This is a genomic window from Rhizobium sp. TBD182 (assembly GCF_001950375.1).
In the GTDB taxonomy this organism is placed as follows: Bacteria; Pseudomonadota; Alphaproteobacteria; order Rhizobiales; family Rhizobiaceae; genus Agrobacterium; species Agrobacterium tumefaciens.
In genome coordinates, this window is record NZ_BDLN01000010.1 from 1 (window position 1) to 48,044 (window position 48,044).

Consider the following 48,044-nt stretch of genomic DNA (forward strand, 5'->3'; position numbering starts at 1 on the left):
TTCCGTGGAATTGGACGCCGCCGACCGTCAACGCTCAAGCTGCCTGACCTGTGGCCTTCACCGGAGGCTTACCCTTGATCCTGACCTCTCTATGTTTAGGAATGGGAGATGCCACCTCTTCGAACATGAAGTTATCGAGTGATCCCAATTCCGAGGACGCAAAACGGCGCATGCAATCTCTCCGCATGCGTTCAGAAAATTTCTAGCGCCACAGCTGTGGCTTCTCCTCCGCCTATGCAAAGTGAAGCCACGCCTTTCTTGAGGCCCCGTGTATTGAGAGCGGAGAGCAACGTAGCGACAACTCTTGTTCCGGAGCAGCCGAGTGGGTGGCCCAAGGCGCAGGCGCCGCCGTTCACGTTGAGCTTTTCATGGGGGATTCTAAGGTCGCGCATGGTTACCATAGGAACAACCGCAAAGGCCTCGTTGACCTCGAACAGATCGACGTCATCCACGCTCCAGCCAACCCTGTCGAGCAATCCCTTGATTGCGAAGACGGGAGATGTGGTGAAGAGGCCAGGTGCCTGCGCGAAGCTCGCTGTACCACGGATGTAGGCGAGTGGCTGCGAGCCAAGCTTTTCAGCGCCCGACATTGGCGTCATGACTACCGCAGCCGCTCCGTCGGATATCGATGCGGAACTTGCGGCAGTGATGGTTCCGCCTTCCTTGAACGCGGGTCGTAGCTGCGGGATCTTCTCGCGCCTCGCCTTTTCCGGCTGCTCGTCGGCAACAAACTCTCCGACCGCCACGATTTCCTCGCGCAGCGCGCCATTGCTTATGGCTGTCGTTGCCCTGTCGAGACTCTCCATCGCGTACTTGTCCTGTTCGGCGCGCGTGAAATGGTAGGCTTCCGCTGTTTGTTCCGCAAAGGTGCCCATCGAGCGGCCGCGGTCATAGGCATCCTCGAGACCGTCGAGGAACATGTGGTCTGTTACCGTCCCATGCCCCATGCGGGCGCCGCCACGATACTTTTCCAGAAGGTATGGCGCATTCGTCATGCTTTCCATTCCGCCAGCAACAGCAAGCCCGATGGTACCGTTGGCAAGGCCGTCATGTGCCATCATGATCGTCTTCATGCCGGATCCGCACACCTTGTTAACGGTTGAGCAGGGAACAGACCATGGCAGCCCGGCTGAATGGGCGGCCTGCCTTGCGGGAGCCTGACCAAGTCCCGCCGGGAGAACGCAGCCCATCAGCAGCTCGTCGACGTCGTCGGCACTCACCGCTGCCCTTTTGAGGGCCTCGGCAATGGCGATGCCGCCAAGTTGCGGGGCCGGGTAGTTTTTGAGCGCGCCCTGGAACGCTCCGATAGGCGTTCGGACCGCAGAGAGGATCACGATGGGGTCTTCATAAGAACGCATGGCTGGGTCCTGTTCCTGTGACGCGTTTACTTCGTGTTCCGGCGAGAGAGGAATTCACCGACCCCCCGTTGAAACGAATCTGACTGCCAGTGCTTCTCAAGCGTGGCGATTTCCGCCTCAAGGCCTTGAGAAAAATTCAATTCGTCAACCTCCGACAGAAGCACCTTTACCCGTCCCATCGACTCCGTGTCGCCGCGCGTCATAGACAGAACGCGTCTTTCCGCGGCAATGAGAAGATCGGAATCATCAACGACCTCGAGGGCGAGCCCCCATTCGAGCGCGGTCTCGGCATCGATGGCTTCGGCACTCAGGATCATCCACTTTGCGCGGCTCCAGCCGATCGCACGGTGCAGACGCACCGTCGATCCGCCGCCTGGGAGCAAGCCCTTTGAAAGATGCGCATCACCAAACGTGGCGGACTTAGCCGCGATGACGACGTCGCTGGCAAGGGCGATTTCGATTCCGCCAGCGCGGGCGGCACCATGAACCGCGACCGCGACGACGAGGTGTGACCGTTCGATGCGCAGCGTGACTTCACGGAAGAGATTGAGAAGGGTGCGCACTCCCTCTGGACCGTTCCCAAGAAGCTCGTTCAGATCTGCGCCGGCGCAAAAGTGCGCCCCCGAACCATGGAGCACAACTCCCTCGATGCCTGGTGTGGCTTCGGCCTTATCAATCGCGTCAAGCATCAATTCAAGCGTCTCAACGTTCAGCGCATTCGCCCGTTCAGGACGTGACAGCCTGATCCACGCGATCTTTCCTTCGCATTCGCATAGCGAGTTGAGGCGTTCTCGGGAGGAGGACTCAAGTCGAACAGCAACTTCGTTCATTTCGTAACCTTGTTCACGCTGGAAGTCGCGCACCGCCGTCGAGGCGAATGAGCGAGCCGTTAAGGTATGGATTTTCGACGATGTGCCGGACCAGCATCGCGAACTCGGTCGGAAGACCCATCCGGGCCGGATAGAGAAGGGCGCGTTTCAATGCTTCGATGCCCTTCTCCGGGATCTGTTCAAACAGCTCGGTTCCAAAAAGACCTGGCGCGACTGCAACGCAACGTACTCCGTGTTCGGCAAGGTCACGGGCGACAGGGAGAGAGAGCGCGGCTACCCCAGCCTTGCTGGCAGCATATGCCGCCTGGCCTTTCTGTCCGTCTTCGGCGGCGACCGACGCCGTGTTGACGATAACGCCCCGCTCGCTGGCCTCTCCCAACGGATCATTCGTGACCATCCTCGCGGACGCCAGCCTCATGACGTTGAACGTTCCAGTGAGATTGATGTCGATCACCTTGCGCCACAGGTCAAAATCGTGGGCTTCCCCGCGGGAGACGATTTTTGCCGAGGACGCTATTCCTGCGCAGTTCACTACGGCGCGCAATGCGCCGAACCGTGCGATACCCTCATCAAGCGCCTTTTCGATCTGCTCATGGCTTCTGATGTCGACGGCCGCAGCCAACGAGGTCTCGGGAGCAAGCTCCGCCTGAAAAACGTTCAGCCTGTCCTGGTTGAGGTCGAGCAGCAGGAGGTTCGCTCCCGCTTCGTGCAGGGCTTTCGCTGTCGCACGGCCGAGACCGGACGCGGCCCCCGTGACGGCGCAGAGCACGCCTTCAATGCGCATTGACGGTTTCCTTCATATTGAGCGTTTCAAGTGTTCCTTCCCGCACCTGCTGCCTCACCACGAACCGCTGGATTTTCCCCGACGGTGTCTTGGGCAGACTGGGCACAAAATGGATCCGGCGCGGGTAGGCATGAGCTGCGAAGTTCTGCTTGACGTGGACCTGCAACGCCTTCTCGAGTGCTTCCGATGGCTGCGATCCCGAGCGGAGGACCACCGCCGCCTCGAGTACTTCGCCTCGGACGGTGTCAGGGATGGCGATGACGGCGGATTCGGCGACGTCTGGATGCGTGGCAAGAACAGATTCCACCTCGAAAGGGCCAATGCGGTATCCGGCCATGATGATGATGTCGTCATCACGGGAGCTGAAATAGACGTAGCCCTCATCGTCGATGCGGGCGAGATCCCCCGTCAGATACCAGCGGCCCTCTGCGGCGAACTTCTCCTGCGACTTGATCGGCTCTTCAACGTATCCAGAGAACCATGCGAACGGGCTGTCGCTTAGCGCGAAAGCAAGACGGCCGACTTCGCCGGGAGACGCGATTTCATCCGCATCGAGACTCAGGATGACGGCGCGCCAGCCAGGCATGGGCAGGCCCATCGATCCTTCTTTGATGGGGCGCTTGAGATCGGGGTGGTGGTGGTTGTTCACCAGCATGCCAGCCTCGGTCTGCCCGAAATGGTCATGCACCAGAACGCCAAGCGCGTCCTTGCTCCACGCGTTGACCTCAGGGGTGAGGGGCTCCCCTGCGCTGCTCGCCGCCCGCAGCACGACGGGAGGCGGCGTCATGCCGGATCCGATCAGGGAGCGGTAGACGGTCGGAGCCGCCGTGAAATTGGTGACATGGAAGTCCGACAGGACCCTATAGGTGAGCTCCGGCGAGAAACCGGCGCACAGGAGGATCGAAGGCGTTCCTGTGGTAAGAGTCGCCAGAACGCCGAAATACAGACCATAACCCCAGCCGGGATCGGCCGAATTCCAGAAGATGTCGTCGGGTGTGAGCCCGAGCGCGAATTCCGCATAGGCCTGAAATCCGGCAAGTGCTTTCGCAGGAACGACCACGCCCTTGGGTTTTCCGGTGGTGCCGGATGTGTAGATCTGGATGAACGCACCATCGCCGCCGACTGCAACACTTGGCATTCCGGTCGTGCCGGCTGACAGAAGCGCATCGAACGAGAGTTCGTCGTCAACTGCCTGCCCCGTGGTCATGACCCGCCATGTCTTGGTCTCCCCGTCCACAGCGATCGAGGCCAGTTTCGAGCGTTGGGAGGCGTCACAGGCCACCAGCGCGGCTGCGCAGGAAGTGAGGCGGAACTCGATCGCTGGAGGAGCGAAGGCAGTAAAGAGAGGAACGTGAACTGCCCCGATCCGCCAGATCGCCAGGATCGTCACGAGGTATTCGCGTCCCTTGCTCATCAAAGTTGCAACACGGTCGCCGCGCTTGATACCCTGGGCAACGAAGGAGGCTGCAAGCTTCTCGGAGTCACGGCGAAGGTCACTGTAGGTGAGCACCGTGTAAGTGAGATCCTCGCGGACAATGGTATGCGCGACAGCGTCTTCAGGATGGCGGTCGCAGAGATGCCAGGCGACATTGAAGTTCCTGTCGGAATAGGTTTCTGCGAGTTGCAGGACTTTGTCCTGCACGGAATGGGTTACGCTCATGTTGGTCCTCCCATGTTTCGGCAAGCTCCACCTCGCCGAACCTGACTGAACAAGTGTTCAGGACGTTATGGGCCTGCTGTACACTTGTCAAGCGGGCGGTTTGCTTTCAGAACAGATCGGTCGTCGCAGGTGGCGGGATCCTCGAACGCGAAAGGATGCGATCCATGGGAGCTTCAAATCAGGGCGGCAGGCATGTTCGGGTCGGACAGAAATTCGCACGGTCGTACTATTTCGGCGAGAAGGAGATCAGCGATTTCGCTCGAAACGCTGGCGATACCAATCCTTTGCACCACGACCGGCAAGTCGCCGCGCGCTCGCGGTTCGGTTCGATCATCGCAAGTGGGACCCATTATACCGCACTCATGATGGGGCTCGTGGCGGATCACTTCACGCGGGATGGCGAGGCGGTGGGTCTGGAATTTAGCTTCCAATTCAAGAAGGCGGTTCCAGCTGGTTCGACGATGACGGCACAATGGTCGGTCGTCGATGTTACCTGGAATGAAAAGCTCGGGGGAGATGTTGTGCACCTGGCTGGAACGCTCGCCCAAGCCGAGGTTGTCCATGTCATAGCCAGCGGAAAGGCATTGGTCATGCGGTGAAAATGATCAGGGCCGCTTTGGCGGCCCTGATGAGAGGATGCTGCTATCCCTTCGAGATGTCCGTGCCGCGCGTCTCCCGCGCGAAGATGAGGCTCAGCACCATGCAGGCGGCGGCGATACCGACCGGGTAGTAGAGCCCGGAATAGACGTTTCCGGTTGCGGCGACGATCGCGAATGCCGTCGCTGGCAGGAAGCCCCCAAACCATGCCGCGCTCAGGTGGTACGGAAAGGACATGGCGGTGTACCTGATGCGCGACGGGAACATTTCCAGAAGCGATGTTGTCGTCGGCGCAAAGACCATTGCGCCAAGTGCCAGAAGCACGCAGAGCAGTGCGACGATCGCTGGTTCGTTGATAAACGCAGGATCGGCGTTTCCAAGCGGATAGCCGGCGTCGGTGAGGGCCTGCTTCAGTTCCGCGTCGAGGCGCGTCTTCTGGGCCGCCGCGTCGGCCGCTTCTGCTGGATAGCTTGCAATGGTACGATCGCCAACCCGCACACTTGCGACACTTCCCGCGGCAGCATCTTCGCTGCGGTAATTCAGCCCGAGCCCCGTGACGGCGGCGATGCCGACGTCGCAGGACTTGGTGAATTTCGCAGTGCCGAGCGGATTGAATTGGAAGGAGCAGTCCTCAGGGTCGGCGACGATCGTGATTGGAGCACGATCCTGCGCCGCCTCGAGCGCCGGGTTGGCGTAGTGCGCAAGTCCCTGGAAGGCCGGGATCGTCACGATCGCGGCAATCAGGTAGCCGATTACATAGACCGGTTTGCGTCCCACTTTGTCAGAGACCTTGCCGAAGATGACGTACAACGGCGCGGTGAGAACGGTCGCGGTGATCAGCATCAGGTTGGCGGAGAGGTTCTCCACCTTCAGCACCTTGGTCAAAAAGAACAGGGTATAGAATTGCCCCGTGTACCAGATGACCGCCTGGGCAGGCAGGATGCAAAGAGCCGCGATGATGATGATCCTGACATTGCGCCACGTGCCGAACGTTTCGGCCAGCGGAGACTTCGAGGCCTTGCCTTCGGCCTTCATGCGCTTGAACTCAGGGGATTCGTCGAGCTTGAGACGAATCCAGAGTGAGACCGCAAGGAGAACAATGGAGACCAGGAACGGGATACGCCATCCCCATGACGTGAAGGCGTCCGGACCCATGACAAGACGCAGAGGGATGATGATCGCGACGGCGAGAAGGAAGCCAATGGCGGCGGTCATGATAATCCAGGCAGTGTAGGTCGCGCGCTTGTCGGAAGGGGCGTGCTCCGCCACGTATACCATCGCGCCCCCAAATTCACCGCCAAGGGCCAGCCCCTGAAGCATGCGCATGGTCACGAACAAGATCGGCGCAGCCACTCCAATTGTCGCATAGGTAGGCAACAGACCAATGAGAAAAGTCGATCCCCCCATGAGCACGATCGTCACCAGAAACGTGTACTTTCGACCTACAAGGTCGCCGAGCCTGCCAAAGACGATGGCGCCAAACGGACGAAGCATGAATCCGGCTGCGAAACCGAGGAGAGTAAAGATAAACCCGGCTGTCGGGTTCACGCCAGAGAAAAACGCCTTCGCAATCTCTGTCGCGACCAAGCCGATCAGAAAGAAGTCATAGAATTCGAATACGGTTCCAAGCGAGGCTGCAAGGATGACCTTTCGGTCTCTTGCCGATATTCCCTCAGCTTGAGCCATTGTCTCGGCATGTGCCATTTATTTCCTCCCGGTGAATATACGGATGTCAGTACCGTGATCGTGCCGCGCGTCATCTAAATGCGAGCAGTATCGTTCGCCCCGGGACTGACCAGGTCGCTGCTTTCTGCAAAAATTTAAATGACGTCAGGCTGTGGTTATTTGCGATGCGCCTTCGTGCTTGTGCCGCGGAAGGCTTCCCCTCTTGTTCAAACACCTCCACATGCTGAACAACTGTTCAGTGATAGTAAAAGGCACTGAACAGTTGTCAAGTCGTTTCTTTACGTTGCAGGTGGGGATGCATATTCGCTTGGGATCAGCAAGCGCCGGACGGCAAATCTCGCAAAGCAGCCATCAAGGTGAGCGGTCTCACTGTAGTTTCGTTACGATGAGACAGGCCGGAAGAGCTTGAGAAGCGTGGTCTCGCAGTCCTGACGGAGAGACCCGTAGTTTTGCTCCCAATCCTTGTCCTGAAGCCACTGGATAAAACTGCCTTCGACGACCGCACGTGCGCGTTTGGCCGCAGCCGTCAGGTCGTCCACCTCGAAAATGCCCGCCTGCACTCCTTGATGGATCACGCTGGCATAGGTCCCATCGATGTGCGTGCGCAGAAGGTCCGCCAGCTCCACAAAGGTTGATTCGCGTGTCGAGTATTGAACCAGATCGAGATAGATAAGGTGAAAGTCCCGGCTGGGCTTTGGGCCTAAGAACACGCCGTCCATTAACGCGGAAAAGGCGGAACGTGCGTCCTGAATGCTTGCAACCTTACGCGCGATACGGCGGACGGTCCCGGCAAGCGCCCAACGCATTGTCTCCATAACCAGTGCATCTCGGGACTTGAAATGGTATCCTATGAGAGCCGGACTGACTTCGAGTTCCTTGGCAATCCTTCGCAGGGACAGCTGCTGGGTGCCGATGGAGGCCATGGCCTTGTAGGTTCCGCGAATGATCCGGATCTCGTGCGTCGAATAGGACGGGATATCGATGCGCGGCAGGAGATGCTCGTCGGCCGACGCTGCCTCCGATCCCGCGATGGATGTCTTTTCTACGCTACCTTGCAACTTTTGACCTGCTCCCAACGAAACCTGAGTTCATATGCTCGGTCTCGCCGTAAGGCGTCAAGTGGCGGCGGTGCGTCCGTATCACAAAGGGCTGATCAGATCGCCACTTCCTCAAATTCCGTCGGCACGCCGCAAAAATCGCCGGAATGCGCGAAGACGACAGGATTTCCATGCGCTCCGATCCGGGCTTCGCCAGAGCTAAGCAGTCTGCTCTTGGCAATCCTCGCCGGAGCCATCCTGTCGCTGGCAGGCGCCGCGATGCAGGGACTGTTGCGCAACCCGCTCGTCAGTCCCTATACGCTTGGCCTTTCACCGGCGGCGGCCTTCGGTGCTGCGATTGCCATTCTGGTCGCGCAAAGCAATGGCACTAGTGTCGGCATCACGGTTAGTCTCAGCCCCATCGCCTTTTCGCTGGCCTGCTCGCTGATTGTTCTCGGCCTTGCCACGGTCAAATCGATGAACATCACAGTTCTGATCCTCCATGGCACAGCACTGACAGCAATCTTCAGCGCACTGACGTCAGGTCTGCAATACATCGCCAGTGATGAGACCCTTGCGGCCATCACGCGGTGGACGTTTGGTTCTGTCAATGAAGCGCGCCGTCACAGTCCAAGCTTCGATTGACACGGGGCAGCCGAATGAGGTCAGGCGTTCCATCCGCATTGACGTGCGGGCAGATCAGAGCCGGGAGACGCGGATTATCCGCTTGGCGAAGTAAGTATGCCGCACCGCAAACGGTTTCCGGCCACACACCCGAACTTTCCGCTCACGCACAATTCCCGACAATCTTCTTCATCCGGATTCGTAACTGGCAACATCGAAGCAGGCAAACGGCTCCGGGCTTGGCACCAAGTTCATCGAAACGGCATGGAACTGGACAAGTGGTCACCCTCTCTTCTTCTGATAATCGATGCCGCCCGCAGATGGCTCGACGCGGGTGCCAAGGTATCGACAGGTCAGACCTAGAAACCGCTTGCCTGCTCCCATGGCTGCGGCTTCCCCGGTGATACTTCGCCACGAACTTGCCCATCCAGATAACCGCTGCCTGACAGTAGGTTTCCTCAGTCCTACCAAGGCGACTAGAAGTGCCTGATTGACACTAGGTTTATGATGTATACCTATAATTCCGGTGCTTTGAGGCAACCGGCCGAGACCGTGATGGGCGTTCGTCACTCTCGCCGACGGCTCGCTCTGCCAATAGTTCATCCGACTGGAAACAGGACTTCGCATGAGCGTCGGCTAGCATGAGCGATTGTGAAATAGGTTAAACATCTGAGGATATTATGGAAAGTCTGAAACTTTTAACTCCCCTAGGCAACGAGGCGCTCACCTTCAAAAATCGGGTGTTCATGGCGCCGATGACGAGAGGTCGTTCCAAAGACCATATCGCCAACGAGCTGACCGCGACATATTACGCGCAGCGTGCATCGGCAGGTCTCATTTTCACCGAAGGCACCCAAATCAGCCCTCAGGCGGTCGGATGGACCAACACTCCAGGCATCTACACGCCCGAGCAGATTGCCGGATGGAAGAAGGTGACAAAGGCCGTTCACGAAGCCGGTGGCCTGATTTTCGCGCAGCTCTGGCATACCGGGCGAGCCTCCCATCCTGATTTTCATGGTGGAGAGCTTCCGGTCGCGCCTTCGGCGGTGTCTTTCAACAGCCAGGCGTTCACCCCGGAGGGCGTCAAGCAGTCTGTGACGCCGCGCGAAATGACGATCGAAGAAATCAAGGCGACGATCGCAGACTATGGAAAAGCCGCCCAGGCCGCGAAGGACGCGGGCTTTGACGGTGTCGAGGTACACGGCGCCAATGGTTACTTGCCGGCGCAGTTTCTGGAAGATGGCCCGAACAAAAGAACCGATGAATACGGTGGCACCACAGAAAAGCGCGCGCGGTTCCTGCTTGAAGCGACAGATGCTGCCATGGAGGTCTTCGGACCGGCGCGTGTCTCGGTGAGGCTATCGCCGCGCATCCCCTACAACGACATGGGGGACTCTAATCTCGAGCAGACCTACATGTTCGCCGTCGAAGCGCTGGAGAAGAAAAAGGTCGGCATATTGCATTTCATGGAATCGGCGATTCTGCCCGACGGCGTGAAGCCGTTGGCACCGGGGGCTCGGGAGCGGTTCTCGGGAATATTCGTGTTGAATGTTGGCTACGATCGAGAGTCAGCAGAACATGCCCTGCAAACAGGCGCGGCCGATGCAACTACATTCGGCACGCTGTTTATCAGCAACCCCGACCTACCGGAACGCTTCCGCCAGGATGCACCGCTGGCAGCAGCGGACGCCGCGACCTACTATAGTGGATCTGAGGGTGGTTATACCGACTATCCGCCGCTAGCATAGTTCATCATGGTCGAAGGCGATTGGGTAGGTTATGACCACGTACCTCGTCGCCGTGTTAGGTCAAGCGCCGTGCCCAGCCAGGCACGGCGCCACTACCGACTGGGTTTTCGGCAGGCCTGAGATCGTCGCCGATCCGGGGACTTGAGCACCTTATCCCGATCGAGGCCCTTCGGAATTGCGGCGCAAGGCAAAACCCACTGTCGACATCAGAACGAGGCATACGAAATGAACAGCGTTGCGTTCGATTGCTCCAAGTATATAATGTAGCCTTAGGCCCTCGTGGCGCTTCAAGTCGCCCATGTATAGGTTAGGAAACCAGTATGCTTGAACTGGAACCGCTCTGTTTCTCATCCGAATGCCCCAGCCGGGCTCTGTTCGATCAGATTGCTGATAAATGGTCGATGATGGTTCTGACTGTACTCGACGACGGGCCGCAGCGCTTCAACGCGATCCGTCGCCGCCTGCAAGGCGTGACGCAGAAGGCGCTTACCCAATGCCTACGCCGCCTTGAGCGCAACGGTCTGGTAGCGCGAGAGGTGATTTCGCTTTCACCGGTTGCGGTGCAGTACCAGATCACGCCTTTGGGACGCACCTTGCAGCAGCCGTTCCGAGCGCTGCACGAATGGACGCTTGTGAAATTGCCGGACGTCGTCGCAGCACGCGAAGCCTTTGACGGCTTGGCCGGAGCAGGCACAGGTGCGGACAGGACACTATTGCAATCAGTCGCATGAACTCCGCCCTGAGATGATCGCCACGACAGCGCTCACCGCGATTTTCTTTAGCGTCATTTACCCGCTCCTTCTGACGGTGGTACGGGCGACCCGCAGTATCCTTTGACCTACCAGCGCGACTTAAGGTGCCTAATTGACGCTAGGTCTACAATGTACACCTATGGCTTCGTCACCAATGATGGAGCTTTTCTGATGCGTAATAACCTTCAATTTTATATCGATGGATCTTGGGAAGAACCGTCAAGCGACGCGGTGCTCGAGGTCATCAACCCGGCCGACGAATCCGTCGTCGGTCAGGTCGCCCTTGGCGATGCAGACGACGTGGACAAGGCCGTCTCTGCGGCGCGCAAGGCATTCGCAACCTACTCACAGACGTCGGTCGCGGAACGCATCGCGCTTTTTGATCGCATCATCGCCGCGTATGAAAGGAGAATGGGCGACCTCGCTATCGCAATCAGCGAAGAAATGGGTGCGCCACAGTGGCTGGCCGAACAGCTGCAGGCAACGGTCGGCATCGCCCATTTCCAAATCGCACGGGCTGCCTTGGCAGACTATCGTTTCGATGAACCGCTGGGTGCTACCGTAATCGTGCGCGAGGCGGTCGGTGTCTGCGCGCTGATCACGCCGTGGAACTGGCCGATGATGCTGATCGCCGCGAAAGTTGCCCCGGCTCTCGCCGCGGGATGCACCATGGTGCTCAAGCCGTCCGAAATCGCGCCATTCTCCGCGACCATCTTTGCTGAGATCCTGGACGAGGCCGGTGTCCCCAAGGGGGTGTTCAACCTTATCCATGGGAACGGCCCAGGCGTCGGCAATGCGTTGACGAGCCACCCCGAGGTCGACCTGGTGTCGTTTACTGGTTCGACGGCGGCCGGTGTCCAGGTCGCGCGCAGCGCCGCCGGAACTGTCAAGCGGGTACATCAGGAACTGGGGGGCAAATCGCCAAATGTTATCCTGCCCAGCGCTGATCTGGCATCAGCTGTCGAGGGCGGTGTGGCGCAGATCATGCTGAATTGTGGGCAGTCCTGCAACGCGCCATCGCGCATGCTTGTCCATGTCGATCAGGTCGAAGAAGCGATCGGCTACGCCCGGACGGCCGCCGAGACCTGGTCGGTTGGCCATCCTTCATCCAATGCAAAGATGGGGCCGGTAGCTTCCGAAGCCCAGTGGAACAAGATTCAGAGCCTGATCCAGACTGGCATCGATGAAGGGGCCAGGCTCGTGACCGGCGGGCTCGGTCGCCCGGACGGACTTGAGACCGGCTTCTACGTCAAGCCGACGGTCTTTGCCGATGTGCGCAACGACATGACCATTGCTCGGGAAGAGATTTTCGGCCCGGTCCTGGTCATCATTGCCTATTCCGACGAAGAAGAAGCCGTGCGGATTGCCAATGACACAGTCTATGGGCTTGCGGCCTATGTGCAGGGCGAATGCGGCGCGGCCAACGCGACGGCGCGCCGCCTGCGTGCCGGTCAGGTTCTCTTGAACAATGCCAATCTCGATCTTGCCGCGCCCTTCGGCGGGTACAAGCAGTCCGGCAACGGCCGCGAATGGGGTCCGATGGCGATTGCTGATTTCCTTGAAATCAAAGCCATCGTCGGCCTCAACGAGGCCGCCTGATATCTGGCACAAAGCGTAACGTACTTGCCCCTGGGCCGGTCACGCGGGTTCCGGGGGCAATCTGTCCGACGAATGTCAGCCGCTCGCTGATGGTGTCGCCGCTCTACATGTCGCCGTTTCGAAACAGATCAAAGCAAAGGATGTAATTCCCGTGTCACTCAGCAAGACCGCCGTCGTCTTTGGCGTGGGCCCCGGCATCGGCATAGCTGCCGCCCGTGAGTTCGCAGCACTGGGCTACCGGCTCGCCCTCGTCGCCCGGACCAGCTCGAAGCTTGAGCGGCTTGTCGCGCAGTTCGAGGAAGCCGGGGCGACCGCGAGGGGATTTGTGGCCGATGGCGGAGACGGCGCGTCGATCGACGCCGTCGTACCCGAGATCCGCAAGTGGGCAGAGGGCGACCCGAGTGTCGTGTTGTTCAACGCTTTCACGTCTCAGCCCGCGGGCCCGACACACAAAGTCTCCCCGGCGGGATTCGCGCGAAGCCTGCTGGTGAACGCTGCTGCGGCGCAGCACCTGGCCTATCACTTCGCACCCGCGCTGGTGGCGGCAGGCGAGGGCTCGTTGCTCTTCACTGGGAATTCGATGCCGCTCCATCCGATGGGTAACGGCTTCGGCACGTTAAGCGCCGGCAAGTCTGCGATGCGGTCGGTGGCCCTGACTTTGGCCGAGGACCTTGCCGGGAGTGGCGTGCGGGTCGGCCTCCTCACTGTCGACGGCCCGACGGCCCGGGGCAGCGCCCTTGATCCCGACGTGATCGCGGCCGAGTTCGTGAAGATGCACGAAGGCACCGTCACCGAGACGGAGATCATCCACAGTGGGCCATCCGCTACGGCCTGAAGTTGACCTCGCTCCATGCGCGCAGTCATCGCAAGGGTGCCAATACGATGTTGCCGTGAGCCGCCCAGCGTGGCCGACGCCTCGCAACGGATAGAGTACCACGTTCGGCGGACTAGGCGGACCTTCGATTGTTGTGCGGGTACGCGCTATGATCATGACAATGACAATTTGTTATGGGCTTGCTGCCTATCTGCACATCCTTGCCGGTGAGCGCGCGCAGTCCGACGCGTCAATCCGATTGACTGCACGCTGTAACATCAGAGCTTTTGAAAAGCCGAGATGTTTTCGCTTAGCCATAATGCCACCGAAAAAAGACAATCTACGTTTGACGGAAGAACCGGCAATTCGTCGGGCTTCAGCATTCGACCCGCGGAATTCTCATCGAAGAATGAGTAGGCCGCTTGATCCCCGACAAGTTGGACAAAAGCTATGGTTGTTCGCCTTTCGGAGATGACCACATTCGATGTGTCAACATGCCTTTGTTCCCAGTCGACCGAGCGCGATCGCAGTATTGAACACCGCTCCGCCCGAGTGCGGAACGAAACCCAGCGCTCCGCCTATCGTTGTCGTTGAAATCATGCCGATTAGCGCTTCTCCGCAGCACAGGATTATTTCGAACGCCTTTCAAAGACCTCTGCACAAGCGGTAGAAGATATTTCCAGACGATCCGGCTCGATATGCACGTAGCCTCGACGGGTTCCGCAAACCGCTCCCCCATCCGCGAAAATCTCGACAACGCCTCGGTCGTGAACAAGACGAAGATCATGGCCCTTCCCAAGTCGCGTTACGTATTGAATTGAGCCGTCGTCTTGTGCCAGCCGGATTGAAAGAACGTTGCTCACGACAGACAATTCGAAAGCAAGGTCACCGTTCTTGGTCGCAACGAGTTTACTGCCTTCTAGCGGTCCAGAAAGACGGATATCGACTGGCGCGTCTGGAAGCGAGTAATCTCCTGTTTTTTTCGTGATGAGCGGGATCGCAGCATAGTGCTCGTCAAACTCAAGCGCTGGCAACATGCATACCTTCTTCTTGTCTTCGCTAAGACTTAGAACTCTTGGCAGAGACATTTCTCCGGAATAGGATGAGCCTTCGGGTTTGCGGTATTCCCAGTTGAACAGCCAGGCAAAAGCGATTTGCCGACCATCTGCTTCGAAACTCTGCATCGCGTAATAATCAGTCCCGAAATCCAGCAGTTGTAATTCCGGTGTGTCCGGGATGAAGTGATCGTCGATAAATTCACCGATTAGCGCATAAAGTAGGTTATGACGCCCTGTTGTTGGTTCAATGTGCCCGACAAAACCCATGACAAGCACCCATTTATCCTCCAGCTGGAAGAAATCAGGACACTCTACAGCCCGGGCACCCTCTTCGCGGAAATTGGCAGGGGCGCGGTAGAGAGGTCCCAGATACTGCCATTCCATTCCATCGTCTGATCCATACAATAAAACCGCGGGATCCCTTTCGATTGATGCGCCAAGGGTCATGCGATAGGCGTTTGCAGCCTTATCCCACCAGACTTTCGGATCCCGAAAATCATGCTTCACACCTTCCGGCCGCGTCTCCAGTATGGTCGTGATCCGTTCGGCTTTTACGATATCTCTGCCCGGTTCCGCTATTTTCTGAATTTCGCGATAACCGTTGAATAGGTCGTAGGCGGGCAGGCGCTCCGTATAATAGAACTTCAACGTTCCGTCCCGGTCCTTGAAAGCACATCCGGAGAATGCGCCTCCGGTTGCACCAAGCCTCGCGAGGTTCTGCTCCGGGTGTAGAAAAACCGGCATGTGAAGCCACGTACAAAGATTGCGGCTTGTTGCGTGACCCCAGTGCATAGGTGCCCAGTCTGGGCCACCTGGATGAAATTGATAAAACAGATGCCATGTATCGCCGATCTTGCACAAACCGTTAGGATCGTTCATCCAATTCTTGACTGGAGAAAAATGCAGGCGCGGCCGCTGCGCATCGGACGCGCACCAGGTGTCGATCTCAGTTCCAGTGCGCTCAATCAGTTGTTGGTCGAATTCCAGAATGGTAATGCCAAGCTTCGAAACAGACTTTGGATTATAGGCATAAGCGAAGGTAATTTCGGTAACGCTGTCGTTCCATTCGATGTCCACCTCACTTGTTTCGCGATGGTGGTAGCTGTAAAATTCGGGAAACTCCGAAAATCGTTTGACTGCCCAAAGAGTTTGCCCTGCTTGCATGATCCGGAATGGAAATTCCGTAGCATTTTTGTCAATGGCTCTGGCCCAGAACTCAATGCGAGTTCCTAGCTCAAGGGAAATTGTTTGTTTACGCATCACAGACGCCCTTTGCCTATAAAATCATTGTTTGGACGAGGCCATACAGTTCCATTGGAACCATTATCGCGTTCTCCCAGTCTTCAACTGGCGATCGGCCTGCCGGCGCGTCGCACAGACAAACCAACCGTCACCTGAAAGCAGGTTCTCATCCCTTTTATTTTCTGTTCGGATAGGTCAGGGATTTGGAACGATTGCGTTAGACGTTCCGAGATCTGAGATTTGAGCTATTGAACCGCTGTAGATAACCTTCGTCTGAGTCACGGCAGGACCAAGTCGAACGGCGACGTACTGGAGATCCGGGATGGCTGCGAGAACGAAGCTGTTGTCGCTTATCCAGTTGGAGGTGCCGGCCTCTCCGTTGATGACGATGATTGGACCATCATCTGCGCTGAAACCCTGTGGGTCTACCGGGAAGTGGTTGTTAGAGATTTTATTGTTGTCGCCCTGGACATGGACAATGCCAAATGTTTCCGCCAGTCCATTGGTGTAGATCTGAAATGGTGGGTAGGTTTCGTTCTGTCTGCGGATCAGGTTCGCCGCTACCAACGTCTCATTCGTTCCCACAAGCCTAATCATACCTGGATAGAAGCCGGCAAATCGGTTCGAGGTTACACTGCAACGAGCGCAATTTGTGAGTTCGACCGAACTTCCGCCACGGGGAAACACATTGTTGGCAGCAATGAGAAGGCCATCGGCAGCCGTGGCTGCAATCGATTTTCCATTGTAACCCGCTCCGATCAAATTGTTCGTCACCTTGCATGACTGCGATGCGAGAAGAAGTTCAACGCAACTTCCGCATTCCCCGATGAAGTTTCCGTCTACCGTTGTCGCGTCTGCACCTTCCATGACAACCGCGCGTTCCAGATAAACAAAACCCATGCCTCGGAACACAAATGCGTCGCAGTCGCCTTCGACATAGATGCCCGTTTTGTTGTTGACATAGCTGTTGCCGTCGCCATCAAAATTCAGACCATCCATGCAGAAATCACGAAACACTACACTCGAAAGACGTGGTTCAGCCCCGTTGCGACGCGTAACGATGGCTGGTGCACCAGCGAGTTTGACCTTGACGTGGCTGCCGCCGGCAACTGTTTCTCGCCAGTTGGAGGTATCCGGTGTGTTGTCGCGTATGCTGAGAGATGTGAAGCCGTGACCTTCCCCCCGGATTGTCAGGTAAGATATGTCGATGACGATCTGCGTCAGCAAATCGTAGTCGCCGACCGGGATGAAAATGTCTCCACCCGGCTTTGAAGTCTGGCTGGTCTGATTTGCCTTGATGTCTGCAATTATCTCATTGATTACCAATCCGATGTCCTGTGAGGCAGACACCGAACCATTGAAGGTGGTAACATCGTAAGTCGAGGAATGTGGGCTTGGCATAGGTCGTTGCTCCTTTATCGTACTTGAAATTTCGTGGGGTATTATCTCGATTGGCAGGCACCTGGACTTATGCAGATGCACATAGCGGGTCAGGGACAGAGCCAAAAAGACAGTAAACTGCGGGGTGAGGGGAACTTCAGACAGCGCTAGAAATGTTGCTCGCCCGTTCAGGGGCAGGGGTCGCCCTGAACGCGTTCAGGGTTCGATCCATGAGAACTTGTTTATCAGTCCCTGAATCAAGTACCGTATTCTGCTCCGACTCCTGTTGAACGAGGACCGCAGTTACTTCGAGTGGCTTCAGATCGCTCGTTGAAAGCAGCGCGCCCACCTGGGTCGCAAAGCATGCACTATTTGGGGCATCAGACATTTTCGATGCTTCAGTCGTGGCTACAATGTGATTGCTGGCTATGTAATTTCCTGTGCCGGAAACCACATTGATTATCACTGGCTTTGCGGAGAGAGGCTTGAGATACTTCGTGTCTATCGTTTCCGAGACGTGGTTTGCGATGATCGAGTTGTTGCTTCCTGCGATTTGCAAAAGTCCGAAGAGGTCATCCAGGCCATTATCGAACTTCTGCATGGGTGCCCATGGCTCACGATCCCGCAAAAAATGATTGGAGGAGACCAGGTTCTCGCAGCAGTGGTCGGCAAAAACCAGCATTCCGGGATAAAAGGAGTGGAGCCTGTTTCCCGTAATGGAGGACCGCACCACACCGGAAAAATAGATGCTGCTGGCGCCGCGAGGGAAGACGTTATTTGAGGATACCAGAATGCCGGCATAGTTTTCGGCGTATATTGAATGCCCGTTATATCCGGCGCCGACAAAATTATTCGCTATTCTAGAGGCCTGCCCCATGCCTTTCAGTTCGATGCAGTTGCCGCATTCTGCAATGAAATTGTTATCTACTGCGAGCGCATCTGCATCATGAATAGTAATGCCATGCTCCAGATAGATCAGGCCCATTCCGGTTATCCGAAATGAATCATTGGCACTCTCTACATAAATCCCGGTTTTGCCGTTCTTATAGGAATTTTCTGCATCATTTTGTCCTGAGCCATCGTCAACAAAGTGCAGGCCATCAATGCAGAAATCCGCAAATTCTACCGAGCTTATACGAGGATTTCCGCTGCGTTTAACGTAGAATGCCGCACCGGAAGCGTCACCTCGGGCTGCATCTGGAGAAAGGTCTACACGGACGCGACTTCCGCCGGGCCATACGTCATGCCAATGTGCCAACTCACTTGGCGGTGTGTTGAAGCGGATGCTCGAAGAGATAAAACCATGCCCGGAGCCGACAATTTTCAGATAGCTCACGTCTATGACGACTTGGGTGGAAAGGCGATAATCGCCGGGCGGTATGTAGATAACCGCGCCCGGTTTGCCGCCGTCATTTACATCGGGTAGGGATTGCCTGCTCTTGATATCGGCAATGATGTTATTGATGACCGCGCCGATGTCTTCATAAGGATTTCCCACGGGATGTTTCGTGACGTCGTAACAGTTTTCGCTAATCATGACCGGTAATTCCTTGGGCTTAAGATGTGCGTGCGATGAAGGGGGAGCCATTGTGTCGTTCTCCTGGAAGACCATCACCAGATGCTGGTGCGCGTATCCGGATCAAAGAAGTGCAGTTCCTCGGCATCGATAGCGACGCGTGCAATCTCACCGGCGCGCATCATGCTCTTCGGAGAAAAACGGGCTACTGCGGACCGTTCTTCGCCGATATCAGCGACTGCATCAGGATCACCCGCATCTATCCAGGGGGCATCGATATTCAGGTGCACCATCGATTCAGAACCCAGCGCTTCAACAAGATTAACGGGCGCCGAGATCTCGGCCGAAGAAGGCCGTATCGAAGCGTCGTTCATGTGCTCGGGGCGGATGCCGACTATGACGGGCCGGCCAGACGCGCCGCTGAGGGAGGGGCGGGCTTCGAAGATCTGGTCCGGGATTTCGAAACTGTTGCTGCCCAAGGCCAGCGTTCGTCCAGTCAGAGCGGCCTCGTACAGGTTCATCGAGGGTGACCCAATGAAGGCTCCCACGAAAACATTCTGCGGGCGGGTATAAAGTCCCTGCGGCGTATCGACCTGCTGAAGGAGGCCGCCCTTCATCACGGCAACCCGGTCGCCCATCGTCATCGCCTCGACCTGGTCATGGGTCACATAAATCGTCGTCACATTCAGTTTTCTTTGCAGACTTGCGATCTCGGCGCGCATCTGGACGCGTAGTTTGGCGTCAAGATTGGAAAGTGGTTCATCCATCAGGAATGCAGACGGTTTTCGAACGATCGCCCGTCCCATCGCAACCCGTTGCCGCTGGCCACCGGACAGGAGCGCGGGTTTGCGATCGAGTAATGTTGTCAGTTCCAGAATTCGGGCGGCTTCTGCCACACGGCTTTCAATCTCTGTCTTCGGCAAGCCCGCCATCAGCAACGGAAAGGCAATGTTTTCCCGCACAGTCTTATGCGGGTAGAGCGCATAGGACTGAAAGACCATAGCGATGTCGCGATCCTTTGGGTCGACATCGTTGACGAGTTTGCCACCGATTCTGAGCTCACCGCTCGAAATGCTTTCCAAGCCAGCGATCGTTCTAAGCGCTGTCGATTTTCCACATCCCGATGGACCGACGAAAACCATGAACTCACCGTCCCTGATGTCGAAAGTCAGATCGTGCAGAGCATGAAAGCTGTTTCCGTAGACCTTGTTGATATTGCGCAGCTCTATATCGGCCATGCTTTTTTCTCCCTCATCCTTTTACGGCGCCAAAAGTCAGGCCGCCGACGATCTGTTTTTGCAATGCGAGCGTTACGATGATGACCGGCAACGAGTAGAGTACGGCTGCAGCCGTCATCGCTCCCCACGCAAGACCGTAGACCGAATTGTATTCGGCGATCACAATCGGTGCCGTTTTGGTCGCCTCGGACGTCAACAGCAGCGCGTAGAGAAACTCGTTCCAGCTTGTGATGAAGGTAAAGAGCGCCGTAACCGCGATCGCCCCTGTCATCACGGGAAGGACAATCTTTTGAAAAGCCTGGAATCGTGTGCAGCCATCCATGCGAGCCGCTTCTTCAAGCTCTTTGGGCAGGCCTTCGAAAAAGGCTGACATAAGCAATAATGCCAGTGGTAACGCCGCTGACGTGTGAGCGAGCACCAGCCCAGGAATCGTATCGAGCAGACCAAGGGACTTTAGAAGCTGGAACAGGGGCACGCCCAGTGACACCGACGGCACCATACGCGTGACGAGCGCAAACAGAAGAAATAGCGTTGTAATCCGGCGCCGGTACTGCGTTGCGACATAGGCTGCCGGAATCGCCACAGCCAGAGAGAACAGGGTCGTCAATATCGCCACGATAAGCGAATTGACAAAGGCTCTTGGCAACGTGGATGACTGGAACACTGCCTGAAAATTTTCGAACGATAGAGCGGCAGGGAAGAAACTGGGCGGGATCTGCTGAACATCGGCCGCTGGCTTTAGCGCCGTCATGAGCAGATAGATGTAAGGCAAAGCGTAGGACAGTACGAGTATAAGAGCTGCCGCGTTGATCACGGCTCCGCTGATGTTAAGGCGAGACGTTCTAAGCATGGACCGGCCTCCAGATTTTCCAGTAGGCGACCGCCGCCAGAAGCATCATGACGATGAGAAACAATGTTCCGGACGCAGATGCTTCGCCAAGGTCGCCGTAGCGAACCATTCTCTGATAGATGTTCATGGAGAAAACCTCAGAGGCATGGCTAGGGCCACCCTGAGTCTGTATCCAGATCAGATCGAAAGTCTTGGCCGCATCGACGCCACGTACGATGACGATAACGGCGATCACCGGGCGCATCAGCGGCAAGGTTACATGCCAGAATCGTTTGAGCGCATTCGCTCCGTCAATCCGTGCTGCCTCCAGCAAATCTTTTGGAATATTCGTCAGGCCAGCGTAGGACACAAGTGCGACGAACGAGGTCGTCAGCCAGATGTCGGCGAAGGACACTGAGTAAATGACGATGTCTTCGTTCGAGAGCCAAGCAATCTGGCCAGGATTATCAATGAGCCCAATGGCAGTCAGCCCGTAGTTCAGGATCCCGATGTTTCCGACCAGAAGAAATCGCCAGAGCAGGCCAGCGACAATGGGCGGTACCATCAATGGCAAAGCGAAGATTGTACGCTGCCACCGCGACTCACCTGCCATGGCCGCAAAAAGAAGCGCCGCACCAAAGCCGAACGTAAATTCGAACAACAGTGCGAAGACCGAATATTGCAGGGTACGAAGGGCGCTTTCTGCGATACGCTTCGACGTCATGGCATCGACATAGTTCTGCAGACCGACCCATTCTCGGATATGAGGCGTGATGGTATCGACCTTGAAAAATGAATCGAGTACCAGCAGCGCTACCGGGTAAGCGACCAGCACGCCAAGAATGGCGACCGCGGGCGCAAGCATGCATAGTACAAATCGGTCTTCTCCCGACATGTCCGTCTCCGAAAGCTGATAGCGGGTCAAGTGTCCCGCGATGTTGGGGAATGTACGAGGCTAGTCGAGAATGTCCTCGATTGTTTCCCTCGCTTCCGTAAGCACCTCGCTGATATCTGCCTTGCAGGTGAGTGCCTGCTGGAGCGCGGGAAGCACGGCTTCGTCGACGATTTCCTGATATTTGCTGTTGAGCGGGCGACCTTGCGTGGCGGGAGCGCTCAACGTCTCAAGTAGCGGTGCGAAATGCTCGTAGCCCGGCTTGTCGGCGTAGGAGCGATAGGCAGAATTGGTCGCCGCGAGGCCGAGCGGAGCCTCAATACCCAAGGCATTGTTGGCGATCGCGAAGGCTATGAACTTCTTGGCCGCCTCCTTATGCTGGGAAGTCGACGGCAAAACATTGTACCATGGTCCAGGGATAGCGGCGACGCCCGCATCTCCGGTAAGCATCGGGGCGACACCGACTTTGCCGCTGATCTTGGAGTCGGCAGGCGTCATCTTGTAAGCGTGTCCCCAGAATTTCATCATAGCGGTCTTACCCTGATAGAAGAGGTTCTGAGTCTCGCCCCATCCGACTTCATTGACGTTCTCCGGAACGGAATGATCAATGCAGTGTGGGGCGATGTAGAACTCGAGCGCCTTCCTGTGGGCTTCGTTGTCGATGATGACCTGGCCTTGATTATCGAGAATGACACCCGGGGAGCCTGCCTGGAGAACATGTGCCATCCATTCCTCCGGGAAGGTCCCGATTGTGTCGGTCCCCCAGAAATCGTTCTTTCCGTCACCGTTGGTATCGCGCGTGAAGAATTTCGCGACATCGCGCCATTGTTGCCAGGTTGTAGGTGGCGCGAGAGCGTAACCATACTGCGTTAGAAAGGCTTCCTTCTCTTCGGCCTTTTCAAACAGATCTTTTCGATAGAATACGATCTCGGCATTGGCCCAAGCAGGCATTCCAATCAATTTATCACCAACCTTTGCATCCTCAAGCAGAGCGGGCGGTAAATCCGCTCGAAGCGCCTCGGTAAAGAGTGGTGAGATATCCTCGACATGGCTTGCGAACTTCGCATTCCAAACGACATCAATCGTCACAACATCGAACGAGGAAGAGCCGGAGGCAATTTCGGCAGAAAACTTGTCGAAGACACCCTGATAGGGGACGACGGTGAACTTCACCTCGATACCGGTTTCGGCGGTAAATTTTTCGGCGACGCTCTTCTGAAGCATTTCGCCGCCACCTTCCACCAGGATATTGATGGTTTCGGCATTTGCCGAGGCAGCCGTGAAAACAAGCACGAGTGCGCTTGCGCAAAGCAATCTCTTCATCGTTTCCTCCCTGTCGGCTCGCAGCTGACGCGTAGAGCTCTCCTTTTCATTGCAACCATATTCTTCGTATGACAACGTTGTCAATGGACTATGTCGACGTCGTCATAAAAATATGTCGACGTTGTCATTTGGCTCGTTTACAAGGATTATGTCGAAGGAGATTGATACGCATGGTCAGCATAGTCAGCGTTGCAAAGGCAGCGGGAGTTTCGAACAAGACCGTTTCCCGCGTAATCAACGGTGAACCTTATGTAACTGGGGAAACCAGAGAGAGAGTGGAAAGGGTCATTCGCGAACTTGGGTATGTGCCAAATATGGCTGCGCGCCAGATACGCTCAAGCCGCTCCAACACGTTCGGCATCATCACTGACTATGTGTCCACGACGCCTTACTCGGTTGATATTGTGCGCGGTATTCAGGATTGGGCAAATGCCAACGGGAAAACAATTCTGATGGCAAACACTGGCGGCTCATCCGAAAAGGAGGCCGAAATCTGGAAGATGTTTCAGTCCCATGGGATTGACGGCGTTCTTTATGTGACAATGTATCATCGCATTGTGGACCCAGAAACCGGAGACGTCGGCATCCCCACAGTGATGATCAATTGTAGACCCCAAACATCGAAATTGTATCCCTCAATTGAGCCCGATGACTATCAGGGTGCCGAGGACCTGACCCGCTATCTGCTTGACAGGGGGCATCGTAAAATTGGTTACATCAGGCTCAATCCCATCCTGCTGGGCGCGCAACTGCGCCTCGATGCATTTTGCAAAACTACCCATGACTTTGGTCTGTCGGAAAGTGACCTGAGTATCCGTCTCGGCATGGAAGGACCTGTGGGAGTGGAGAAGAACTATGTTTTTGCGGTTGCGACAGACATATTGCAGCAAAAGGACCGACCGACAGCAATCATGAGCGGCAATGATGAGATGACGATCCAGATTTACATTGCAGCAATGGCATTGGGTCTACGCATTCCAGAGGATGTCAGCATTGTCGGCTTTGACGATTTCCGAACCGTTTCAATGGCGCTGAAGCCGGAGCTGACGACCGCCGCTCTACCATACCACAACCTAGGACTACAGGGAGCGGAAGTGCTGAACAATGTGGTCGCTGGAAACGAAACCGATCCAATTAGTCGCGTTTTGCCATGCAAACTCGTTGAGCGAACTTCAGTGCGGTCCTTGTAGTCCAGACCCAGAATGCAATCATGGGCAATGGATATCAGTATCTCCTAATTTTCTCGCCAACAGACTGAATTCGAGCTTTCCGCCTAGGACCGAAGGGCGTGATAGCGCGTGGGAAAGTTCCATAAGATAGATTATGCGATTATCGTATGTAGCCGCAAAGTTAAAGTGTCCTGTTTCTGCAAAGTTGGAATGTCACACTCCCCGGATCTGAATGATACCGGGGAGATTGCGGATGGGATTGATCACGATGAGCGAGCGCGATTTGCAGCGGATCGAGGTTTTGTCGAAAGTCGTTGATGGCCGCATGACTATCGTCGCAGCGGCGCATGTGCTGGCAATCAGCGCCCGGCATGTTCATAGACTGATTGGTCGTATTGAGGCTACCGGTGCTGCCTCGATCAGACACAAGGCAATTGGTAGCCCGTCGAACAATAAAATCGCCACCGGCGTCCGCGATTACGTTTTGATTCTGGTGCGCGAACGCTACCTTGATTTCGGGCCAACGCTGGCGGCCGAGAAGCTTCAGGAAGAGCATGGCGTCACAGTCTCGCGTGAGACGCTGCGTAAGTGGATGCAGGATGCTGGCATATGGCTTTCGAGAAAACAGCGGCGGGCGTTTCATCAACCGCGGTTGCGGCGCGAGGCTTATGGTGAACTGGTGCAGATCGACGGCTCCGAGCACCGCTGGTTTGAGGACCGTGGCCCTGCGTGCTCTCTGCTGGTCTTCGTCGACGATGCGACCGGAAAGCTGATGCAGCTGCGGTTTGTTCGATCGGAGAGCGCTTTTACCTATTTCGAGGCGCTTTCGCTTTACCTTGAAGAGCATGGCGCACCTATCGCCTTTTACTCCGACAAACATTCCGTTTTTCGTGTCGCCCGGAAAGACGCCAAGGGCGGGCAAGGCATGACGCAGTTTGGTCGCGCGCTATCGGAGCTGCACATCGAGATTCTTTGCGCCAATTCCAGCCAGGCCAAGGGACGCGTCGAGCGTATGAACAGGACATTGCAGGATCGGCTGGTCAAGGAATTGAGGCTTGCCAATATCAGTGACATGGAGACCGGCAATGCGTTTCTGCCAGCCTTCATCGAGCGATACAATGACCGCTTTGCGGTGACCCCTACCCGCCCCGACAACCTCCATCGGCCTGTCAATCTGGCGCCAAGCAGGCTGAATGACGTGCTTTGCAAACGCGAGCAAAGACACGTCGGCGCACAGCTTTCATTCTCCTATGAGCGCAAACGCATCATGCTTGAGGAGAACGACGTCACGCGCGGCCTGGTTGGAAAGTATGTCGAGACATTCGCTTACGTTGATGGTCGACTGGATATTCGATGGAAAGGTCACTCGTTGCCTTACAAGATCTTCGACAAGGACCAGCGCGTGACCCATGCGGCTGTGGTCGAGAACAAGCGTCTCGGCGAAGTACTGGCCTACATCAAAGAGCAGCAAGATCGAGACCACGCACCTGCGCCAAAGACCAACAGTGAGAAGATCGGCTACAAGCCGAGAGGCCGCAAACCCGGTCCGCGCACGGATTTCATGAATGATCCGGACGTCATTGCGAGACGGCAAAAGGCTCTTGCTCAAATGGATGCGGCTGAGTGAAGGCCGCATCCACTTCTGCCGTGTAAACAACTGGCTTTTCAGTAAAAATGGACTTTCGACAGATCGACTTCATATGGATCTGTCCGGATTGGGCTTCCATCTTCCTTGTAAACTTCAAGCTCGGAGATTCTGCCGTTGGTTACGTGCAGCGCCAATCGCACAAGTCTGGCGATGCGAACGATACTTTTCTGGTTTGGAGCTTCATCGTCGTAAAAGCTCTCGATGGGTATATGGTCGTTTGGTCTAGGCGAAGGGGCGTCGTTGTCCTTCACGATCGCCAACGGCCCTTGACTGCGAAGCTTTAGGCTCCCGGTAGGGCTGATGCGCATCACTTCCACGGAGCTCATCTGCTCCAGGATTTCCGCTTTCCCTTGAAAGTCACCTCGCAGCAGATGCATTAGGAGCGCGCGTTCGCGATGGTCGCTCTCTCTCCAGTTCTCAAGCCCATCTATCATGCCCTTCCCTCTCATCTGGCGAAGCCAAGGTGAATCTGATTGTAGCTTATGGCGCTGTCAACGGCTGACCATGACGCGACGAAAAGTGCTTTGGAGTGAGAAAGCTAAAGCCGAAGGGTGTGTTCCATCACCCGCCCCCTCCCTACCCTTGCAACCCGGCCCAGCCGGTCCGGTCGGGGCTGATTGTTTGAGCCAGTGTCGCATTTCTAACTGGCTGGCAGAGCGACAGATGACATTTTAACTTTGCACGATTCGCGACATTTCAACCTTGCCGCCACATCGTATGTAAGGGCTATTTAGTAATGCGACAGTTGGGCCAGTTAGAGATGCGACAGTCTCGCCTCTCGACGCACTGGTCAATGCCAACGCTGGGAGCAAGGATGACGATCTTCAGCCTGGTCGAGACCATGAGCGGTCGGAGTCGTCATGTCCTTTATGATCACCATGTCGCAGAAAGAATTGCATCGCCTCGAACTTATCCAGAAGATCCGTGACGGACGCCTGAGCGTTGTCCAAGCAGCCGAACAGCTCGGCCTTAGTCGAAGTCAGGTTCATCGGCTGCTGCAGGCCTACGACCAGGATGGCACGGCCGGCCTTGTTCCAAGAAACGATCACAGCCGAGCAACCGGCGCCATAGCGAGGAATTTCGCAATGCGGCGCTGGATTTGATCCGCGAACGCTATCTGGATTTCGGCCCGACGCTGGCGCGCGAGAAGCTGATCGAGCTGCACCGGATCTCGGTCGCCAAGGAGACGCTGCGGCAATGGATGACCGAGGCAGGAATCTGGGTCTCGCGCCGGGAACGCAAGAAACGGGTTTTTCAGCCACGCGGCCGACGTGACTGCTTCGGCGAACTGGTGCAGATTGATGGGTCGCATCATTGGTGGTTCGAGAACCGCGGTCCCAAATGCGCGCTCCTCGTCTATATCGATGACGCCACCGGCAAGCTTCTGCATCTTCGCTTTGCCGGATCGGAGAACACATTCGACTATCTGCATGCGACGAAGGCCTATCTGCAACAATGGGGAAAACCGCTGGCATTCTACAGTGATAAACACGGCGTTTTCCGCTCGCTGCATGCGTCAAAGAAGGACCGAACCAGCGGTCTGACGCAGTTTGGTCGGGCCCTTTATGAACTGAACATCGACATCATCTGCGCCAACACCCCGCAAGCTAAGGGCCGTGTCGAACGTGCCAACCAGACATTGCAGGATCGGCTGGTCAAGGAGATGCGGCTTCGCGGCATCGACACGATTGAGGAAGCCAATGCCTATGCGCCTGATTTCATTGCGGATTTCAACGCGCGTTTTGGCAAGCTACCGCGCAACCCGAAGGATATGCACCGGCCACTGGCCGATCATGAGAACCTTGACGGCGCCATGTGCCGGAAGGAAGCCCGCACGCTGTCGCAGTCCCTGACGCTCCGTTACGACAAGGTCTTGTTCATTCTCGATCCGACGGAGCGGGCCAAAGGGCTGGCGGGAAAGAAGGTCGTTGTCTGCGACTACCCGGACGGCCGCCTCGAGATCATGCACGAGAGCTTCACCCTCCCCTACAGAACCTTCGATACATTAAGGTCGGTCCATCGGGCAGAGGTTGTCGAGAACAAGCGTCTCGACGACATGCTTTCCGTCGTCGCTGAGCTGCAGGCTGGGCGGGAACAGCAGCGCAGCAAGAGCGGCCCTCGCCGCACCGGCCAGACGGATCATATGTTCGGTATTCCCGATGGCAGCCAGGGCAATGGTTATCAGAAGCGTGGATGCAAGCCTGGCCGGCGGACGGATTTCATGAATGATCCGAAGGTGATTGCAAAGCGAGAGAAGGCGTTGATGAGGCAGCCAGCGGCAAAATAACGATCTCAATGGACGCCGATGTCGCTCTGCGTATCCGACTCCAGTTGCAGGCACGCTGGCCAAAGTGGCGTCTTGTGGAAGGATCCGTCCTGGAGGAACGTGAGCCCCTCTCGTGCTTCGTAGAGCAGGCCCAGCCAGCACAAGCGTCGAAAGACACCATACTGAAGATCGGATTTCAGTTCCCAGGCTTCCAGGGTCATTTCGGTCTCAGACAGGGGCGCGAAGTCTGGCTTGAGGATCTTCACAACCTGCAATGGCGTGCACCCTTCTCGGGCCTTGATATTGAGAAGATTGAGGAACATGCGCCACCAGCGTAACCGTGCTCGGACCTCCTCTTCCCGTTCGGTGTCGTGGACATAGGAATAGAGATAATCCGTGGCAATCAGATCAAAGAAGGCGTTCGGGTCCAGCAGAAACTCCCGGCCGCGTTTGGTTGGCAGCAGCACATTCTTTTTCCGGCGAAGGAATTTTAGATGACGGGTCATGTCGCGCACGACCCAGAGCGGCGGCATGTCGCTTTCGTTCAGCACTTTGTTCATGCTGTATAGGTCTTCGGCCGTAAACCCTGGCCAGAGGAAGTGCACGGCGGCCCAATGCACGAACTTGCGGTTCATGGCGCCGGTCGCTGTCAATCCTATGCCACTTTCGCCGTCAGCATAGGCGATGGACAAAAGCATGCCGCGAAGAAGTGGTGAAAGCGCGGCCACGTCGACGTTGCCGTGCAATTTGATTTCCGGAAGCATCATGCCGCTTTGATCCCTACCCGCCCGATGCAGGTGCAAAACGATTATCAACTGGCTATGAGATAATTGCTACTGAGGAAGCTAAAGCCGAGGAGGGAGTTCTATCATCCGCCCCCTCCCTACCCTTGCAACCCGGGCCAGCCGGTCCGGTCGGGGGCTGATCCGTATCGCCCGTGTCGCATTTCTAACGGGCCGGCGGCGTCGCATCTCTAATCAGCTTTGACAAAACGTGTAAGGGGGTGGGTTCAGCATGAACTCACAGGGGTATGTCAGTTATAACGGAGGAGAAGGTGACCTCTAGGCTATGGTGAAGCTGGGGTAAGGCGCGTCCCCCAATCTACATCTGGGCGACACGAACGCTTTGCCTACATTAGTGCTCTTCGATACTCCAAATCCAGCGGCCTCGGCGAAGGCTCAAGGGGACCAGCAAGCGGTGAAACGGTTTAACGACAGCAAGAAGAACGTGCCCTAAGGTTGTGTGGCATCTGACCGCGGTCGTAACCGAAACTAGGTCGCGGCCGCAGTCCGATCTCTCGCGCATGATCAAAATTCGGAAACTCATATGTCGATTGTCTTTTCCCAAGATTAACTCGGCGTCATGTTCCAACAGGACAGGAAGAGAGTTGATGTTATCTTGTTCTGGGTCTGCGCCAACCTTTCCGTCCGACTTCCGGTGCCACAATTGGCTTTCAGCCCCGGCCCGGACCGATCGAAGCGCTCGAATAAACCACGGCGCTGGCGAACCGAGGATGGCGCCAGCGATGGCGCGGATGCTCCCGCTAGCGCGCGAGGAATCCACGGCATAGGAATCAAGGAGGTCTGCATCGTCGTACCAGTCGGCGAGGCGGCTGAGCGCGGGGGGCGCCTGCTCGGCCACAATTGCGCAGTGGGTCATATTTTGCCTTTAAACAATAGCGTCTACGTTGGACCAGTTGTATGCCAGCTACCGCTATACTCGGTGGTCAGGCGCCTTCCGATGCAATACGAAAATTCAGGCTTGCGCGGCAACTGGATCATTTTGGAGCTCACTGCGCAGAAACAGTCTCACTTTATACTATTCGGTGGATAACCGTTATCGGTTCCTTAGTTTACCAACGAGATCCTAGAAGGCGCACCGTGCTCTATCGCTCGTCGGCCGGTTTGGATTTCCCACTCAAAAGCTCTGAGGCTGTCTCCAATGCTTCCTGACGAGAGGAGGCAAGCCTCATCGGATAACCCCAAAATTTAGCGAAGATTACTGCAAAGGCCTTTAATCCAATACGCTTCGCAGCATTTGGCTCAATTACGATCATCGCCAAGACCAATTTACGCAGTTCGGCTTTATGCTTTTTCATCCACAGTGTCGTGTATTTCTTTTCCTCCTGGCTATGTTCCTGATCTCCGGCCGCAGCGGAATAGGTCAACAGCACGAAAACTTCGCCGCGTCTCAAGTTCGCTTCGAATTCCTCGAACTCCTGTCTGAAATTGGTTCCAGAGGCGTGCGCGAGTCTCATCCAGACGAGAGGAAAATTCGAGCTGTCCATTGACATTTTCTGTCATCCTTACCGACAAAAAGGATAAAAACATTCTTCAACGTATCTCTCCCGGTGCCCGAGGTCATTGTGAGAGGCTGCCGTTTCATAAAGCAATCTCGCCAAAACCGACGATAAACGAGCATGCCTCGCCCCTTTTTGTTGATATTGGGCATTCATCTTCGAATATAAGAGCAACAAAAATCGCTAGCGGGCAAAAGGCTATACGCGCCGGCGGAGTGCGGATTGCGAACGAGGAGAAACTCACCGTGATGCTGGTTGCGCCTCATACAGTTCAGCAGGCGGAGATGCCGGTGATCGTGGCCCGCACAAACTGGCCGGGAAGAAGCTGCCGGTCCGGATTGGCGACGATGGCGCGTGCCTCCAGAGTCCCTGTTTGCTTGTCGATGGTTGCGGACGTGAAGTCGACGACTCCGTCATGGCCGTAGGTGGAGCTGTCACCAAATGCGATCTTGACGCCGAGCGTCGCGCTTTCGCCTTTCGATGTCTTGGACTGGGTGAGCCGCATAATCTCCCGTCTCGCTGTCAGAGAACGAGAAGTTGATGTAGACGGGGTCCGTCTGCGTAATGCCGGTCAGCAGGCCGGGTATTGCCGCTGGTGCCGATCAAGCTTCCCTCGGAGACATTCTCCTGACTGGTGATGCCATCTACCGGCGCGGTGACGGACGTGTAGTCGAGGTTCAGTTGCGCGGTCTGGACCTGCGCCCGCGTGGCTGCGACCGATGCGGCCGCCAACTCTCGCGCCGAGATGGCGTCGTCCATGCTTTTCTCGCTGCCGACATTCTTCTCATAGAGACTGACGTTGCGCTTTTCCTCGCGCTGGGCCTGGTTGAGCTGGGCTACAGCCTGCTGAAATTGCGCCTTTGCCTGGGCCAGCGCCGCCTCATAAGGCGCCGGGTCGAGCGTGAATAGCACCCGACCAGCCTTTACAGTCGAGCCCTCGACGAAATTGCGCTTGAGCAGGATGCCGCCGACACGCGCGCGGACCTCAACCTCGCGAATGGCCGACACGCGCGCGGCGTATCGATAGGTGAGCGGCACGCTCTGCGGCTTCATACCAGCTACCGTGACGGCGGGCGGTGGCGTGCCGGTAGTTTCTCGCGCAGCCGAGGGAGAACCGATAAGAGTCAGGGCTAATGCGAGAGCGGCGGAACGAAAGAAAATATGCTGCTTTGCCATAATAAAAATAGCCCTGCTGTACGCTTCAAGCCCAGAGGTATTGAAGAGGATTGATTGGCGTCCGGATATCGGGGCCATATCCAGACGCCCATCGCGAAGTCAGGGCGGAGACTTCGGACGATGAAGAACGGATGCCCTGATGGACATTGTTCTCGTTCACCCTAAGGGATCCAAACGCGTCGTCATTGCACAATTTGGACGAATGTTTTCGCGATTCAGCCAATCGCTTTAAAGGACGACCTGATAGTTTATGAAGTTGGGCGAGACTTACTATGATCGTTCAACGGTCATGGAATCGAGAATGTTGAGTTTTTTTGAAGGCACATAATGCGCAACATGAATGTTCCGGGCCATCAACGCTTCAGCAATAAATGAATTGGGAAACATAGCAGCCCGTTTTATGATCTAAAATGGCTGCTTTATGGAGATAAGGAAGATCTGATTTTCTGGCGCGCAAACCATTTGAAGGCGCATATCTTGCTTCACAGGTTCGCACCCAATCAAAATTGCGCCGGCGATTGAAAGACAGGCCCAGAGGTAGGTCCCGAGGTAAACAGCGGGTAAAATAATGCGGGATGCCCGCAGACGCGGCGAGAAGTTTAGTGGAAGCATCGCATCCCCTCCCTATGCCGGAGCTCGCCCGTCAAGAGTTCCAGCGCAAGGCCAACGGCGTCAATCTCGTCCTCCACTATGAGCAGCGGATAGCCCCAGAAGGAAAAAAACAGACGTGCGAAGCCGAACGGGTCCCGTCGTTTTCGGGCATCGGGCTCTATTTGTATCAGAGCCTTAACCTGGCTTTGCAATTGAGGCCGGTGCCTTCGGAGCCATTCAATTTTTCTGCGGGTAAGGTTCGCGTCGGAGCTGTCGCAAGAACAAAATGTGTGATTCGTGATAAATACGAGCGATTGACGGCGATCAAGCAGACGCTCAAATTTTGCGAAATCACTTATCTCATCATCGGGCAAATTATCGACCGCATGAAGCCAGACGATCGGAAACGTGGACGTGTCGAACCTCAAGGCCGCCTCCCGCAGTTTTTACGAGCTATTCTCAATACGCGACCATGCTAGACCAGCGCACGGACCAGGACACGCCGAGCGCCAGCCAAATGCTTTTTCAATGCAGCCAAAGAAGCCGCTCCTGCAGACTGCCGCGTCATAACGGTTTTCCAATATTGCGCTCCAGAAGATATCTCCCCGGTGGCTTGCCAAGGATCTTGCGGAACATGGTTACGAATCCGCTGGAACTTTCATAGCCGAGATCGAATGCGACGTTCTGGACCGTGTCCCCGGAACTAAGCCGCCTCAGGGCAATCAGAATATGAAGCTGCCTCCGCCAGCGACCGAAGCTCATTCCAGTCTCCGCCAGCAGAAACCGGCTGAGAGTTCGTTCGCTCAACCCCACTCGCGACGCCCATTCTCCCAGAGTGGCCTTATCGGATGGAGCGTTTATCATCATCGACGCAAGCGAACGCAGCTTGGGGGAAACCGGCATGGGAAAGAAAAGGCTCCCTCCCGACGCAACTGACAGTTCATCCACCAGAACCTGGACAACCCGGTCCTCCGGGCCGCCCAGTGCGTAGTCTTCAGGGAAGGTCGCCGTCCGCAAGATCAACTCTTTCATCAGCGGCGTCACATGGATCGTCGCACAGGATCGGACCATCGACGGCACCCGCTCCGGTTCTATGAACACCGTATAGCATTCGAGGTCGCCCGCCAGGTGCGGAGAATGCATGACACCGCCCGGAATCCAGACCGCGCTTTGCGGCGGAACCATCCACAGGCCTCCCTCAGCCTCGCAAGTAACCAATCCCTTCATGGTAAAGATCAGCGCGCCTCTTCGGTGGCTGTGCAGTTCCTTACTCCATCCATCAGTGACTGTGACCATGCCAAGTGTCACAAGCGAGCGTCTCAGCATGTCCGGATCCACGTCGTGACTTACGGGAATATCGAAAATGGCCATCTGTTACCCTGAAGCTGCGCGTTGCCATTCCTAAACGAAGAGACGCCATGAACCGATCAAGACCGGCAAAGACGCATTTAAAAGCTCTTGGTCATCCCGATGCCGAGAATTCTCCCGCGCCCGACCCCGACATACCGATCGCCGGGGATAAAGCCCGCAGACGCAAAGGTTTCGTAACGCTCGTCGAAAAGGTTACGGCCGAAACCGTAGATTTCAAAGTCCCCACCGGTATTCTTCCAGCCTAGCCTTGCATTGACGAGGCTATAGGAATTCATGTCAAAAGTGTCGGCGACATCTGCAGCGCGTCTGCCGTTAAATTGGTACTGGAGCGCAGCAGTCACCTCACCGTCTAGGTTGAAGGCGGAAAACATCGTTGAATATTCCAGACCCACAGTTGCGCTCCATTCCGGTATGTTAGGCACTTGGTTGCCTTCCGTGCCGGCATTGGCACCGCTGCTTCCCAGCTTCGAATATGTGTAGCCGAGGCCGCCCGTGACCACCCAGTCGTCGGCAACTTCGGCTCGCGCTTGAAGCTCCAAGCCAGACGTCTCGTAATCCTGATAGGTCGCCGCCAGCGCCATGGCGGCCGTATCCACATAGAAGACGGTACCGTTCTTGATATCGTTGAAGAAGACGCTCCCATCAAGCTGAAGGCGATCATTGAACAAAGAAACCTTGGTCCCGACTTCGTAAGTCCAACCCTTGGCAGCGGGATACGGATCATCGAGGACACCGGTGGTCGGATAGCCGAACAGCGGATAGACAGGCGTCGATTGCCCGCGGGAGATGGAGGCGTAGGTCTGGGCATTCTCATTCCATTTGTAGGCGATCGAGGTGCGGCCGGTTAGGTATGTGTCATCGACTGCCCCCTCGCCGCTCAGGTTCGGATCACCGGAGTTAGTTCCCTTGCGCATCTTTATGTCATCATGGCTCAGACGTCCGCCGACCGACAACTCCCAGGCCTCTCCAAGGGGCACGGAAACATCGCCGAACAGGCCGAGATTTATAGCGCGTAGATCGGCCGTCATCTTGATTGTATTGGAAGGAGCACAGTTCGTAGCGAAGCAATCACGGTGGAGGTCGGAGTAAGCCACACTGGCGCCAACTACCCAGCGAATTGGGTCGCCTTGGAGCGAGTTCAACCGGAATTCCTGGCTGTATATTTTTTCCCGGTCGACGAGGCTCGCTGGATCGCTTGGAAACCACGAAGGGGAAATCAGCGTGTCGGTGTTATCGGAATAGCCGTCAATCTTGTTGTGCTGGATCGACGTCACCGAGGTCAGGTCGAAGGCGTCGAAATTATGGGTGATCGAAACGACGCCGTCGCCGTGGCTAGTGATGTTTTCGGGTTCCGTGAGGGATCCGCTAAGCGGGAAACCGGGGGCATTGCCAAGGATGTAGAACGGCGCGGTGTTCCGGTCACGGAAGTAGCTCCCGCTGACGGTGATGGTGGTATCGTCCAGGCCAGTGAACCGCAGCCCACCCCGCACGGCGCCGATCATGCGCGCGTTGAGATCGTCCGTGTGAAGGCTGTCGATATCGCCATCCATATGCGTGAACCGGACCGCAACACGACCATCCACACTGTCGGGGATGATATTTCCACCGAGGATGAATTCTCCCATGCGGTACCCGTTATCGCCGACTTCGGTTGTGACCTTGATCTCACGCTCTCCATCCGGCTGGTTGGTGACAACATTGATCGCCCCACCTAAAGAGTTAGCGCCCCAGAGAGTTCCCTGCGGACCACGCAGGATCTCCACGTGATCGACGTCAAGCAGTGGGCTGGACGCCGTGATCATACTGTTGGGTACACCATCGACATTGAAGCTGACGGTACCATCCGAATAATTGAGCGGAGCGCCCAGCGAACTCACGCCCCGGATCGAAAAGAACTGCCGACCGACCGTCTGGCTTTGCCATTGCACGTTCGGAGCAGTCGCTATTGCCGTTCCCGGATCGGCTGGGCTTGCTTCAAGCCTCCCGGGTTCGATCACCGATGCACTCAACGGTACATCCTTAAGATTTTCAGTCGTCTTGCGGCCGGTGATCGTGATGGGTTTGAGAAGGGTCGATCCCTCAGAGTCCACGGGAACACTGTCTGCTTCCTGTGCAAGTACACCGCCGATCGACAGCAGCAAGGCGATCCAGCACGTAGACACGAGCAATACCGATTTTGGGAAGGCGCGCTTCTTCGCAACAAGCACGGTTGTAAGGTCGTCATTCAAAGTCTCGATCTGCACGGCATCCCCCTGTTAGATAGACGTGCAGTATTAACCTGACTTTTTTGGTTGAGATTTCGCTATCCGGTCTTTGAGTTTTGCAATTCTGCCAAAATTCAAAGCTAACCCCAGCCGAAGTATCGGTTCGTCTACCAAGATGTCCGAGCGCTTCTGAGCGGTCGCAAACTCATGAACTTCGGATCAGGCGCGCCAATTCATCATATCTAAATTTCTCCCCGTTAAATTTTGATCTGCAAAGCACATGGGGGCGAAAGTGTTCAACGGCGCGAAAAACAAACGAATTGCAGAACTTGAACAGAAGTTAGATGCCGTTCAGGAGCGCTCAAATCTGCTGGATGAGGCTTGCGGCATCGGGTTGTGGGAGGCCGTGTTACACAATGGCGACGCGCTTCACGCACAAAGCCTTTGGATATGGTCGCCTGAGTTCCGCCGTCTGATTGGCTATACCGACGTCCAATCGTTTCCTAACGTCGTTCACTCATGGTCTGATAAACTTCATCCCGATGACGTTGCGCCAACATTCGCGGCTTTCGGCAAGCATCTTGAGGACAAGACAGGTAAGTCCCGGTACAGCGTCAATTACCGGCTGAAAATGTTCGATGGTTCGTACCAGTGGTTCAGGGCCACTGGGGGATGCATGCACCAAGCGGACGGAAATACGATCAGAGCCTGTGGATCTCTTACCAATGTCAATGACGAGATGCTGTTGAAGGAACGGATGGAGCGAGAAGCCGCAAGCGACCAGGTGACGGTCGGTACTTTGGCCGAAGGTCTTTCCCAACTGGCTCAGGGAAACCTTACGCATCGCATTACAACGGAATTCTCTGCAAAGACGTCGGGCCTTCGATCCGATTTCAACGAGACGGCTGCCAAGCTGCAGGAAACCTTGAACGCTGTATCTGTTGCAGCTTTCGGCATTCTTTCCGGATCGCGCGAACTCAGCACCAGTTCTGACGACCTGTCCAGGCGAACTGAACAGCAAGCGGCCTCCCTCGAGGAGACCGCTGCTGCGCTTGACCAAATCACCGTCAATGTCGCTAACTCATCTAAACGCACAGACGAAGCGCGTTCCGTTGCTATTCGGGCCAATGCCAGTGCTGCGCAATCGGAAAAGGTTGTCGCCAAGGCCGTCGATGCAATGCATAAGATCGAGCAGTCTTCGAATGAGATTTCCAATATCATCGGCGTCATCGATGAAATTGCCTTTCAAACCAATCTTCTTGCTCTGAATGCAGGGGTTGAGGCGGCTCGCGCGGGAGAAGCAGGTAAAGGCTTTGCGGTTGTCGCGCAGGAAGTGAGAGAGCTTGCTCAGCGATCCGCCAAGGCAGCGAAAGCGATCAAAGACCTTATCCGGAATTCCTCGGTCGAAGTGCAGAGTGGCGTGACGCTGGTGAGCGAGACTGGAGAGGCGTTGAAAACCATCGAAAGCTACATTGTTACCATCAACCAACATATGGACTCCATCGCCACCTCGGCGCGCGAGCAGTCTGTCGGCCTTGCAGAGGTAAACACGGCCGTCAACCAGATGGATCAGGTGACCCAACAGAATGCAGCAATGGTGGAGGAGAGCAATGCGGCAAGCGCCACGCTCGCCGAGGAGGCAGGGCGTCTCAACCAACTGATTTCGCAGTTTCAGCTTGACGACGCATCGCGTCACGCGTTTTACGTCCCGTCGGTTGACCCGAAGCATCAGTCCGCATCGCCTGCCGGTCGAATGACAGGCCAAAGTGCCAAAGCCTTCTCCGGCAGAGCAGCGTGACATCCTCACGGATTGGTTTCAGGCTCTTTCGGCAGGTGAACAATTGGTTCGACTGGATGCCATGCCGTCGCGCGACGGATGCTCAACCGTCGCGTCTGCCACATAGGTCTCGTGGATAGCCACGACCTGATCACGTCGCCAGCTTATATCGTCATCAAGGCCATTAACGAGTTCAAGGACAAGACCACGCGGCCGAAGGAGGTGTGGCAAAACGACTTCACCTACCTGAAGGTTGGCGGTTGGGGATGGATTTACCTATCGACCATCCTCGACGCTTGCTCCCGCTACATCACCGCCTTAGGCTGCAACAGCGTCAAGGTCGAACATCGCCGCGCCTGCTGCCCGACAACAGCCCGTGTTACGTCGCCTCCGATCTCGGCGAATGGCTGAGAAATACAAGATCGACCGAGTCCAAGGCCCTCCCGGCCGACGTCTATTCGGACGAGGCCAGACCAACCTGCTCGAACGCGAAATGACTAAACGAGGCACCATCGGGCAGTACCGCCTGAACCATAAAGCCAGCAGGCTTAAATCAACCCACAAACCGAGCACGACACTCCACTCTTCGACGTACGGGTATCACCGGACGCCAGTCGCGAAGTCTTAGTGTGACAATTCACTGCGTACTCTATGACGGCAGGCGGCGGCGTCCGCACGAGTGTTTTCGAGATCCAGCAAGAACTGCCGTCGACGTGGCTTCGGTCCGACGCCGTTTGTCCACCGATCCCTGTGCGGGTTCCTTCCACATCCATGCCTAATCAAGCCTAACAGATGATCGTTTCACACTGGCAGGTCCACCGTCGACGCACGCGTGGCTGTTCGAAGAAATCATTTGTCCAGATCAAGCAATGCGAGGAAGCCCACCCTGCGGTATACAGCCGGCGGGCCGGATCGGGGCCAAGGGACCGTGGTGCATGCGTATCGCGTTCTGCGGCAACATAACTAAACCGGCGCATCGTCTCACAAATTGGAGCGCGCAATGCGGCGTCACTACCCGATCCTCCTCAAGGCAGCTCTTGCGTTGACATTAATCGTTCCGGGTCCGCTTCAGGCGCAGGAGATAACGATCAAGCACTCGCAGGGTGAGACGCGTGTCGCCACCAATCCACATACGGTGTTGACCCTCGATATCGCGGCGCTTGATACGCTGGATGCCATCGGTGTCGGCGTCGCAGGCGTGCCAAATACGCCCTTCCCCCCGTACCTGTCGAAATACAAGGACGAGCGCTACAGAAAGATCGGCTCGCTGTTCGAACCGGACTACGAGGCGATCAATGCGCTGAAGCCTGATCTCGTCATCGTCGGCGGCCGCTCGAGTCCCAAATATGCCGAGGTCGCCAAGCTCGCTCCGACCATCGATTTGTCGCCGGACTTCAAGCATCGCGTGGCCGCCGATATTGAACATGCGGAGGCTCTCGGCCGGATTTTCAACAAGGAGAGCGAGGTCGCAGATCGTGTTGGCCACCTCCGGGCGACCATAGACGCGCTTCGGGTGAAAGCGGCGACGGCGGGGACCGGCATGCTCATCATGACGAGCGGCGGCCGGATCGCGGCGATCGGTCCGGGGTCATGGTTTGGCACGCTTTACGACGATTTCGGCGTGCGCCCCGCAGCCACGACGCTGGACTCCGGTCCGCATGGCCAGGTTGTTTCCTCGGAATTCATCCTGATGGCCGATCCCGACTGGTTGTTCGTCATCGATAGGGACGCGGCGATCGGTGAATCCGGTGCAGCCGCAAAGCAGATCCTCGATAATGAGCTGGTTCACCAGACCAAGGCATGGAAATCGGGACACATCGTCTATCTCGATCCCATCGACTGGTACATCGTCGGGGACGGGATCGTTTCGCTACAGGCGATGGCTGATCAGGTTATATCAGCTCTGTCCCGACCGAAGTGAGTAGCGCTGCTATATTCAACGGGTTTCCGGCCGTCTCCAACAGGGTGGCTTTGCTGCTGGCGGTTTGTGGCGTCGGCCTGCTGGCCCTCCTAAGTGTGCTTGCCGGCGCAAACATGCTGTCCCTGGCGGCACTCCTGAGAGGCGATAGCCTGACCTCCAACATTCTTCTGGCGAGCCGCATTCCGCGGACAGCGGCGCTGGTCCTCGCCGGTTCCTCCATGGCCGTCGCAGGCATGATCATGCAGATGCTAGCGCGCAACCGCTTCGTCGAGCCGGGAACCGCGGGAACGATAGAGTCCGCCTCGTTGGGGCTGCTGCTCGTCACCCTGATCGGGCCGGATCTCTCGATCTTCATGAAAATGCTCGCTGCGACCGTCGGCGCGCTCGCCGGAACTGGCCTCTTCCTTGCGATCCTTCGCCGCGCGCCGCAGGGGTCGACCCTTGTCATGCCGCTCGTCGGATTGATGCTCGGGGGCGTGGTCGGCGCTGCTGCGACATTCATCGCCTACCGCTACGACATGCTTCAATCGCTGCTGGCGTGGTCGATGGGAGACTTTTCCATCGTCATGCGCGGGCGATACGAGCTTCTCTGGATATCGCTTGGTCTCACCGCTACAGCCTATCTCGCAGCCGACCGTTTGACAGTCGCGGGCATAGGCAAAAGTTTCTCCGCCAATCTCGGCGTAAGTTATCGGAGCGCGATGACGATCGGCCTGGTGATCGTTGCCATGACGACGGCGACGGTCGTGGTGACGGTTGGCGCTCTTCCCTTCGTCGGGCTGGTCATTCCCAACTTTGTCAGTCTGATCGTTGGCGACCACGTCCGCAAAGGGCTTCCGTGGATCGCCGTGCTGGGCGCCGGCTTCGTCCTGGCCTGCGACATCTTTGGCCGGATCATCGACCAGCCCTACGAGATCCCGATCGGGCCGATAATTAGCGTTGTCGGCGGCGTCGTCTTTCTTGCGCTGCTGAAATACAGGTCTCCGCGACTTGGCTGACCCTGCACGCATATCCCCAGCCTTGACCCTCCTCATTCTCGCCGGCGCGGCATTGGCGAGTACGGCGGTTTTCTTGACGATCGGAGCCGAAGGACGCTGGAGTTTCGTTCTGGCGCTGCGAGGCCAGAAACTCGCGAGCCTTGTTCTCGTCGGCTACGCGATCGCGATATCGACGGTCCTCTTCCAAACGGTGTTGGCGAACCGAATTCTCACTCCCTCGATCATGGGTTTCGATGCGGTCTATGTCCTGATCCAGACCTTGTGTGCGACTTTCATTGGGTATGCCAGGATGAACTTGATCGGGCCGCGGCTTCAGTTTGCGATAGGGGTCGTGGTCATGGGGGTGGTCAGCGTCGCTCTGGCACGTCGGATGTTCGCCGGTGGTCGACGAGACCTCTATTTTCTGGCGCTCGCAGGCCTTGTCCTCGGGGGCATCATGAGAGGAATTGCAAGTTTCCTGCAGCGCATCCTGGATCCGGCTGCATTTGCCGTGCTTCAGGACCGGATGTTTGCGAGTTTCAACGGCGTCGACGGTGGGATGATACTATCTGCGGTCCTGCCCGTGATTGCCGTTTCGTGGGTCGCGTGGCGAATGCGGGAAACTTTCGACGTACTTGCACTCGGTCGAGAGCCATCGATCAGTCTTGGCGTCGATTATACCCGGACCGTCACCTTAGCCCTGATGATTATAGCCGTACTTGTCTCCGTTTCGACGGCTCTGGTCGGCCCGGTAACGTTCTTCGGGCTGCTAGTGAGCAACCTGGCCTATCGTCTGATGAACACCCATCGACATGCATTCATCCTGCCGGCCGCGGCGCTGGTGGCGGTGATCTGTCTTGTCATGGGGCAGGTGATCGTCGAACAGCTCTTCGGGTTCAGCACGAGCCTCAGCATCGTCATCGAATTCTTCGGCGGTATCGTCTTCATCGTTTTGCTGTTGAGAGGCCGGCCATCATGATCGAAACACACGCTTTGACCAAACGCTATGGCACCGTGACCGTCCTCGATAATGTCTGCGTGAATATCCCCAAAGGAGGTCTCACTTCCATCATCGGTCCGAACGGTGCAGGAAAATCGACTCTCCTGTCTCTAATTAGCCGGCTTGAACCGATGACAAGCGGCAGCGTTTCCGTCGACGGTCTCGACGTCTCCAATGTTTCGAGTAACGTTTTGGCACGGCGACTGTCGATACTGAGGCAAGACAACCAGGTCGCGATCCGCCTAACCGTACGGGATCTCGTTGCCTTCGGCCGTTTCCCATATTCAGGTGGACGCCTTACCTCCGACGACCGCGGTCATATCGATCGTGCGCTGGAATATCTTGACATCACCGCGATGGCCGAGCGCTTTCTCGATGAACTGTCAGGTGGACAGCGCCAACGCGCGTTTCTTGCCACGGTGCTTTGCCAGGACACCGATTATGTCCTTCTCGACGAACCACTGAACAGTCTCGATCTGAAACATGCCGCCGCCACCATGAGGCTGCTCCGGCGCGCGACCGATGAGCTTGGAAAAACCATGGTCCTGGTTTTGCACGACATTAATTTTGCGTCGCTCTACTCGGACCATATAATCGCCATGCGTGCAGGGAGCGTCGTGGTTCAGGGGCATCCGGACGCAATAGTCAGGCAGGAGGTTTTGCAACCGATTTTCGATATTGCACTTGGCGTTCACGAACTGAACGCACGCCGGATCGTCACCTACTACGAATAGCGCGTTCATAGCATTTCGCCGTAAGACAACTGCGACAAGATTGACCGTGTCAAGTATGAATACGTCTAAAGTATTGAGTTTGCGCCTTTATTTGGCGTGGAGTAGTAGATGGTAATTGAGTTGTGAGCTATATGGCTCATCCTGCCCGTTCGGCTAACGCCATGCGCGACGCTACCGCGTACGGTGGCCAGAAGAGGGACCCTAATGTTGCTGATCGACACATCTAACGTCTTCGATCCTGATGCGACCACGGAGGAGCGAAAGCGGCGAACTGGACGAGGCCAATCCATAAGCATCGCAAGGGCCAGCTCCGTTACACCGCGCGCAGAATAGTCACCTGCACAGTGGCAAACGATACCTAGGTGATTTCAGGACATACTGGGATTTGGATTCCACCGGGCGCATCATATCGCAGCGGGGGTCGGGGTAGCATCAAATGCTATTGTTTGTTGAGGCGGAGTGTGCTTCGACGATGCCGCCGGTCTGCTCACGTCTCGCGATTTGTCGGCTCTTTCAAGGACTTTTAAGACGCGCTGCGCGACAGTCTGGCGTCACCAACGGCAATAGTCCTGAAACCCGGATTACCGATACTGTCATTGATGAACTAGTGAAAGCTCCCACGTCGGCATATGGGGCTGCCTATGCCGCTCCACCCACGGCTGCGGCGCATTGCCGAGGTGCTCATCTCTGATCCCTTTGACAAAACGACTTTGACGGAATTGGCGAGCCTGGTCCGGCTCGGAACGGAAGCTGGGCCGCCTGCTGCATGAAACCGGCATGAGCTTCGGTCGCTGGCGCCACCAGTTGCATGTCCTTGTCGGGTTCTGGCGACTTGGTTCCAGAGATACGGTTCAGAACGTTGCAATCGACCTTGGTTATGGCTGTGCGACCAGTTTCTCCGATGCCCGTAAACGGTCGGAAACCACCGGCGCGCTATCTCGCGGACACTACGGCGCCCGCGCGGCAGTGAGCGGTGATTACTTCATTGGAGGGTGTTCTCTCCGGCACGAGCAATTAGGAACAAGCTCGAAGGCCAGCCTCATCTTAATAGTCTTGAAGGATGTTGAGCGGCAGGTGCCGCAGTTCCCAGGCAGACGGCCCGCGCGGAGCTCGATATGAGGCCGTTTTGCGAAACACATTGTCACTATTGCGCAATGCGAAAGACGCGCCGCGTGGTAGGCTTGACAGCGCAGGTTCACGAGCGTGTCAACAGTGTTTTCGGAAAGCTGATCTTGTGCGGTTGCCAGTAACCGACTCTTCGTCTTTCGCTTGCCTCACGACAGAAGCAATACATTGGCACCGGCGGCATTGCAGTCTATGACAAGGAGGTTATTCCGGGCTGCCTCTATGTGAATCGGAGCGCCGCGGCCACCCAGACCTTCGGGTCGCCACTGTTGGTTGTCCGCAGGTGATTTGCGAGTTCCAATAACCTTAAGCGCCTTCTCCGTCGCGATCGACGAGAAGTCTGCATGTGCTTCGGACCGCTACCGACCATGCCATCGCAGCGGTCCAGGCTGTTTCGAGTCAGGTTTTGCTCGACCGCGAACTCGTTTCGGGCGACCCGGAAGCCGCCTTCCGCGCCTTCTTGGTCGCTGCCGAACGTGGCGATCTCGATGCGCTCAACATTGAAGCGCCAGGGCCGGCCGGAAAATCAAAGGCGCTGCTACGAATTGTTCCGCAGTGACGCTTGCGCCGGTGTTCTGAAAGCCAAGGATTCACTCGCTCGGTTCCTGGAAGAGGATGAGTCGTGGATCGCGATCTCCAAGGCGCGGCGCGTTTCTATAGCCAGGCCGCAGAGGAAGGCGATCATTGGGCGCAGTTCAATCTTGGGACTATACTGTTGTCCCAAGGTGCTGATATCAAATGGCTTGGATGGCTGACACGCGCCTTCGCAATTAGCGACAACGGCTTTCGCCGACGGGTGGCGCCGATATATTGCTGGCGCACCCACGGTCGGTAGTACGTGAGCTTTCCGTTGAAGCGCTAACGCATTGTCAGCGGCCAGCGATATCGGAAGCCACCAGGCGATGGGGCGGGACGGAAACGGCGGAGAAATCTGTCGTCACTGACATCTGTCTGGATACCCCGGGGGAAGGGGCAACACATGAACAGCGCACAAAATTTACTGCCACGCGTATCGGGAATGACCGTGTCCGCCGGGGTCGGTCTCGCTTTCGCGGCATTACTCCCAGACAGGCGGATGCCCAGGAGGCCCAGCCGGCAAAGTCCGATACGACATCGAACCAGGGAACGATCGAACTCGAGCCGATCGACGTCAGAGGCGCGCAGGAAAAGCCGAATACACTCCAGCCTGCCACAGGAATCGATCGGCTCCCAGGCAAGGTCCAGGGCATACCACAAACCGTGGCGGTTATCCCGCAGACGATTAATCACGAACATCTGGCAACGACCGTCAGCCAGGTCACGCAATATGTTCCGGCCATCAGGCTTGCTACCGGCGAAGGCAATGGCGGAATGAACGGCGATCAGTTCCGCATCCTCCGATACGTTCTATCTGAAGAAACGCTCTCGCCTTGGAGTTCTATAAACAAGATTAAACAATCTTTGGTTGTTGATGCCCGACAATGCAAGCACCCTTGAGCGTCTAGTGACCCGTCTTCCCTGACAAATTATGGAGTAAAATATGCAACATTGGCTGGACAAGCTCATCGACCTTGCTGCGCTTCGGGGCGATGAGAATGTTCTCAAGGACGCTCTGACCCACCTTACACATCAAGCGGGTTTTTCCGGCTATGCCTATCTATATATCCGTCCGGGCCACACGATCGCCTCATCAAATTACCCTCCCGAATGGCGATCGATCTATTTCACGCGGAAATTGGAGGCCGTCGACCCGATCGTGAACCGCGCAAAGTCGCTGAAGCGAGTGTTTACGTGGAGCGGAGAGGAAGAACGGCGGCATGTCTCCAAGGAGGAGCGGGCGTTCTTCAAACAGGCAGCAGATTTCGGGATCCGCTCAGGAATCACTATCCCCATTAGAGCTGCCAACGGATCGACTTCAATGTTCACGCTCGCTTCGGATAAAACCGCAATTGACCTCAAACGTGACATCGATCCTGTCGCGGCCGCCGCGGCTGTTGGGCAGCTTCACACCCGCATGTCCTTGCTTCCCCTCACGCCGACTGCACAATACCCGGCCTGGCTCGACCCGAAGGAGGCCGCGTACCTCAACTGGATCTCGGTCGGCAAGACGATGGAAGAAGCCGCCGATCTCGAAGGCGTCAAATACAATTCGGTGAAGAGCAAGCTTGAGGAGGCTAGAAAGCGCTTCCAGATCCATACGATGCCGCACCTTGTGGCGCTGGCCATCCGGGCCGGGCTGATCTGACCGCAGGCTTCAGTTGACCGAAACTTTCGGGATGAAACCCAGAAGTCCAACCAGCGTGTTCACCGCGCTCATCTGCGCATGCATCTCGATCATCGCTTCGATATATTCGAGATGCTGCTCGCCTCCCGCAGCCGTTCCAATCTTAATGTCGTCCGGCAACACCTGGAACAGTTGATCCGCCTTCTCGAGAAGCTGCCTGTGCAGCCGGATGGCATTTGCCGTCAAAGTCTCGATATCTGCGCTTGAAAGTCCGCGCGTGAGCCCGATCACCGGGCGCAGTTCAAATGTGTCCGACACTACTGAATCTTTCAAATCCATTGGTGATCCAACCCTTGAGTATAGTCTGCGGTGCGCCCCCGCAAACGTTAATCTCTGATCCCAAGCCGGGGGTTGGAAACCGTCCTAGACAGTCCTGAGACCTTTAGCACCGAGGTACCTGGACATACGTCACAGGCCCCCGGCCAAATGGTCAGAGGATTCTGGCGCCGTATCGGCCGGCGCCAACCGCTAGGAAGGGTTTCCACACCCTCGGGCAGCGCGTACTGCCCTGCTCCGTCTTATAAAAGCTCCCGATTGTTTCCGCTAGGGCATTGGAAAAACAATCGCTTGCAAATCTACAGAGAGATCCTAGTTACGGCCTTGCGCCGATCCCCGAGAGATCGACCCTGATGCCCGCCTTGTTCGGATCGGACGCTCCCGTGTCGGACGCGTTTGCCGCGGCGTTATCTTTTTGATTGGGGTCAGCGCCATTTTCAGGTTCTTCGGAATCGGCCGGAGCGGGCCGAGTGATTTTCTCCTGCGCCGGTTCCTCCGCCCGGAACACCGCCACACCTTCGAAATAACCCGTCTGCCAAGCAATGACCGCATCGTCCATAACCTGTGGCATGACTTCTTTCGCGGTGGGATTGCCATACCACTTCAAAACGATACGAAAGACCTTGGCAAACAGCGCCGTCCCCATGCGAATATTTTCACAGGCTTCGATCATCTCCGGCTTCAGCTGACCGGCCTCGACGATGCCGAGGCCTGCCGGATACTGGGTGATACCCACGCGAACCGTGTTACGACCGAGATTGTCGCGGATCAGAGCCAGTGCCTCCTCCGGCGTCGTGGGCTTCGGCACCAGCACCACCCGGTTGCCGGAGCGGACGGTGATGGCGAGAGGGTCCTGCGATCCGGCACGGGCAATAAACTGCTCGACGATTGCGGGCTTCATGGACGGATCGGCGCATTGCTGGATAAGGGCGGCATCGAGCATCCCAAGTACTTCCTATGTGTTGAATGCCATAACGATGGGAAGGTCAAAGAGCCGAACCCAAGCGATCGCGATCGCTTTCTGAATGGCGACGATCGAGGTGTTTTCGATCCACCAGCCATTGCCCACCGCAACGATCACCCGGGGCGCATGCAGCATCGATTGCAGGACGGGCCAGAGAATGAGCTGCTCATAGCAGATCAGCATCGCGATCCTCACTCCGTCAACCTCGACCACCGGGTTGGCGAAGAAGTCGGCCCGCGCGCCACCGCCCTGCCCGGTCCATTGCAACCAAGGTTGCCACATCGAACCCGGGACCGGCATGCGCTCACGATAGAGGACGTTTGCTGCATTGGCCGAGATCACCACCATCACATTGTCATACCCTCTGGGATCGACGACGGCAGCACCTGCGATAACGGTGAGGTTCGAGCCACGAAGACCTTCCTGCCAGACCCGCGCAACAGTCGGTGTCCAGAAGCCGAGCGCACTTTCCGGCAGGACCACAACATGCGTGTCCGGATGCGCGGCAATTCTGTGGCGCATCGTTGCGATCAGGTCACGGTGATACGGGAGCGATCCATCGCGACCGAGGTTTTGTCCCACCTGAAGGTCGACGCCCCTCCATGCATCAGGTAGTTTCGGTTGCGTCCACGTCGCGGCGGACCAGAGCCAGAATCCTCCAAGGATGACGGCTGCGGCCGGCCAAAGCCTTGTCGTCATGATGAGCAGGCCGGTCGCCATCGCGCACAGTCCCCACCATTCCCAGCCTGGGAACAGCACGCCGGCCGCTGTCAGGGGATGCGCCCAGCCGGTAATGCCGAACGGCGGCAGCCCCGTCAGCGCCATCGCCGATAGATAGCGCAATGCCCTCGCCGAATCCGCACCCCTCTTCCCGGACGCGAATTCGTCACCACGCTTCATCCAGAGTGCAGCATGCACGCTAACGAACGACACCGAAGCCACCTCCCAAAGCACCAGCCCGGGCCAAAGATCGGCGGCATAGAAGTTGGCCACGCCCTGTGGCAAACCGCGGCAGGCCGCCAGGAAATACCCTGCCGCCACAAGTGCAGCGATCGAGCGTGACGGCGCCATTGTCCATAGCACAGGAAATATCGCGGCGACGGGGAGGAGAAGCACCTCCCCGCTCCAGCCGATCCACCCACAGGTAATGGACGTGATGATCAGGAGGATGGATTTCCAGCGATCAGCCAGATGATCGTCACCGCGATCTCGGGTGGTAGGTGAAGACGGGCCGCGCCAGGCCGAGAAGACCGGAATCCGGAACCGGACCAAAATATCGACTATCATAGGAGCTCGCAAAGGAGGAGTGAAGGAAC

Annotated in this window: 42 protein-coding genes and 3 pseudogenes; 20 read left to right on the forward strand and 25 right to left on the reverse strand. The window is 56.6% G+C overall.

Going from position 1 to position 48,044, the window contains the following annotated elements:
- Nucleotides 1–191: 191 nt before the first annotated feature.
- Genes T18_RS22390 through T18_RS22405 form a run of 4 tightly spaced genes read right to left on the reverse strand, consistent with a single transcriptional unit; the run spans nt 192 to nt 4,632 of the window.
- Nucleotides 192–1,358 (reverse strand): acetyl-CoA C-acyltransferase, encoded by a 1,167-nt coding sequence (locus tag T18_RS22390; RefSeq protein ID WP_038496777.1) that lies wholly within the window; start codon nt 1,356–1,358, stop codon nt 192–194.
- A gap of 26 nt (nt 1,359–1,384) precedes the next feature.
- Nucleotides 1,385–2,188 (reverse strand): enoyl-CoA hydratase/isomerase family protein, encoded by an 804-nt coding sequence (locus T18_RS22395; RefSeq protein WP_051489752.1) that lies wholly within the window; start codon nt 2,186–2,188, stop codon nt 1,385–1,387.
- A 13-nt stretch (nt 2,189–2,201) separates the two neighbouring features.
- The gene (locus T18_RS22400) at nt 2,202–2,972 is read right to left on the reverse strand and encodes an SDR family NAD(P)-dependent oxidoreductase (RefSeq protein WP_038496780.1); all 771 of its coding nucleotides are present in this window, start codon (nt 2,970–2,972) and stop codon (nt 2,202–2,204) included.
- Entirely contained in the window at nt 2,962–4,632 is a 1,671-nt protein-coding gene (locus T18_RS22405; RefSeq protein WP_038496782.1) for an AMP-binding protein, read from the reverse strand. Before T18_RS22405 ends, T18_RS22400 begins: the two co-directional genes overlap by 11 nt.
- Before the next feature lie 164 nt (nt 4,633–4,796).
- Here T18_RS22405 and T18_RS22410 point away from each other — a divergent pair, with 164 nt between their 5' ends.
- A complete protein-coding gene (locus T18_RS22410; RefSeq protein ID WP_075807835.1) occupies nt 4,797–5,231 on the forward strand; it encodes a MaoC family dehydratase in 435 nt (144 codons plus the stop codon).
- 43 nt (nt 5,232–5,274) lie between these two features.
- Here T18_RS22410 and T18_RS22415 read toward each other — a convergent pair whose 3' ends face one another.
- Nucleotides 5,275–6,933, reverse strand: coding sequence for an MFS transporter (locus T18_RS22415; protein WP_046205658.1), 1,659 nt, complete (start codon nt 6,931–6,933; stop codon nt 5,275–5,277).
- Between the two features lie 362 nt (nt 6,934–7,295).
- The gene (locus T18_RS22420) at nt 7,296–7,991 is read right to left on the reverse strand and encodes a TetR/AcrR family transcriptional regulator (RefSeq protein ID WP_323455250.1); all 696 of its coding nucleotides are present in this window, start codon (nt 7,989–7,991) and stop codon (nt 7,296–7,298) included.
- Between T18_RS22420 and T18_RS28270 the strand changes: the two genes are divergently transcribed.
- The 5 genes from T18_RS28270 to T18_RS22445 all read left to right on the forward strand — a co-directional run bounded on the left by T18_RS28270 (nt 7,911) and on the right by T18_RS22445 (nt 13,510).
- Nucleotides 7,911–8,597 carry an iron chelate uptake ABC transporter family permease subunit gene (locus T18_RS28270; protein WP_139322517.1) on the forward strand — a complete coding sequence of 229 codons (687 nt, stop codon included), beginning with the start codon at nt 7,911–7,913 and terminating at the stop codon, nt 8,595–8,597. The two genes, T18_RS22420 and T18_RS28270, sit on opposite strands and share 81 nt — an antisense overlap.
- A gap of 659 nt (nt 8,598–9,256) precedes the next feature.
- Nucleotides 9,257–10,324 carry an alkene reductase gene (locus T18_RS22430; RefSeq protein WP_038496788.1) on the forward strand — a complete coding sequence of 356 codons (1,068 nt, stop codon included), beginning with the start codon at nt 9,257–9,259 and terminating at the stop codon, nt 10,322–10,324.
- 320 nt (nt 10,325–10,644) lie between these two features.
- Nucleotides 10,645–11,055: a winged helix-turn-helix transcriptional regulator gene (locus T18_RS22435; RefSeq protein WP_038496791.1), complete on the forward strand. Its 411-nt coding sequence runs from the start codon at nt 10,645–10,647 to the stop codon at nt 11,053–11,055.
- Nucleotides 11,056–11,247: 192 nt separating this feature from the next.
- Nucleotides 11,248–12,675, forward strand: a complete 1,428-nt coding sequence (locus tag T18_RS22440) for an aldehyde dehydrogenase family protein (RefSeq protein ID WP_038497502.1) — start codon at nt 11,248–11,250, stop codon at nt 12,673–12,675.
- A gap of 151 nt (nt 12,676–12,826) precedes the next feature.
- Nucleotides 12,827–13,510, forward strand: coding sequence for an SDR family NAD(P)-dependent oxidoreductase (locus T18_RS22445; protein ID WP_038496794.1), 684 nt, complete (start codon nt 12,827–12,829; stop codon nt 13,508–13,510).
- Nucleotides 13,511–14,118: 608 nt separating this feature from the next.
- Here T18_RS22445 and T18_RS22450 read toward each other — a convergent pair.
- The 7 genes from T18_RS22450 to T18_RS22480 all read right to left on the reverse strand — a co-directional run bounded on the left by T18_RS22450 (nt 14,119) and on the right by T18_RS22480 (nt 22,967).
- Nucleotides 14,119–15,807 carry a glycoside hydrolase family 32 protein gene (locus T18_RS22450; RefSeq protein WP_038496797.1) on the reverse strand — a complete coding sequence of 563 codons (1,689 nt, stop codon included), beginning with the start codon at nt 15,805–15,807 and terminating at the stop codon, nt 14,119–14,121.
- A 177-nt stretch (nt 15,808–15,984) separates the two neighbouring features.
- Nucleotides 15,985–17,190 carry a NosD domain-containing protein gene (locus T18_RS22455; RefSeq protein ID WP_038496800.1) on the reverse strand — a complete coding sequence of 402 codons (1,206 nt, stop codon included), beginning with the start codon at nt 17,188–17,190 and terminating at the stop codon, nt 15,985–15,987.
- Nucleotides 17,191–17,326: 136 nt separating this feature from the next.
- Entirely contained in the window at nt 17,327–18,706 is a 1,380-nt protein-coding gene (locus T18_RS22460; RefSeq protein ID WP_038497504.1) for a NosD domain-containing protein, read from the reverse strand.
- A gap of 74 nt (nt 18,707–18,780) precedes the next feature.
- Nucleotides 18,781–19,923, reverse strand: coding sequence for an ABC transporter ATP-binding protein (locus T18_RS22465; RefSeq protein ID WP_038496803.1), 1,143 nt, complete (start codon nt 19,921–19,923; stop codon nt 18,781–18,783).
- 13 nt (nt 19,924–19,936) lie between these two features.
- Nucleotides 19,937–20,773, reverse strand: a complete 837-nt coding sequence (locus tag T18_RS22470) for a carbohydrate ABC transporter permease (RefSeq protein ID WP_038496806.1) — start codon at nt 20,771–20,773, stop codon at nt 19,937–19,939.
- The gene (locus T18_RS22475) at nt 20,766–21,647 is read right to left on the reverse strand and encodes a carbohydrate ABC transporter permease (RefSeq protein WP_038496809.1); all 882 of its coding nucleotides are present in this window, start codon (nt 21,645–21,647) and stop codon (nt 20,766–20,768) included. The genes T18_RS22470 and T18_RS22475 overlap by 8 nt, the downstream gene beginning before the upstream one ends.
- A 60-nt stretch (nt 21,648–21,707) precedes the next feature.
- The gene (locus T18_RS22480) at nt 21,708–22,967 is read right to left on the reverse strand and encodes an ABC transporter substrate-binding protein (RefSeq protein ID WP_038496811.1); all 1,260 of its coding nucleotides are present in this window, start codon (nt 22,965–22,967) and stop codon (nt 21,708–21,710) included.
- Between the two features lie 170 nt (nt 22,968–23,137).
- Here T18_RS22480 and T18_RS22485 point away from each other — a divergent pair, with 170 nt between their 5' ends.
- Nucleotides 23,138–24,157 carry a LacI family DNA-binding transcriptional regulator gene (locus tag T18_RS22485; protein WP_038496814.1) on the forward strand — a complete coding sequence of 340 codons (1,020 nt, stop codon included), beginning with the start codon at nt 23,138–23,140 and terminating at the stop codon, nt 24,155–24,157.
- Nucleotides 24,158–24,389: 232 nt separating this feature from the next.
- Complete coding sequence (locus T18_RS22490) at nt 24,390–25,763, forward strand: ISNCY family transposase (RefSeq protein ID WP_038496817.1); 1,374 nt, start codon at nt 24,390–24,392, stop codon at nt 25,761–25,763.
- A gap of 38 nt (nt 25,764–25,801) precedes the next feature.
- On the opposite strand, the gene T18_RS22495 is transcribed toward T18_RS22490, so the two are convergent.
- Nucleotides 25,802–26,218: a hypothetical protein gene (locus T18_RS22495; RefSeq protein ID WP_038496819.1), complete on the reverse strand. Its 417-nt coding sequence runs from the start codon at nt 26,216–26,218 to the stop codon at nt 25,802–25,804.
- A gap of 426 nt (nt 26,219–26,644) precedes the next feature.
- On the opposite strand from T18_RS22495, the pseudogene T18_RS22500 reads away from it, so the two are divergent.
- Nucleotides 26,645–28,071: pseudogene (locus T18_RS22500) on the forward strand (ISNCY family transposase).
- 5 nt (nt 28,072–28,076) lie between these two features.
- On the opposite strand, the gene T18_RS22505 reads toward T18_RS22500, so the two are convergent.
- The 5 genes and pseudogenes from T18_RS22505 to T18_RS28280 form a co-directional block, all read right to left on the reverse strand.
- Nucleotides 28,077–28,814, reverse strand: coding sequence for a hypothetical protein (locus tag T18_RS22505; protein ID WP_038497506.1), 738 nt, complete (start codon nt 28,812–28,814; stop codon nt 28,077–28,079).
- Between the two features lie 370 nt (nt 28,815–29,184).
- A complete protein-coding gene (locus T18_RS28275) occupies nt 29,185–29,709 on the reverse strand; it encodes a DUF2867 domain-containing protein (RefSeq protein ID WP_046205659.1) in 525 nt (174 codons plus the stop codon).
- A 226-nt stretch (nt 29,710–29,935) separates the two neighbouring features.
- Nucleotides 29,936–30,343 carry a hypothetical protein gene (locus tag T18_RS22515; protein ID WP_038496822.1) on the reverse strand — a complete coding sequence of 136 codons (408 nt, stop codon included), beginning with the start codon at nt 30,341–30,343 and terminating at the stop codon, nt 29,936–29,938.
- A gap of 277 nt (nt 30,344–30,620) precedes the next feature.
- On the reverse strand, nt 30,621–30,854 hold the full coding sequence (locus tag T18_RS27840; protein ID WP_051489754.1) for a hypothetical protein: 234 nt from the start codon (nt 30,852–30,854) through the stop codon (nt 30,621–30,623).
- 122 nt (nt 30,855–30,976) lie between these two features.
- A pseudogene (locus T18_RS28280) lies at nt 30,977–31,402 on the reverse strand (efflux RND transporter periplasmic adaptor subunit); the annotation flags it as partial.
- Nucleotides 31,403–32,151: 749 nt separating this feature from the next.
- On the opposite strand from T18_RS28280, the gene T18_RS26775 reads away from it, so the two are divergent.
- Entirely contained in the window at nt 32,152–32,595 is a 444-nt protein-coding gene (locus T18_RS26775) for a hypothetical protein (RefSeq protein ID WP_038496828.1), read from the forward strand.
- Nucleotides 32,596–32,680: 85 nt separating this feature from the next.
- On the opposite strand, the gene T18_RS22540 is transcribed toward T18_RS26775, so the two are convergent.
- Entirely contained in the window at nt 32,681–33,487 is an 807-nt protein-coding gene (locus tag T18_RS22540; RefSeq protein WP_038496831.1) for an AraC family transcriptional regulator, read from the reverse strand.
- 77 nt (nt 33,488–33,564) lie between these two features.
- A complete protein-coding gene (locus T18_RS22545) occupies nt 33,565–35,730 on the reverse strand; it encodes a TonB-dependent receptor (RefSeq protein ID WP_080863976.1) in 2,166 nt (721 codons plus the stop codon).
- A 241-nt stretch (nt 35,731–35,971) separates the two neighbouring features.
- On the opposite strand from T18_RS22545, the gene T18_RS22555 reads away from it, so the two are divergent.
- The 10 genes and pseudogenes from T18_RS22555 (at nt 35,972) to traR (ending at nt 45,449) form a co-directional block, all read left to right on the forward strand.
- Nucleotides 35,972–37,489: a PAS domain-containing methyl-accepting chemotaxis protein gene (locus T18_RS22555; protein ID WP_080863977.1), complete on the forward strand. Its 1,518-nt coding sequence runs from the start codon at nt 35,972–35,974 to the stop codon at nt 37,487–37,489.
- A 108-nt stretch (nt 37,490–37,597) separates the two neighbouring features.
- Nucleotides 37,598–37,780: pseudogene (locus T18_RS22560) on the forward strand (DDE-type integrase/transposase/recombinase); the annotation flags it as partial.
- Between the two features lie 688 nt (nt 37,781–38,468).
- Nucleotides 38,469–39,389, forward strand: a complete 921-nt coding sequence (locus tag T18_RS22565) for a siderophore ABC transporter substrate-binding protein (RefSeq protein ID WP_038496835.1) — start codon at nt 38,469–38,471, stop codon at nt 39,387–39,389.
- Nucleotides 39,390–39,433: 44 nt separating this feature from the next.
- On the forward strand, nt 39,434–40,387 hold the full coding sequence (locus T18_RS22570) for an ABC transporter permease (protein WP_038496838.1): 954 nt from the start codon (nt 39,434–39,436) through the stop codon (nt 40,385–40,387).
- 22 nt (nt 40,388–40,409) lie between these two features.
- Nucleotides 40,410–41,345, forward strand: coding sequence for an iron chelate uptake ABC transporter family permease subunit (locus T18_RS22575; protein WP_075807851.1), 936 nt, complete (start codon nt 40,410–40,412; stop codon nt 41,343–41,345).
- Nucleotides 41,342–42,100: an ABC transporter ATP-binding protein gene (locus tag T18_RS22580; protein WP_038496840.1), complete on the forward strand. Its 759-nt coding sequence runs from the start codon at nt 41,342–41,344 to the stop codon at nt 42,098–42,100. Before T18_RS22575 ends, T18_RS22580 begins: the two co-directional genes overlap by 4 nt.
- Nucleotides 42,101–42,850: 750 nt before the next feature.
- Entirely contained in the window at nt 42,851–43,219 is a 369-nt protein-coding gene (locus T18_RS28285) for a hypothetical protein (RefSeq protein WP_410118193.1), read from the forward strand.
- Nucleotides 43,220–43,571: 352 nt separating this feature from the next.
- Nucleotides 43,572–43,784, forward strand: a complete 213-nt coding sequence (locus tag T18_RS22590; protein WP_038496846.1) for a hypothetical protein — start codon at nt 43,572–43,574, stop codon at nt 43,782–43,784.
- A 251-nt stretch (nt 43,785–44,035) separates the two neighbouring features.
- Nucleotides 44,036–44,701 (forward strand): hypothetical protein, encoded by a 666-nt coding sequence (locus T18_RS22600; RefSeq protein WP_038496852.1) that lies wholly within the window; start codon nt 44,036–44,038, stop codon nt 44,699–44,701.
- A 43-nt stretch (nt 44,702–44,744) separates the two neighbouring features.
- On the forward strand, nt 44,745–45,449 hold the full coding sequence (traR, locus tag T18_RS22605) for an autoinducer-binding transcriptional regulator TraR (protein WP_038496855.1): 705 nt from the start codon (nt 44,745–44,747) through the stop codon (nt 45,447–45,449).
- A 9-nt stretch (nt 45,450–45,458) separates the two neighbouring features.
- On the opposite strand, the gene T18_RS22610 is transcribed toward traR, so the two are convergent.
- From T18_RS22610 to T18_RS27845, 4 genes are all read right to left on the reverse strand, one after another.
- The gene (locus T18_RS22610; protein ID WP_038496864.1) at nt 45,459–45,767 is read right to left on the reverse strand and encodes a transcriptional repressor TraM; all 309 of its coding nucleotides are present in this window, start codon (nt 45,765–45,767) and stop codon (nt 45,459–45,461) included.
- A gap of 313 nt (nt 45,768–46,080) precedes the next feature.
- Nucleotides 46,081–46,707, reverse strand: a complete 627-nt coding sequence (locus T18_RS22615) for a TraH family protein (protein WP_038496867.1) — start codon at nt 46,705–46,707, stop codon at nt 46,081–46,083.
- Between the two features lie 12 nt (nt 46,708–46,719).
- Nucleotides 46,720–47,919: a conjugal transfer protein TraB gene (locus tag T18_RS22620; protein ID WP_038497515.1), complete on the reverse strand. Its 1,200-nt coding sequence runs from the start codon at nt 47,917–47,919 to the stop codon at nt 46,720–46,722.
- Nucleotides 47,920–47,926: 7 nt separating this feature from the next.
- A partial coding sequence (locus T18_RS27845; protein WP_414896160.1) for a S26 family signal peptidase occupies nt 47,927–48,044 on the reverse strand: 118 nt, incomplete at its 5' end.

Bases quoted from the DNA above. Each gene is read 5' to 3' on its own strand.
- T18_RS22410 (WP_075807835.1), top strand. From the start codon at position 4,797: ATGGGAGCTTCAAATCAGGGCGGCAGGCATGTTCGGGTCGGACAGAAA.
- T18_RS22455 (WP_038496800.1), bottom strand. From the start codon at position 17,190: ATGCCAAGCCCACATTCCTCGACTTACGATGTTACCACCTTCAATGGT.
- T18_RS22395 (WP_051489752.1), bottom strand. From the start codon at position 2,188: ATGAACGAAGTTGCTGTTCGACTTGAGTCCTCCTCCCGAGAACGCCTC.
- T18_RS22505 (WP_038497506.1), bottom strand. From the start codon at position 28,814: ATGCTTCCGGAAATCAAATTGCACGGCAACGTCGACGTGGCCGCGCTT.
- T18_RS22495 (WP_038496819.1), bottom strand. From the start codon at position 26,218: ATGATAGATGGGCTTGAGAACTGGAGAGAGAGCGACCATCGCGAACGC.
- T18_RS22490 (WP_038496817.1), top strand. From the start codon at position 24,390: ATGGGATTGATCACGATGAGCGAGCGCGATTTGCAGCGGATCGAGGTT.
- T18_RS28275 (WP_046205659.1), bottom strand. From the start codon at position 29,709: ATGACCCACTGCGCAATTGTGGCCGAGCAGGCGCCCCCCGCGCTCAGC.
- T18_RS22610 (WP_038496864.1), bottom strand. From the start codon at position 45,767: ATGGATTTGAAAGATTCAGTAGTGTCGGACACATTTGAACTGCGCCCG.
- T18_RS22470 (WP_038496806.1), bottom strand. From the start codon at position 20,773: ATGCTTAGAACGTCTCGCCTTAACATCAGCGGAGCCGTGATCAACGCG.
- traR (WP_038496855.1), top strand. From the start codon at position 44,745: ATGCAACATTGGCTGGACAAGCTCATCGACCTTGCTGCGCTTCGGGGC.
- T18_RS26775 (WP_038496828.1), top strand. From the start codon at position 32,152: ATGCCGGAGCTCGCCCGTCAAGAGTTCCAGCGCAAGGCCAACGGCGTC.
- T18_RS22555 (WP_080863977.1), top strand. From the start codon at position 35,972: ATGGGGGCGAAAGTGTTCAACGGCGCGAAAAACAAACGAATTGCAGAA.
- T18_RS22485 (WP_038496814.1), top strand. From the start codon at position 23,138: ATGGTCAGCATAGTCAGCGTTGCAAAGGCAGCGGGAGTTTCGAACAAG.
- T18_RS22615 (WP_038496867.1), bottom strand. From the start codon at position 46,707: ATGCTCGATGCCGCCCTTATCCAGCAATGCGCCGATCCGTCCATGAAG.
- T18_RS22515 (WP_038496822.1), bottom strand. From the start codon at position 30,343: ATGTCAATGGACAGCTCGAATTTTCCTCTCGTCTGGATGAGACTCGCG.
- T18_RS22430 (WP_038496788.1), top strand. From the start codon at position 9,257: ATGGAAAGTCTGAAACTTTTAACTCCCCTAGGCAACGAGGCGCTCACC.
- T18_RS27840 (WP_051489754.1), bottom strand. From the start codon at position 30,854: ATGCGGCTCACCCAGTCCAAGACATCGAAAGGCGAAAGCGCGACGCTC.
- T18_RS22450 (WP_038496797.1), bottom strand. From the start codon at position 15,807: ATGCGTAAACAAACAATTTCCCTTGAGCTAGGAACTCGCATTGAGTTC.
- T18_RS22565 (WP_038496835.1), top strand. From the start codon at position 38,469: ATGCGGCGTCACTACCCGATCCTCCTCAAGGCAGCTCTTGCGTTGACA.
- T18_RS22400 (WP_038496780.1), bottom strand. From the start codon at position 2,972: ATGCGCATTGAAGGCGTGCTCTGCGCCGTCACGGGGGCCGCGTCCGGT.
- T18_RS22580 (WP_038496840.1), top strand. From the start codon at position 41,342: ATGATCGAAACACACGCTTTGACCAAACGCTATGGCACCGTGACCGTC.
- T18_RS22475 (WP_038496809.1), bottom strand. From the start codon at position 21,647: ATGTCGGGAGAAGACCGATTTGTACTATGCATGCTTGCGCCCGCGGTC.
- T18_RS22415 (WP_046205658.1), bottom strand. From the start codon at position 6,933: ATGGCACATGCCGAGACAATGGCTCAAGCTGAGGGAATATCGGCAAGA.
- T18_RS22405 (WP_038496782.1), bottom strand. From the start codon at position 4,632: ATGAGCGTAACCCATTCCGTGCAGGACAAAGTCCTGCAACTCGCAGAA.
- T18_RS22480 (WP_038496811.1), bottom strand. From the start codon at position 22,967: ATGAAGAGATTGCTTTGCGCAAGCGCACTCGTGCTTGTTTTCACGGCT.
- T18_RS22460 (WP_038497504.1), bottom strand. From the start codon at position 18,706: ATGATTAGCGAAAACTGTTACGACGTCACGAAACATCCCGTGGGAAAT.
- T18_RS22390 (WP_038496777.1), bottom strand. From the start codon at position 1,358: ATGCGTTCTTATGAAGACCCCATCGTGATCCTCTCTGCGGTCCGAACG.
- T18_RS28270 (WP_139322517.1), top strand. From the start codon at position 7,911: ATGCTCGTCGGCCGACGCTGCCTCCGATCCCGCGATGGATGTCTTTTC.
- T18_RS22465 (WP_038496803.1), bottom strand. From the start codon at position 19,923: ATGGCCGATATAGAGCTGCGCAATATCAACAAGGTCTACGGAAACAGC.
- T18_RS22435 (WP_038496791.1), top strand. From the start codon at position 10,645: ATGCTTGAACTGGAACCGCTCTGTTTCTCATCCGAATGCCCCAGCCGG.
- T18_RS22540 (WP_038496831.1), bottom strand. From the start codon at position 33,487: ATGGCCATTTTCGATATTCCCGTAAGTCACGACGTGGATCCGGACATG.
- T18_RS22440 (WP_038497502.1), top strand. From the start codon at position 11,248: ATGCGTAATAACCTTCAATTTTATATCGATGGATCTTGGGAAGAACCG.